The 57,671-nt window shown below is 27.1% G+C and carries 51 protein-coding genes and 20 tRNA genes (2 of these 71 running past the window's edge); 63 read left to right on the forward strand and 8 right to left on the reverse strand.

Features of this window, described 5'->3' with window-relative positions; genetic code table 4:
- The 9 genes from guaB to gatB form a co-directional block, all read left to right on the forward strand.
- Window positions 1–1,072, forward strand: partial view of an IMP dehydrogenase gene (guaB, locus tag SCORR_RS00520; protein ID WP_094048113.1) — the 3' portion only. Its footprint begins 398 nt before the window's first position; 1,072 of the gene's 1,470 nt are visible here — the last part of the coding sequence; its start codon lies off the left edge, out of view; its stop codon occupies window positions 1,070–1,072.
- A gap of 16 nt (window positions 1,073–1,088) precedes the next feature.
- Complete coding sequence (locus SCORR_RS00525) at window positions 1,089–2,054, forward strand: CPBP family intramembrane glutamic endopeptidase (RefSeq protein ID WP_094048115.1); 966 nt, start codon at window positions 1,089–1,091, stop codon at window positions 2,052–2,054.
- Window positions 2,054–2,983: a pseudouridine synthase gene (locus SCORR_RS00530; RefSeq protein WP_094048117.1), complete on the forward strand. Its 930-nt coding sequence runs from the start codon at window positions 2,054–2,056 to the stop codon at window positions 2,981–2,983. Before SCORR_RS00525 ends, SCORR_RS00530 begins: the two co-directional genes overlap by 1 nt.
- A 1-nt stretch (window position 2,984) precedes the next feature.
- Window positions 2,985–4,886 carry a hypothetical protein gene (locus SCORR_RS00535; protein WP_094048119.1) on the forward strand — a complete coding sequence of 634 codons (1,902 nt, stop codon included), beginning with the start codon at window positions 2,985–2,987 and terminating at the stop codon, window positions 4,884–4,886.
- Between the two features lie 113 nt (window positions 4,887–4,999).
- Window positions 5,000–6,616 carry a hypothetical protein gene (locus tag SCORR_RS00540; protein ID WP_094048121.1) on the forward strand — a complete coding sequence of 539 codons (1,617 nt, stop codon included), beginning with the start codon at window positions 5,000–5,002 and terminating at the stop codon, window positions 6,614–6,616.
- A gap of 10 nt (window positions 6,617–6,626) precedes the next feature.
- Window positions 6,627–8,621: an NAD-dependent DNA ligase LigA gene (gene ligA / locus SCORR_RS00545; RefSeq protein ID WP_094048123.1), complete on the forward strand. Its 1,995-nt coding sequence runs from the start codon at window positions 6,627–6,629 to the stop codon at window positions 8,619–8,621.
- The gene (gene gatC, locus SCORR_RS00550) at window positions 8,621–8,911 is read left to right on the forward strand and encodes an Asp-tRNA(Asn)/Glu-tRNA(Gln) amidotransferase subunit GatC (protein WP_094048125.1); all 291 of its coding nucleotides are present in this window, start codon (window positions 8,621–8,623) and stop codon (window positions 8,909–8,911) included. Before ligA ends, gatC begins: the two co-directional genes overlap by 1 nt.
- Window positions 8,911–10,359, forward strand: coding sequence for an amidase family protein (locus SCORR_RS00555; RefSeq protein ID WP_094048127.1), 1,449 nt, complete (start codon window positions 8,911–8,913; stop codon window positions 10,357–10,359). Before gatC ends, SCORR_RS00555 begins: the two co-directional genes overlap by 1 nt.
- A gap of 8 nt (window positions 10,360–10,367) precedes the next feature.
- On the forward strand, window positions 10,368–11,810 hold the full coding sequence (gene gatB / locus SCORR_RS00560; RefSeq protein WP_094048129.1) for an Asp-tRNA(Asn)/Glu-tRNA(Gln) amidotransferase subunit GatB: 1,443 nt from the start codon (window positions 10,368–10,370) through the stop codon (window positions 11,808–11,810).
- On the opposite strand, the gene SCORR_RS00565 is transcribed toward gatB, so the two are convergent.
- The gene (locus tag SCORR_RS00565; protein WP_094048131.1) at window positions 11,807–12,496 is read right to left on the reverse strand and encodes a potassium channel family protein; all 690 of its coding nucleotides are present in this window, start codon (window positions 12,494–12,496) and stop codon (window positions 11,807–11,809) included. The genes gatB and SCORR_RS00565 overlap by 4 nt on opposite strands.
- 85 nt (window positions 12,497–12,581) lie before the next feature.
- On the opposite strand from SCORR_RS00565, the gene SCORR_RS00570 reads away from it, so the two are divergent.
- The 26 genes from SCORR_RS00570 to SCORR_RS00700 all read left to right on the forward strand — a co-directional run bounded on the left by SCORR_RS00570 (window position 12,582) and on the right by SCORR_RS00700 (window position 27,800).
- Window positions 12,582–14,216, forward strand: coding sequence for a TrkH family potassium uptake protein (locus tag SCORR_RS00570; RefSeq protein ID WP_094048133.1), 1,635 nt, complete (start codon window positions 12,582–12,584; stop codon window positions 14,214–14,216).
- 26 nt (window positions 14,217–14,242) lie between these two features.
- Window positions 14,243–16,087: an ABC transporter ATP-binding protein gene (locus SCORR_RS00575; RefSeq protein WP_094048135.1), complete on the forward strand. Its 1,845-nt coding sequence runs from the start codon at window positions 14,243–14,245 to the stop codon at window positions 16,085–16,087.
- Window positions 16,088–16,129: 42 nt separating this feature from the next.
- Entirely contained in the window at window positions 16,130–16,474 is a 345-nt protein-coding gene (locus tag SCORR_RS00580) for a hypothetical protein (RefSeq protein WP_094048137.1), read from the forward strand.
- A gap of 88 nt (window positions 16,475–16,562) precedes the next feature.
- Window positions 16,563–16,638: transfer RNA gene (locus tag SCORR_RS00585), tRNA-Asn, on the forward strand.
- 5 nt (window positions 16,639–16,643) lie between these two features.
- A tRNA-Glu gene (locus SCORR_RS00590) sits at window positions 16,644–16,719 on the forward strand.
- A gap of 9 nt (window positions 16,720–16,728) precedes the next feature.
- Window positions 16,729–16,804 (forward strand) — tRNA-Val (locus SCORR_RS00595).
- A gap of 6 nt (window positions 16,805–16,810) precedes the next feature.
- Window positions 16,811–16,886 (forward strand) — tRNA-Thr (locus SCORR_RS00600).
- 501 nt (window positions 16,887–17,387) lie between these two features.
- A tRNA-Lys gene (locus SCORR_RS00610) sits at window positions 17,388–17,463 on the forward strand.
- A gap of 5 nt (window positions 17,464–17,468) precedes the next feature.
- Window positions 17,469–17,553, forward strand: a tRNA-Leu gene (locus SCORR_RS00615).
- A 103-nt stretch (window positions 17,554–17,656) separates the two neighbouring features.
- Window positions 17,657–19,111: a uracil-xanthine permease family protein gene (locus SCORR_RS00620; protein ID WP_094048141.1), complete on the forward strand. Its 1,455-nt coding sequence runs from the start codon at window positions 17,657–17,659 to the stop codon at window positions 19,109–19,111.
- 44 nt (window positions 19,112–19,155) lie between these two features.
- Window positions 19,156–20,004: an HAD-IIB family hydrolase gene (locus tag SCORR_RS00625; RefSeq protein ID WP_094048143.1), complete on the forward strand. Its 849-nt coding sequence runs from the start codon at window positions 19,156–19,158 to the stop codon at window positions 20,002–20,004.
- A gap of 2 nt (window positions 20,005–20,006) precedes the next feature.
- Window positions 20,007–20,315 (forward strand): thioredoxin, encoded by a 309-nt coding sequence (gene trxA / locus SCORR_RS00630; protein ID WP_211279181.1) that lies wholly within the window; start codon window positions 20,007–20,009, stop codon window positions 20,313–20,315.
- Between the two features lie 3 nt (window positions 20,316–20,318).
- Entirely contained in the window at window positions 20,319–21,131 is an 813-nt protein-coding gene (locus SCORR_RS00635) for a Cof-type HAD-IIB family hydrolase (RefSeq protein WP_094048145.1), read from the forward strand.
- Between the two features lie 274 nt (window positions 21,132–21,405).
- Window positions 21,406–22,464, forward strand: coding sequence for a spermidine/putrescine ABC transporter ATP-binding protein (potA, locus tag SCORR_RS00640; protein WP_094048147.1), 1,059 nt, complete (start codon window positions 21,406–21,408; stop codon window positions 22,462–22,464).
- The gene (gene potB / locus SCORR_RS00645) at window positions 22,457–23,464 is read left to right on the forward strand and encodes a spermidine/putrescine ABC transporter permease (RefSeq protein ID WP_094048149.1); all 1,008 of its coding nucleotides are present in this window, start codon (window positions 22,457–22,459) and stop codon (window positions 23,462–23,464) included. The genes potA and potB overlap by 8 nt, the downstream gene beginning before the upstream one ends.
- Complete coding sequence (potCD, locus tag SCORR_RS00650; protein ID WP_094048151.1) at window positions 23,431–26,610, forward strand: spermidine/putrescine ABC transporter permease/substrate-binding protein; 3,180 nt, start codon at window positions 23,431–23,433, stop codon at window positions 26,608–26,610. Before potB ends, potCD begins: the two co-directional genes overlap by 34 nt.
- A 57-nt stretch (window positions 26,611–26,667) precedes the next feature.
- A tRNA-Cys gene (locus SCORR_RS00655) sits at window positions 26,668–26,742 on the forward strand.
- Between the two features lie 200 nt (window positions 26,743–26,942).
- Window positions 26,943–27,019: transfer RNA gene (locus SCORR_RS00660), tRNA-Arg, on the forward strand.
- A gap of 53 nt (window positions 27,020–27,072) precedes the next feature.
- Window positions 27,073–27,149, forward strand: a tRNA-Pro gene (locus SCORR_RS00665).
- A gap of 15 nt (window positions 27,150–27,164) precedes the next feature.
- Window positions 27,165–27,240, forward strand: a tRNA-Ala gene (locus tag SCORR_RS00670).
- Window positions 27,241–27,245: 5 nt separating this feature from the next.
- A tRNA-Met gene (locus SCORR_RS00675) sits at window positions 27,246–27,322 on the forward strand.
- 12 nt (window positions 27,323–27,334) lie between these two features.
- Window positions 27,335–27,411 (forward strand) — tRNA-Ile (locus tag SCORR_RS00680).
- A gap of 49 nt (window positions 27,412–27,460) precedes the next feature.
- A tRNA-Ser gene (locus tag SCORR_RS00685) sits at window positions 27,461–27,553 on the forward strand.
- 11 nt (window positions 27,554–27,564) lie between these two features.
- Window positions 27,565–27,640, forward strand: a tRNA-Met gene (locus SCORR_RS00690).
- 4 nt (window positions 27,641–27,644) lie between these two features.
- Window positions 27,645–27,721: transfer RNA gene (locus SCORR_RS00695), tRNA-Asp, on the forward strand.
- 3 nt (window positions 27,722–27,724) lie between these two features.
- Window positions 27,725–27,800, forward strand: a tRNA-Phe gene (locus SCORR_RS00700).
- Between the two features lie 208 nt (window positions 27,801–28,008).
- On the opposite strand, the gene SCORR_RS05555 is transcribed toward SCORR_RS00700, so the two are convergent.
- Together SCORR_RS05555 and SCORR_RS05505 are read right to left on the reverse strand one after the other, a co-directional pair.
- Window positions 28,009–28,131, reverse strand: coding sequence for a hypothetical protein (locus SCORR_RS05555; RefSeq protein WP_281251255.1), 123 nt, complete (start codon window positions 28,129–28,131; stop codon window positions 28,009–28,011).
- 281 nt (window positions 28,132–28,412) lie between these two features.
- Window positions 28,413–30,404 carry an ABC transporter ATP-binding protein gene (locus SCORR_RS05505; protein WP_157705302.1) on the reverse strand — a complete coding sequence of 664 codons (1,992 nt, stop codon included), beginning with the start codon at window positions 30,402–30,404 and terminating at the stop codon, window positions 28,413–28,415.
- Window positions 30,405–30,661: 257 nt separating this feature from the next.
- Between SCORR_RS05505 and SCORR_RS00715 the strand changes: the two genes are divergently transcribed.
- From SCORR_RS00715 to SCORR_RS00750, 8 genes are all read left to right on the forward strand, one after another.
- The gene (locus SCORR_RS00715) at window positions 30,662–32,119 is read left to right on the forward strand and encodes an NCS2 family permease (protein ID WP_094048155.1); all 1,458 of its coding nucleotides are present in this window, start codon (window positions 30,662–30,664) and stop codon (window positions 32,117–32,119) included.
- A 205-nt stretch (window positions 32,120–32,324) separates the two neighbouring features.
- Window positions 32,325–32,678 carry a hypothetical protein gene (locus SCORR_RS00720; RefSeq protein WP_094048157.1) on the forward strand — a complete coding sequence of 118 codons (354 nt, stop codon included), beginning with the start codon at window positions 32,325–32,327 and terminating at the stop codon, window positions 32,676–32,678.
- A 532-nt stretch (window positions 32,679–33,210) separates the two neighbouring features.
- Complete coding sequence (locus SCORR_RS00725) at window positions 33,211–33,426, forward strand: hypothetical protein (RefSeq protein WP_094048159.1); 216 nt, start codon at window positions 33,211–33,213, stop codon at window positions 33,424–33,426.
- A gap of 115 nt (window positions 33,427–33,541) precedes the next feature.
- A complete protein-coding gene (locus SCORR_RS00730; RefSeq protein ID WP_157705304.1) occupies window positions 33,542–33,958 on the forward strand; it encodes a DDE-type integrase/transposase/recombinase in 417 nt (138 codons plus the stop codon).
- 158 nt (window positions 33,959–34,116) lie between these two features.
- A tRNA-Ile gene (locus SCORR_RS00735) sits at window positions 34,117–34,193 on the forward strand.
- A 132-nt stretch (window positions 34,194–34,325) separates the two neighbouring features.
- On the forward strand, window positions 34,326–34,781 hold the full coding sequence (gene rplM, locus SCORR_RS00740) for a 50S ribosomal protein L13 (RefSeq protein WP_094048163.1): 456 nt from the start codon (window positions 34,326–34,328) through the stop codon (window positions 34,779–34,781).
- The gene (gene rpsI / locus SCORR_RS00745; protein ID WP_094048165.1) at window positions 34,781–35,188 is read left to right on the forward strand and encodes a 30S ribosomal protein S9; all 408 of its coding nucleotides are present in this window, start codon (window positions 34,781–34,783) and stop codon (window positions 35,186–35,188) included. Before rplM ends, rpsI begins: the two co-directional genes overlap by 1 nt.
- 120 nt (window positions 35,189–35,308) lie before the next feature.
- A complete protein-coding gene (locus tag SCORR_RS00750) occupies window positions 35,309–36,265 on the forward strand; it encodes an L-lactate dehydrogenase (RefSeq protein WP_094048167.1) in 957 nt (318 codons plus the stop codon).
- Window positions 36,266–36,309: 44 nt separating this feature from the next.
- Here SCORR_RS00750 and SCORR_RS00755 read toward each other — a convergent pair whose 3' ends face one another.
- Entirely contained in the window at window positions 36,310–37,050 is a 741-nt protein-coding gene (locus SCORR_RS00755) for a type III pantothenate kinase (RefSeq protein WP_157705306.1), read from the reverse strand.
- A gap of 68 nt (window positions 37,051–37,118) precedes the next feature.
- Between SCORR_RS00755 and coaD the strand changes: the two genes are divergently transcribed.
- From coaD to SCORR_RS00805, 10 genes are all read left to right on the forward strand, one after another.
- Entirely contained in the window at window positions 37,119–37,562 is a 444-nt protein-coding gene (gene coaD / locus SCORR_RS00760) for a pantetheine-phosphate adenylyltransferase (protein WP_094048171.1), read from the forward strand.
- Window positions 37,563–37,588: 26 nt separating this feature from the next.
- Window positions 37,589–38,842 carry a Pr6Pr family membrane protein gene (locus tag SCORR_RS00765; RefSeq protein WP_094048173.1) on the forward strand — a complete coding sequence of 418 codons (1,254 nt, stop codon included), beginning with the start codon at window positions 37,589–37,591 and terminating at the stop codon, window positions 38,840–38,842.
- A gap of 73 nt (window positions 38,843–38,915) precedes the next feature.
- Entirely contained in the window at window positions 38,916–41,876 is a 2,961-nt protein-coding gene (locus SCORR_RS00770) for a 2-oxo acid dehydrogenase subunit E2 (protein WP_094048174.1), read from the forward strand.
- A gap of 74 nt (window positions 41,877–41,950) precedes the next feature.
- Window positions 41,951–42,026: transfer RNA gene (locus SCORR_RS00775), tRNA-His, on the forward strand.
- Window positions 42,027–42,088: 62 nt separating this feature from the next.
- Complete coding sequence (locus tag SCORR_RS00780) at window positions 42,089–43,366, forward strand: hypothetical protein (RefSeq protein ID WP_094048176.1); 1,278 nt, start codon at window positions 42,089–42,091, stop codon at window positions 43,364–43,366.
- Window positions 43,341–43,772 carry a hypothetical protein gene (locus SCORR_RS00785; RefSeq protein WP_094048178.1) on the forward strand — a complete coding sequence of 144 codons (432 nt, stop codon included), beginning with the start codon at window positions 43,341–43,343 and terminating at the stop codon, window positions 43,770–43,772. The genes SCORR_RS00780 and SCORR_RS00785 overlap by 26 nt, the downstream gene beginning before the upstream one ends.
- Before the next feature lie 17 nt (window positions 43,773–43,789).
- Window positions 43,790–44,017: an acyl carrier protein gene (locus SCORR_RS00790; protein WP_094048180.1), complete on the forward strand. Its 228-nt coding sequence runs from the start codon at window positions 43,790–43,792 to the stop codon at window positions 44,015–44,017.
- A complete protein-coding gene (locus SCORR_RS00795; protein ID WP_157705308.1) occupies window positions 44,010–44,453 on the forward strand; it encodes a Fur family transcriptional regulator in 444 nt (147 codons plus the stop codon). The genes SCORR_RS00790 and SCORR_RS00795 overlap by 8 nt, the downstream gene beginning before the upstream one ends.
- A gap of 41 nt (window positions 44,454–44,494) precedes the next feature.
- Window positions 44,495–44,570 (forward strand) — tRNA-Trp (locus tag SCORR_RS00800).
- Between the two features lie 40 nt (window positions 44,571–44,610).
- Window positions 44,611–44,686 (forward strand) — tRNA-Trp (locus SCORR_RS00805).
- 41 nt (window positions 44,687–44,727) lie between these two features.
- Here SCORR_RS00805 and SCORR_RS00810 read toward each other — a convergent pair.
- Genes SCORR_RS00810 through SCORR_RS00820 form a run of 3 tightly spaced genes read right to left on the reverse strand, consistent with a single transcriptional unit; the run spans window position 44,728 to window position 47,291 of the window.
- On the reverse strand, window positions 44,728–45,603 hold the full coding sequence (locus tag SCORR_RS00810; RefSeq protein WP_094048184.1) for a DegV family protein: 876 nt from the start codon (window positions 45,601–45,603) through the stop codon (window positions 44,728–44,730).
- Between the two features lies 1 nt (window position 45,604).
- On the reverse strand, window positions 45,605–46,450 hold the full coding sequence (locus SCORR_RS00815; protein WP_157705310.1) for a DegV family protein: 846 nt from the start codon (window positions 46,448–46,450) through the stop codon (window positions 45,605–45,607).
- A gap of 10 nt (window positions 46,451–46,460) precedes the next feature.
- Window positions 46,461–47,291 carry a DegV family protein gene (locus SCORR_RS00820; protein ID WP_094048188.1) on the reverse strand — a complete coding sequence of 277 codons (831 nt, stop codon included), beginning with the start codon at window positions 47,289–47,291 and terminating at the stop codon, window positions 46,461–46,463.
- An 81-nt stretch (window positions 47,292–47,372) separates the two neighbouring features.
- Between SCORR_RS00820 and ytpR the strand changes: the two genes are divergently transcribed.
- The 9 genes from ytpR to pgsA all read left to right on the forward strand — a co-directional run bounded on the left by ytpR (window position 47,373) and on the right by pgsA (window position 54,143).
- Window positions 47,373–47,951 (forward strand): YtpR family tRNA-binding protein, encoded by a 579-nt coding sequence (gene ytpR, locus SCORR_RS00825; protein WP_211279182.1) that lies wholly within the window; start codon window positions 47,373–47,375, stop codon window positions 47,949–47,951.
- Window positions 47,936–48,991: a nicotinate phosphoribosyltransferase gene (locus SCORR_RS00830; RefSeq protein ID WP_094048190.1), complete on the forward strand. Its 1,056-nt coding sequence runs from the start codon at window positions 47,936–47,938 to the stop codon at window positions 48,989–48,991. Before ytpR ends, SCORR_RS00830 begins: the two co-directional genes overlap by 16 nt.
- Window positions 48,992–49,015: 24 nt before the next feature.
- Window positions 49,016–49,867 (forward strand): hypothetical protein, encoded by an 852-nt coding sequence (locus tag SCORR_RS00835; RefSeq protein ID WP_094048192.1) that lies wholly within the window; start codon window positions 49,016–49,018, stop codon window positions 49,865–49,867.
- Window positions 49,868–49,875: 8 nt separating this feature from the next.
- Complete coding sequence (locus SCORR_RS00840; RefSeq protein ID WP_094048193.1) at window positions 49,876–50,583, forward strand: hypothetical protein; 708 nt, start codon at window positions 49,876–49,878, stop codon at window positions 50,581–50,583.
- A gap of 63 nt (window positions 50,584–50,646) precedes the next feature.
- Window positions 50,647–50,994: a hypothetical protein gene (locus SCORR_RS00845; RefSeq protein ID WP_094048195.1), complete on the forward strand. Its 348-nt coding sequence runs from the start codon at window positions 50,647–50,649 to the stop codon at window positions 50,992–50,994.
- Between the two features lie 14 nt (window positions 50,995–51,008).
- Window positions 51,009–51,506: a hypothetical protein gene (locus SCORR_RS00850; protein WP_094048197.1), complete on the forward strand. Its 498-nt coding sequence runs from the start codon at window positions 51,009–51,011 to the stop codon at window positions 51,504–51,506.
- 2 nt (window positions 51,507–51,508) lie between these two features.
- Window positions 51,509–52,762, forward strand: coding sequence for a tyrosine--tRNA ligase (gene tyrS, locus SCORR_RS00855; protein WP_094048199.1), 1,254 nt, complete (start codon window positions 51,509–51,511; stop codon window positions 52,760–52,762).
- An 11-nt stretch (window positions 52,763–52,773) separates the two neighbouring features.
- Window positions 52,774–53,496 (forward strand): hypothetical protein, encoded by a 723-nt coding sequence (locus tag SCORR_RS00860; protein ID WP_094048201.1) that lies wholly within the window; start codon window positions 52,774–52,776, stop codon window positions 53,494–53,496.
- An 11-nt stretch (window positions 53,497–53,507) separates the two neighbouring features.
- Window positions 53,508–54,143 (forward strand): CDP-diacylglycerol--glycerol-3-phosphate 3-phosphatidyltransferase, encoded by a 636-nt coding sequence (pgsA, locus tag SCORR_RS00865; RefSeq protein WP_094048203.1) that lies wholly within the window; start codon window positions 53,508–53,510, stop codon window positions 54,141–54,143.
- Window positions 54,144–54,257: 114 nt separating this feature from the next.
- Here pgsA and rpsD read toward each other — a convergent pair whose 3' ends face one another.
- Complete coding sequence (gene rpsD / locus SCORR_RS00870; RefSeq protein ID WP_094048205.1) at window positions 54,258–54,875, reverse strand: 30S ribosomal protein S4; 618 nt, start codon at window positions 54,873–54,875, stop codon at window positions 54,258–54,260.
- 1,225 nt (window positions 54,876–56,100) lie between these two features.
- Here rpsD and SCORR_RS00875 point away from each other — a divergent pair.
- Window positions 56,101–57,671, forward strand: the 5' portion of a protein-coding gene (locus SCORR_RS00875; protein ID WP_094048207.1) for a septation ring formation regulator EzrA. The gene runs 181 nt beyond the window's last position; the window shows 1,571 of its 1,752 coding nt (coding positions 1–1,571); it begins with the start codon at window positions 56,101–56,103; the stop codon falls past the right edge of the window.

Genomic DNA, 57,671 nt, shown 5'->3' on the forward strand with positions numbered 1-57,671 from the left:
TAACAAACTTATTGGTATTGTGACTAATAGAGATTTAAAATACTTTTATGATTTTGACTCTCCTGTGAATGCAATTATGACTACTAAAAATCTAATTACTGGTAATTCTATGACTTCATTAGATGAAGCTAAAGATATAATGGTTAAAAATAAAATAGAAAAGTTACCCATAGTAGATGATAACTATAAAATTATTGGTTTGATTACCACTAAAGATATTGATAAGGCCATTGATTATCCGAATGCTTGTAAAGATAAAAAAGGTAGATTAAGAGTTGCGGCTGCTATAGGTGTTTCTTCTGATTATATGGATAGAGCTGATGCTTTAATAGAAGCCCAGGTTGATGCATTGGTAATTGATTCTGCACATGGAAATAGCGAAGGTATAATAAATGTTGTAAAAGAAATAAGAAAGAAATATGATAGCATCAATATTATTGCTGGAAACATTTGTACAGCAGATGCAGCAAAAAACTTATATGAAGCTGGTGCTAATGCAGTAAAAGTTGGTGTTGGGCCAGGAAGTATTTGTACAACAAGAGTTGTTACCGGTGTCGGAGTCCCACAAATAACAGCAATTAATGATATTTATAATTATGCCAAAGACTTAGATTTAACTGTTATAGCTGATGGAGGAATTAAATACTCAGGAGATATTGTTAAAGCAATAGCAGCTGGTGCTAATTGTGTTATGTTAGGTAGTATATTTGCGGGAACAGTTGAATCACCTGGTGAAGAAATAATCTTAAATGGTAAAAAGTATAAGAGTTATATAGGTATGGGTTCGATTGCCGCAATGAAAAGAGGAAGTAGTGATAGATACTTTCAAAAAGGTGCAAAAAAACTTGTCCCTGAAGGAATTGAAGGAAGAGTTCCTTTTAAAGGTAAGGTTAAGGATGTTATTTTCCAACTTATTGGTGGTTTAAGGAGTGGAATGGGGTACACTGGTTCTAAAACAATTGAAGTATTAATGAATGAAACTAAGTTTGTTAAAGTAACATCAGCTAGTCTTATTGAGTCACACCCCCACGATATAGAAATAGCTAAAGAAGCACCAAATTATAATAAATAGCAAAGGCAACTCTTATATGATAAATAATATTAAGTATAGAGATAGAAAATTTCTACAAGATGATACATTTAGGTTTAATTTCAATTCACTAAATTATAAAGTGGATGGAGTAATTTTTATCCTAACATCTTTTGTAATTCCATTTTTATTCTCGCTATTCTTTAGAATATTTTTAGATTTAAAAAATAATAGTACAACTCAAGAAATTCTTGTTTATATAAATCTTTTATCAATTATAATAGGGTTGGTTATATTCATAATTAGAAATCCTAAAAAAATATTAAAAAATAGTTACTCTATGTTCTATTTTTTTTCAATATTACCCACTGTTATGGCTGTCATAATTTTGTCAATCAGTAGTCCAATAGTAAATGACAATAATAAAAAAGTACTTGTTTCATTTTTAAGTATGATTTCACAAATATTAAGCGAAATTATAATTATTATATTGGCTTTTGTTCTTGATAAAAAGCTTGGTAGTAGAATAGTTTATACTTTTAAAAATGAAAAAATAAGTCTTTTAATATGAGTGTTGATAGGTTTTTTACTTCTATATTTTATTTCAAGTTTATTTTTCTCTATGTTAATTGAAGATTTTATTTTAAAACTTCCACCTAGTGATAATCAAGATAACCTTAATTCTTTGCTAGGTAGTGACTCAAATGCAATAAAAATATCATATGGTATTTTATTATTCTTACTTACAATATTGGTCGCACCAATTTGCGAAGAAATATGTATGAGAGAGTCATATTTTGTTAATTGTTCAAATGGTTATATTGGGATAGTTTTTAGCACTTTAAATTTTGGTTATATTCATTATGGTAGTACTGGAGATTTTGAACATTTTATGACATATACTTCAGCAGCATTAGTGTTGTCAACATTTTTTTGATTTACGAAAGGAAATGTCACATATACGTGACTTATCCATATGTTAAATAACTTAATAGCTTTAATTATTACCTTTGTGTTATTGTAATGGCAAAATTTACTGCTACAAGCAATGATACAGGACAAACACTAGTAAAGTTTGTTAAAAAGGTTTATAGAAATACTAATTTAAGTATTATATATAAATGATTTAGAAAAGGTAAAATTAAAGTTAACTATAAAAAACAAAAAGACTTAAAATATATAATTAGTGAAAACGATTTTATAGAAGTTTTTGATTCGGAACTACCAATTGACAGAAATAAGTTTAATTTAGTTGATTTTTCAAGTCTGAAAATACTTTACGAGGATGAAAACATCCTTGTAACTGACAAAGAACAAGGTTTAGAGGTTCATTCACCTGTAAAAGTTTCGCTAGATTCAATGGTGAGGTCATATTTAATTTCATCCAATAAATTTATTCCAGATAATGAAAACAGCTATGTTATAAGTCATGTTCATAGAATAGATAAGTTAACAAAAGGGATAGTAATATATGCAAAGAATAAAGCTACACACTCTTCTTTAATAGAAGCAATTAAGGATAAAGAAAAAATTAAAAAGTATTATTTAGTTTGAGCAGAAAACTCATTAGCTCCAATTGGAAATATAAAGGGTCAATTAAATTATAGTGATCTTGATAAAAGAATGTTTTTCTCACAAGATAAAAAAACAAAAGATAGAACCAAACAAGTAGAACAAATTCATGAGTTAATTTCTGAAAAAAATAATATTTATAGAGTACAAATTTTAACAGGGAGAAAACACCAGATTAGAGCAGTTTTCTCATATTTTAAATGTCCAATTGTAAATGATAATAAATATAAAGCTAAGAAACAATATCACGGAACATTTGGATTAATTGCATCTTGCATTGAGTTTCTAAATTTTGATGATCATTTGAGCTATCTAAATGGTCTAATTATCCAATCTAACTACAATTTTAATGATAAAATAAACAATAATATAGGAGGATAAAATGCTTTCAACAAGACAAGGTATTATAAGCGCTTTTATAGGTACTGCAATATCTTTACTTAATGCAATTATTCAATTTCTAACTATGTATTGATTATTGCAAAAGTTTGGCACTGAGTTTAATGGGTTTGTAAAACTTGTTAGCTCTTTTTCCGCTCTTATTTCAACGTCAGAAAGCGCACTTGGAATTGCGGCTACAATCTTAATGATAAAACCATTAGTTAATAATGATTGAATATCTGCTAATGAAATATATTCTACAACAAAAAAGTATTTTAAAAAAGCAGCCTTAATTGATATGATACTAGTTATAGCATTATGCTTGGTTTATCCTCTATATGCTGGAGTAGCATCAAATGGAAGTTTATTAAGTCTAAGTAGTTGACAAAATATGGGGTTAAATCTAATAAATGGTACAAAAGTAAATTATATCGAACTTGCGTTAATAGCATTTTTATTTGGATTTAAAAATTTTGTAACTTGTTATTGGTTTACTGTTTATGAAACAATCATTTCTGCAGATAACAAAAACTCAGTTAGAAGAGTTGTGATATTATTCTCAGATTTATTGATAAATGGCTTATTTTTTTACTTACTTTCAATTGATAGTATTAAACCAGTAATTACATTTATACCTATTATTCTGTATGGACCAATAAAAGGACTGATGATTTATTTTTATGTTAGAAAAAATTATGTATGATTAAAATATTACAAGGATTTTAATAGTTTTAGATTACTTTCCACTAAGAAAAAAATCTCAACATCAAAGTTAGGTGCTTCAATATTATTGAATACAGATATTATAATAACAGCTATTATTTTAGGTCTTCAAGTTTCATCTGTTTTATCACTATATTTAGTAGTCGCGGTAAATACTAGACTTATAATGACAAACTTTATTATTTCTTTTAGAGAGTTTTTTGTTATTTTAGTTACAAAAAGGGGAAGAATAAATTGAGATAGTTATATTAAGTATGAGTTGTACACATATTTAATCGCTGCATTTACATTTATTAATATGTCTATTCTTTCACCATACTTTGTAAGTTCTTTATATGGAGATTTGGCTTACAACTCATTAACTGCAACAATTAACCAAGATGCAAATATGCAGGCATTAAATTTTATGTTTTATTCACCGTATTTCTCTTTAGTATATGGTTTAATAACTGCTTTGATTATAATGTCTGATGCACAAATGACGTTAATACAAGCAAAGGGAAGATACTCAGAGGTATCAAAGTTTCAAAATATTCTTGGTATTACATATATTGTTATTGTTCCAATTATCACATTTTTAATAGTGTCTACAAAAGCCGGAGGGATAAATTATTTAGTTGCTGGAATATTAACAATGTATATTTTAAAACTTGCGTTCTCAGTTGTAAGATATAGTTATTTATGATTATATGTATGAAAATACGTTACTTATAATTCAAGAAAGAAAAACGTTTTAAATAACTTTCTTGTACTTATATTACCCTCAATAATGATGACATTAACCAATATTTTCGTTTTTAATAAAAAATTTAGTATTGTAGAATCAACTGCTAATGGATCTTCTGTACTTATTTTAGTAGGTTTATTTTTTGCGGCAATCTTTGGGTCAATGTTAATGCTTGTGCTACTTGCTTACTGTATAACACCTTATATTATGAATGGTATATTTAAGAATTTCCCAATAGTTAATAGAATCTTATTCGCTAAAGTAAAAGCTGAAAGAAAAAGAAGATTGGAGGAGTATGGTGTAAGAGTTGAAGATATTGTTGATAATAGTAATAAGATATCTCAAGTAATGGCGGATATTGAAGAAAATATTACATTAAACGATATTACTATTGATGAAAATATATCGGATGAGGCAGTGTCGGAAGCTATTTATGTAATACGTGGAAAATAAGTATAAACTTATTTTTTTTGTATAAGATTATACTAGTTAATTAATATCTTATATAAAGGTTAAAGATAAATTAACATTTAATATCTAAATGTTATAATTTAATTGGTGAAAAAATGAACGGTAATATATTAGCTATATCTATTGGATTAATATCAGTTTTTCTATTTATGTTTTACACATCTGGGTTGGTTTTCGCAGAATTTTTTAAATTAAAAATAAAAAATAACTTCTCGGCAATTGCAATGGGTTTTTTCTCTTATTTTACTTATGTTTCAATATTAACATTTCCATTACAACTAATATCTTTATTACCATATGTATTTTTTATTTATTTTATATTAGCAATAAATATTCTTTACCTTATATTTTGTTTTATTTTTATAAGATTTTGACTTGATACAACATTTATCAAATTAGATTTTCTAATATTTTTATTTGTTGCTATTATTTTTGTTGTTTTAAACTTTTATTTTTATGACAGTTCAAATGATAAAAGTTTCCAAAGGCATAAAAGTACTTTGTCAATTTTGTATTGATTAAAAGATAATCCAGTTTCATTCTTTAGCAACTCTACTTTATTTAACTTTCTTGAGTTTAAAGCCTTTCAAGGATGGTTTACTTTTCAATTATCATTAATAATGATGGTCAATATAAATGCTTATGAGTATGAAACACTATTAAAACCTTTCTTATTTTTATTAGATGGTTTTTTATATGCTTCAATATTTTTTTGTTTAGTAGATTCATTATCAGATATGGAAAAAAAGAGATATAAAATTATGACTTTAATATCTTGTTTAGTTGTTTCTGTATTAGCAAAATTTATTACACGATTAACTAACTATGATTTTTGAAATGGAGAAATAATATTTGCTTATCTTATTATTTATTCAACCATTCTATTAATTAGGTATACTAGTTTTAATAAAAGGGAAAGATTTTTACCAATTTTCATTGGTTTAATAATGGGAGGGTACACTTCTTTCTCATGAAGTAATTCGTATCACGTCTTATTCCTATTGTATGCATTTTTGTTTATTGTGCAAAAAAGTTACTCTAAAAACTTTACAAAAGATATTTTAAAACTGTCAATACTCCCAATCTCTAATATTGCTTTTTATAATTTAGTATCAAAACTCTACTTCCAGTTTGCAATTTTTATTTTATTAGTTTTATTTTTATTAGTTTTATCATTAATAATGACTAAAAAGTATAGTATAACTCATAAGTTTGAACTATTTGTAGAAGAGAAAACTATATTTACAATTCTTATCGTTCCAGTTCTTTTCTTAACATTCTCAACTGCCTTAATACTAAGTGTAAATAAAGGGTTTATGTCTCAAGAAGATAACTATTTAAACTTTTTATATGTATGAACATCCTTTATTTCAGATTATCTATTAAGATATTGAATTACACTAATTCTATCTTTAAGTACTATGGGAGCTGGGTTTGTCTGAATTGTTTTTAGAAAGAAATTCAAATATAATCTTTTAGTAAATATTATTGATCTTCTATTCATTTGTTATTTAACATTTTATAACCCTATTGTAATTAAGTTTTTGAATGTTATTTATCCAAAAGTTACAGCACTAAAGGGTATAGTTATGATATGCTTATTTTTAGTTTTGATTAACTCATTACCAATTTATTTATTTAATAAAATAGATTCTATAAAAAAAGTTGATAGTATTATCGTAATTAAAAAATACAACCGCTTTAAGTTATAGTAGGAGCAATATGAAAGATATTAAAAAAGTTATTGAAAAATTAAAAAAGGAAATTAATATTTTAGAACATGCTTATTATGTACTTGATAATCCTTTGGTTGATGACACTGAGTTTGATGCTAAGTTAAACTTACTAAAAAAATTAGAAAAAGAAAATCCGGACTTAGTTACTAATGATTCACCCACACAAAGAGTCGGTGGTTTAATATCAGAAAAGTTTGAAAAACACATCCATAAGTTTCCGATGTTAAGCTTGGACAATGCGTTCGACAAAGAAGATTTGTTAGAATTTAGTTCAAATATAAATAAACAAGTCAAATTTAATTCTCATTCATTTTTTGTAGAACCAAAAATTGATGGATTATCTATATCATTAATTTATGAAAAAGGAAAACTAGTTAAAGGTGTCACAAGAGGTGATGGAATTCAAGGAGAAGATGTAACTTTTAATGTAAGAACAATTAGAAGTATTCCACTTACTATAACAGATAATTCTGATTACTTTGAAGTAAGGGGTGAAGTTTTTTTATCTAAAAAAGAATTTCATAGAATTAACGCAGAGAGAAAAGAACAGGGTGAAGAGATTTTTGCTAATCCAAGAAATGCAGCAGCAGGAACATTGAGACAATTAAATCCCAGAATAGTAGCGTCAAGAAAGTTAGATATATATTTATATTATTATTTAAATAGAGAAAGATTTGAAACACATTCTGATTCTTTAGACTATATAAATTCATTAGGTTTTAAAGTTAACAAGTTAGGAAAACAATGTTCCAATATTGATGAAGTATATAGTCATATAGAATTAATTAAAGATAAAAGAATCGCATTAGACTATGAAATTGATGGAGCTGTTGTAAAAGTTAATGATTTTAAGCTTTATGATGAAATAGGATACACTTCAAAGTTTCCGAAGTGGGCCATAGCTTATAAGTATCCTGCTGAAATTAAAAGCACAGTCTTAAAGGAAATATTTGCAACAGTAGGTAGAACTGGAAAAATAACTTATAATGCAATTTTAGAACCAGTATCCTTAGCAGGAACTACAGTTCAAGCGGCTACACTACATAATGCAGAATACATTTATCAAAAAAAAATAAAAGTTGGTGCTAATGTAAAGGTAAAGAAAGCGGGGGATATTATTCCCGAAGTAGTAGAAGTAGTAGAAGATGAAAGTTATCCAGATTTAAAAGAGTGAATAAAAGTTGATAACTGTCCAGCATGTGGTTCTTATTTAGAAATTTTTAGTGACGAAGTTGATCAGTATTGTATTAACTTTAACTGTGAAAGAAAAATTATAAAGAGCATTGAGCATTTTGTTTCAAGAGATGCAATGAACATTGAAGGTATGAGTATAAAAATTATTGAAAAACTTTACGACAATAAAATAATAAAAAATGTAATCGATTTATATCATCTAGAAAATAAAAAAAAGGAAATACTCCAGTTAGAAAAGATGGGAGAGAAATTATTAAGTAACTTATTATTAGCTATTGAGAAGAGTAAAACAAATGATGCTAATAGATTTTTGTTTGGTCTAGGTATTAGGTATGTTGGTAGTAAAACTTCAAAGTTACTTCTAGAAAATTTTAAATCAATTGATAATTTATTAAAAGCTAACAAGGAAGAAATAGAGAAGATTTTTGATGTTGGACCAAAGGTTGCTCAATCAATAATAGATTGAATAAGTATTGAATCAAATATTATGCTTGTTAATAGTTTTAAGAAACTTGGATTAAATATGTCATATAGTAAACATAGCAATCATAATAACTCCCCAATAGCAGGTAAAAGTTTTGTAATAACAGGTACACTTTCCAAACCAAGAAATTATTTTGTTGAGTTAATTGAATCTAATGGCGGTAAGGTTTTAAACTCAATTAGTAAAAGTACAAATTTCTTATTAGCAGGAGATGAAGCAGGGAGTAAACTTACAAAAGCAAAAAATTTAAATATTAATATTATTAATGAAGAAGTTTTTTTAAATATATTGGAGGAAGAGTAATGAAAATTAATTTTGAAGTTTTAAAAAGTTTAGAAGAAGATGTTATGCTTGACTTATCAGACCAAGAATTAAACGAAGTTTTAAAAGTTGAAAATCAAATATTAAGTAAGTTTGAAAAAGTTTTAAAAATTAACACGGATGGAGTAGAGCAAATGCATTATTGCTTCGAGATCAAAAACACATATCTTAGAGATGATGAAAATTCAAGGACTATTCCAAAAGAAAAAGTTCTTAGCAACGCTCCAGAAAAAGATGATGATTATATTATAATGAATAAGGTGGTAGTTTAATGAATTTTAAAAATTATAGTATTAGAGAAATACATAATCTATTAGTTGAGAATAAGATAAGTGTAAAAAATATTATAGAAGAAGTTATACAACAAGTTGAAAAAGACCTTAAGGAAAACTTTTTAATTACTTTTACTAGTGAACAAGCAAAAAAAGTTGCAAATAATTTTAAATTTAATAAAGATAAAATACTTTCAGGAATACCGTATGTAAATAAGGATAATGTATCTACAAAAGATATTTTAACAACAGCTGGCTCAAAAATATTATCAAATTATATACCTCCATATGATGCGACAGTATCAAAAATTTTAAATGATAATGAAGCAATATTATTAGGTAAATCAGCACTTGATGAACTAGGCATGGGTGGAACTGGTTTGTTTTCATTTAATGGAATAGTAAAGAATCCATTCGACAATAACAGAATTATTGGCGGAAGTTCAAGTGGTAGTGCTTTTGCTGTTTGTAAAGGTTACGTTCCTTTTTCAATTGGTACTGATACAGGAGATTCTATAAGAAAACCAGCTAGTTACGTAGGCATATATGGTTATAAACCAACTTACGGTTCAATATCAAGATATGGTGTTATACCTTATGCGCCAAGTCTTGATCACGTTGGTTTTTTTACCAATCATGCAGAAGATTTGATTTATTTAGCAAATGAATTGTTCAAGTACGATCCTAAAGACTCTACTTCAATTGATAACTCTAAAAATTATTTAGACGTTTTTAATACAAAAAATAAAAAAATACGTTTTGGTTTCTTGCAAGAAGTGTGAGATATTTTGGACGACCAACTTAAAAATGCTTATAGTAAATTGTTTGAAAACTTGAAAAAAGATAACCACGAAGTTGAAATTTTCTCATTTAAAAAAGAGTTGCTTGATGCTATTCCTGCAATGTATATGATGATTTCGTTTGCAGAAGGAGTATCAACTAGTTCAAACCTAGACGGAATTAATTTTGGAGTTAGATCTGAAGCTGAAAACTATCAACAACTAATTAAAAAAACAAGAACAGATTCATTTAATGAAACAGTTAAAAGAAGGTTTTTATTGGGTAGCTACCAACTTAAAAAAGAAAACCAAGAATTACTATTAGCTAAATCTAAAAAAGTAAGAAGGTTAGTAGTTGATAGAATTAATTACTTTTTTAAACAATTTGATATAATGATTTTGCCACCATCACTAGATGTTGCTCCTTTGATTTCAAAAGTATACGGAACCGATATTGAGGAAAGATATGATGATAGTAAAGCATTTATACACGATCTCTTAATTTTAGCAAACCTTAATGGAATGCCATCTATAACATTACCATTTATAAAAGATGAGACTACTAAATTGCCAATAGGTATTAACATTTGTAGTAAACCTTTTACAGATGATTATTTGTTATCAACAACCTTATATCTTGAAAAATTAATAAAGAAAGCTTTTAAATAGGGGGTAGTATGAATAATTTTGAAGTAATAATTGGAATTGAAAATCATGTAGAACTTAAAACCAAAACCAAAATGTTTAGTGATGCTCCTGTTTCATTTGGGAAATCACCAAATACAAATGTTAATGAAATTGATTTAGGTTACCCAGGTGCATTACCTTCTGTAAATAAGAAAGGTGTTGAGCTTGCTATATTAGCTTGTAATGCATTAAACATGAAAATAAATGGTGTGCTTAGATTTGATCGTAAAAGTTATTTTTACCCTGATTTACCTAAAGGGTTTCAAATAACACAACAATATCATCCAATAGGTAAAGAAGGAAGTTTAGAAATCGATGTAAATGGTAATAAAAAAGTAATAGAAATTGAGAGATTACATATTGAAGAAGATACTGCTAAACAAATTCATAAAAATGGTAAGACTTACATTGATTATAATAGATGTGGTGTCGGTCTAATTGAGATTGTATCAAAACCAGTTATTAGAACATCAGAAGAAGCAATAGAATATGTATCTAAATTAAGAGAAACATTATTATTTTTAAATGTAAGTGATGTAAAAATGAATGAAGGGTCATTTAGATGTGATATTAATATTTCATTAAGACCTTTTGGGTTTGAAGGTTTTGGTAATAAAGTAGAAATAAAAAACCTAAATTCTATTAATAACATAAAGAAAGCAATAGATTTTGAAATCAAAAGACAAAAAGAGCTTATTTTAAATAATATTTTAATCGACCAAGAAACTAGAAGATTTGATGAAACTATTCAAGAAACAGTTTTAATGAGAAAAAAAAGTGATGCAGTAGATTATAAATATTTTAGAGAACCAAACATATATCCTATCACTCTTGATACAGTTTGAATAGAATCAATAATTAATAACTCCCCTGAGTTAGCAGATTCTAAAAGAAGAAGATATATTGAAGAGTATAACTTTTCTAAAGAGGAGGCTAACTTTATTTTAAACGATTATTATTTAACATCTTTTTTTGAGAGAACTCTTGTTTTAGGAATAAATCCAAAAAAAGTTTTAAATTATTTAATAACAGATGTTAAGTCTTTAACAAATAAATATAACTATTCAATAGAAAAAAGTAAGCTTGAACCTTCTGACTTATTTGAGATTAATAAATATATGGAGGAAGGAATAATATCTTCAAAACACGCTAAAAATATTATACCAATCGCCTTTGAGAGTAATAAAAGTATAATAGAGATTATCGAAGATAATAATTGAAAATTAATATCAGACAAAGAAGAAATAACTTCCTTAGTTGATAATATTATAAAAAATAATATTAAATTAATTGAGGAAAATTATTTAACAAGACCAGAAAGAGTGGAAAAGACTTTGATGGGTGAATTGATGAAACAGACCGGCGGAAATATAAATCCTAAAATTTCAATGGAAGTTATTAATTTGAGTTTAAAAAAATTTAAAAAAAATTAATTTTCTTCATCGCCTCTAATTTTTAATACTAAATCATTTACAACATGGTTTCTTGCGAATATAATTATGTTATCATTTTCTTTTAAAACTGTATATTCATCAGGAATAACTATCTTACCATTTCTTTTTATTTGAACTATATTATAGTCTTTATTTGGGTTAAGACCCACATCAAAGATTTTTTTATTTATAATTTCTTTATTTGTAACTTCAATACTTGTAAATACAAAGTCTCCATCTGTACTTTGGACTTCACTTTCAATATCAAACAAAGTTTTTGTAGCAACCATTCTAGCACTCATTACATCAGGAATTATCACCATATCTTCTTCTAAACCTAAGGCAATTAATATTCTTTTATGTTTTTCATCTCTTGCTCTAACAATAATGTTATTAACTCCTAAGTCAATTAAGTTAAGTACTGTTAAAATACTTGATTCCATATTAGAACCATAGCAAACAACTACACCGTCAAACTGAACTATACCATTTTTTTCTAATGCTATTTTGTTAGTTGAGTCTAATATAACCCCTTCAACACTATCAAATTCATTAATGTGTTTATTCATGTTTTCTTCGTTATAATCAAATATTTTAATTAATTGTTTCTTTTCATCTAAGGCTTGTGCAACAGATAGTCCAAAGTAATTTGCTCCTAAAATTGCAAAACTTTTTCTTCTTGCCATTATTTACCTCCATATTACTTTACTAATTATACAACTCTTTTACTACTTTATTGTATAATTTAATAGAATAAACAAAGAGGATATCATGAGTAAAATCGTTAACAAAGATAAAAAACCTAATAAATTATCGGATATAAAAAAAATGGATAAAGTCTTTAGGAAACTAAAAAATTGATATCCATTCTCTAGAATTACAGGTAGGATTATTATTTCGTATGCTCTATCAATTTTAATTGGTGGTTTTTTACTTTCTATACCAGGAGTAATTATAGATGATAAAAATAGTTGAAAACTTTTGGTAGGAGTATTTACTGCATCAAGTGCAATATCTGACACGGGTATAACAATGGTTCAAACCAATACTAGTTACTCTTTCATTGGTCAACTATTAATTATTATAATGTGTCAAATTGGTGGAATTGGTATTTTAACAATAAAAATAGTTATTTTAGCTATCATTGGAAGAAAAATATCTTTAGATGATCAAAGTGTTGCACAATCAGAAAGAGGTAATAGTACTATATCAAGTACTGTTGAAATGATAAAAGATGCATTCATTTTTCTAATATGATTAGAAATTATAGGAGCTTTCTTTTTATTTTTTGCCTTTTATTTTAACCAAGTAGATACATCAATGGTTGTAGATAAGGATAAGGTAACTGATTCATATCATAACTTCAGTAAATCTTTATGAGCTTCAATATTTCACTCTATTAGTGCAACAAACAATGCCGGATTTGATATAATAAGTGGGAACTCTTTATTACCTTACAATCAAGGTGGTTCACATGCATACTTGTTGCAAGTTACATTTTTATGTCAATGAGTAATAGGTGGATTAGGTTACCCAACCTATCATGATATTAAAAGAAAAATAAAGGCCAGATCTGAAGGAACTACTGCTAAGTTTTCATTGTTTACTAAGTTGAACTTTGTAATGTATACTTGTTTATTTATTATTGGTCCTGTTCTTGTATTTATTACTGAAAGCGCAACAATACAAGATAGCCAAATCTTGAGAGAAGGAACTTTTAAGCAAACTAGTTATTTAGTTGATGAAAAAGTAGTAACTAAAACAGAGTGGGTAGCAGACCCATCAGGAAAATGAAAATCTGAATATGTATGAATTATGGATTTGATATTTAATGTATCGTCTTGTAGAAATGCAGGTTTTGCAACAGTTGATATAAATAATTTCTCAGCCGGTAGTAAAGTTGTTATGTCTATTTGAATGTTTATTGGGTCTGCCCCATCATCAACCGCTGGGGGAATTCGAACCACAACATTTGCAATAACTTTATTAGCAATATGATCAATTGTAAGAAATAAGAAAACAGTTGAAGCATTTAAAAGAAAAATTCCTGATGAAACAGTCAAAAGGGCTTTTGCGGTTGTAATTATATCTGTTGCATTTTTGTTTTTAGCAATATTAATCGTTTATTTAGATAGTAATGAAGCACTTTCAGATGATGCTTCAAAAGATGCGCAAAATCAATTATTCATTAGACTAATTGTTTATGTTTCAAGTGCCTTCGGTACGGTAGGTTTTTCACCGTTCTCAAGTGATCAAGCTATGAATATGGGAATTGCAAGTAAATGAACTCTCATACTAACTATGTTTATAGGTCAGTTAGGTATTTCAAACACACTCCTCGCATTTGTAAAACCAAAAAACAAACAAAATTTTACATATATTGATGAGGATGTTGTAATAGGTTAAAAATTAATTAGAAAGCTGGAGGATTTATGGACTTAATAATAAGGTCGAACTCAAAAGGACCTTTTTTAAAGATACTATTCCATTATTATAAAAAAGAGTGAAAGTTAACTATAACTATGTTAATTCTTTGCTTAATAATTGTAACTTGTTCTTTGTTATTGCCAATACTAACGTTTCAAATGACTAAGGCAATTACAAAAGATTTATCAGAAAGACAAGGAGTTCCATTTGAAGATGTGGACACAGGAATGCTCTCATTTTGAGGCATGAGTTGGATTAATTTAATTTATATATCAATAGCAGACGTTGTTTTATATTGTATTGTTTCATTTTATTATGATTATGCTGCTTATATAATAGGTAGGAAAATTGAAATCAGTTTAAGAAACAGATGTTTAGAAAATCTTGTAAGACAAGATATTTCATATTATTCTGATAAAAAAATAGGAGAAATTCTTACTAAAATTGTATCAGATACTCAAACTGTTGGTGATCAAGCTATACAAGTTCCACTACAAATTGGGTTATCAATCTTTGAAATAACTGCATCAGCTGCACTTATGTTTGTTTTTGCTTGAAAATTAGGACTATCAACTTTAATAATTTTTGCTGTTTGTATGCTTTTAATGGCAATATGCTTTTTTGCAACAAGAAAAAAAGTTTTAAAAGTAAGAGAAGTTATAACTTCAATAAATGGGGATGTAACTGATAGAGTTGCTACAGTAAGATTAATAAAATCATCAGGAACAGAAAATTATGAAACTAAAAGATTTATTGATGTTCACAAGGATTATTACAAAAAATCAAAAGCAGTTGGTTATAACCAGTCTCTAATGTTAACTACTATGTGGGGTGGAGTTTTTGTCCTGAAATTCTTTTCTATAATTGGTGCAATGCTGATTTATGGAATGTTCTCTACTCCGGAAGAAGGTTTATTATTTTTTAAATATACTTTTGCTTCATTCCAATTGGCTGAGTCTATGATGATAAGTCCACTATTCCAAATAATGAATGCTTTATTTGGGTTAGTTTATGCATCTGTTGCTTCTGAAAGGGTTAGTGACACTATAAAGGCAAAGTCTATAATGGATCACCATTATTATGATGGTATAAATGTAGAAAAGATTCAAGGTAACATTATTTTTAAAGGTGTTGAGTTTGCATATCCTGAAAAACCATCCAAAATAATATTGCCAAAGTTTGACTTTGTGTTTGAAGAATCAAAAAGTTATGCATTCGTAGGAGAAACAGGTAGCGGTAAATCAACAATAGCTAAGTTGTTACTTAGATTTTATGATCCAACAAGTGGTTCAATATTAATAAATGAGAATTTAAATCTTAAAGAATTAAATTTAGCAAGTTATTTACAACACGTAGGGTACGTAGAACAAGACCCGCAAATACTTTATGGAAATGTATATGAAAACGTAACGTATGGAACATTTGGTGCAACAAGAGCTGAAATTATAAGTGCATGTAAAATGGCTGAATTACATGAATTAGTTATGTCTTGACCTGATAAATATGAAACAATTTTAGGGGAAAGAGGATTTATGCTTAGTGGTGGTCAAAAACAAAGACTTGTAATTGCAAGGATGTTTTTAAAAAATCCACAATTATTAATTCTTGATGAAGCTACAAGTGCATTAGATAATATTGTAGAGAAAGAAATTCAAGCAAAATTAGATATACTGATGAAAGGTAGAACAACAGTTACCATTGCACATAGATTAAGTACTATAAAAAACGCTAATGAAATTATAGTTTTAGGTGCAAATGGTAAAGGAATCGTACAAAGAGGAACGTTTAAAGAGCTAAAAGAATCACCTGGTCATTTCCAAAAACTATATAACGCAGGATTAATTGAATAAAGTTAACTTTTTTGCTAATATAAAATTGAAAGAGGTGTATTAATGAAAGCTGATGGATTATGTAAAGCGGGTTGTATAGTTGCGATTATTTCTAGTTGTTTATTCATTTTTGGTTGTTTAATGTTTATTGTAATTTTTATGGTTAGTGCTCTTGTATCAAGTAAAGGTTATGAACCAGTGGTATTATCAATATTAGCTATTTATGCTATACCATTATTAGTAGTTATTATTGTTCAGATTCCTACACTAGTATTATGTTCTAAAGTTTTAAAAGGAACTGCAAAATCAAAGAATGCTGCAGGAGTAGTTTCAATAATATTCACTGGCGTATTGGGTGGAGTTTTAATTTTATGTGGTAATTACCAGAACAATGGCAATGAAGAATAATAAAGGAATATAAGAAAAAATAAAAAAAATCAAATTTTACTTGATTTTTTTTATTTTATTATGCTATTATGAATAGGTAGCATTTTATGGCTTTTTAGCTCAGTTGGTAGAGCAACCGGCTGTTAACCGGTTGGTCGCAGGTTCGAGTCCTGCAAAAGCCGCCATTTATGGCCTATTGGTGAAGTGGTTAACACACACGGTTTTCATCCGTGCACACACGGGTTCGAACCCCGTATAGGCTACCATTTATAAAAGGAGTATTAGCTCAGTTGGGAGAGCATCTGCCTTACAAGCAGGCGGTCAGCGGTTCAAGTCCGTTATACTCCACCATTTTTCGCTGATGTGGCTCAATTGGCAGAGCAACTGACTTGTAATCAGTAGGTTGTAGGTTCAAGTCCTATCATCAGCACCAGATTCGAAATCAATCAACTTTTATTAGTTGTTTTTTTTATATTTTTTTTAGTATTATTATATTGAGGTCCCAAATGAATAAAAAACTAATCATTCCTTTAACAATTACTTTAAGTTGTAGTTTTATTTTACAGATTTTAACCTTATCTTTACTAAAATTTGTTAATATCAATAAAAAAAATGACTATTTAGTCCAACTAAATTTATGGATATGAATATTTTGTATTCTTGCTATGGCTTTTATAATAACTATATTAATAACTATTTTGTTAAAAAAGAAAAATACATTTTTTGTATGTTCAATACTTTGTATTATTTTTGGAATTTATTTATCATTATCATTTATTGTGGTTTCATATTATTTTGGAGTTCCTAATATTATAATAGGAATTATATTATTAACAATTGGTTCAATCTATATAAATAAAAATAAGGATAATTATTATTAAAATATTTAGGAAAAAATGTAAAAAAATGTTATTATTATTTTGTTAATTTTATTGTCTCGTTAGCTCAGCCGGTAGAGCAACTGGCTTTTAACCAGTGGGTCATAAGTTCGAATCTTATACGGGACACCATCCACCCGGGATTGGCGGAATTGGCAGACGCACCAGACTTAGGATCTGGCGTGGTAACACGTGGGGGTTCAAGTCCCTTATCCCGGACCATACTTGATTTTAAGCGCACAATTATAGTGCGTTTTTTTTATTTATTAATTGTTTTAATTATGATAATATCATCTAGATAATAAAACTTTTTAGGAGGAAAAAAATGGAAGAAAGCAAAATTATATTACAACCAAGAGAAAAGCCTAAAAGTATTTGACAATGAACTTTATTATCTTTTCAACACGTTTTCGCTATGTTTGGTGCAACTGTTTTAGTTCCGTTAGTTATTAATAAAAACGCCGGAAATGTTGAGGTTATAAATATATCAATGGCACTATTTTGTAGTGGTTTTGGAACTTTGATTTATATTGGTTTAACAGCCGCAAAAGTACCAATATACTTGGGGAGTAGTTTTGCATATATGAGCGTTTTAGGTCTAGGGTTTGGCCAATATGGATGAGGTAATTCAATCTTTATTGGGGTATTCATGGTTGGTGTAGTTTATATCTTATTTGGTTTTTTAATTCATTGAACTGGAATTAAATGAATCAAAAAAGCTTTTGCACCAATAGTCATAGGACCAATAGTTGTTGTTATTGGTTTAAGTGCTATTAAAAGTGCTCTTTTAAACTCAGGGATAATTTGAGATTCTAGTTCTTTAAATGAAGGAACAAACTATCCACAATGATTAGCTCTATTAATAGCCTTTATAACATTTATTATAGCTGCAATTTGTATGTTAAAATCAAAATCATTTTTAAAAGTAATACCTATTCTTGTTGCTCTTGTTGTAGGTTATATTATTGCTGTAATATTTCATTTTGCACTAAAGCCAGTTGGATACTCATTATTACAAACAGATTTGATTTCAAATACGTCAAATTGAGAGTGATATCCAAGTTTTAAAAAAGTTTGAGATGTTGATCCATCAACTATTGGTCCAGCTCTTGTTGGTATTGTACCAATTGCATTGGTAACTATGACAGAACACTTAGGTGACCATATAAACATTGGAACAATGACAAATAAAGATTTTATTAAGGACCCAGGTATTAGTAGAACTTTAATGGCTGACGGTGTTGCAATGGCTTTTGCTGGTTTAATTGGTGGACCAGCAAACGCAACTTACTCTGAAAACACCAGTGTAGTCTCTATCACAAAAGTAGCAAGCGTTTGAGTAACAGGATTAGCTGCAATATTTGCAATTATCATGAGCTTTATTGCACCAATAAACCAATTAATTATGATGATTCCTCTTCCAGTAATGGGAGCTATTAGTATTTTATTGTTTGGTATGATAAGCTCAAATGGAATAAGAATATTAATAAATGCAAAAATAAACTTTTCAAATGCAAAAAATATTATTGTTGTATCATTAATATTAGCAATCGGAATTGGGATGTCTTTGACTGATAGTACTATAAGAATAGGACATTCATTTAATATAACAGGATTGTTTCTAGCAACAATAATAGGAATTGTGGCAAATTTATTACTCCCAAATCATGATAACCTAGGTTTATTATCAATGTTTAAATTTAAGAAAAATACTAACAATGATTCAAAAAATAAAGGTAAAATTAAAAAAGAGAAAAAGCAAGATAAAAATAAAAAATAGATTTTTTATTTATACATTTGTTTATCGAAAGAGGTAATGATCAAATGGAATTAAATTTTAAGGAAAATGTAATAGTATTCTCTGATTTAGATGGGACTGCTCTTCTAGATAATCACAAGTTTAGCGATAGACTAGTAAAAGTGGTTGAGAAGCTGTATAAAAAAAATATAATGTTTATACCTGTAACAGCAAGAATTACAAAAGATGCAATTAATCAACAAGCAATATATCTTAGTATAGACAAATTTAAAGGAATAGCGGTTGCTAATAATGGAAGCCAAGTATTTGATTTTAAAACAAATAATTATTTAGTTAACAAATTCATTGATAAAAGTATATTGGAAAAAATATTTTATAAAACTTATGGCAAAATAGGGGAATTTAAAGTTCACTATTTCGCAGGTGACACTTGTTATGTTTATGGTTATGGTCATAATTCAAGTTATTGAGCAGACGTAATGAAAGTTAATTATGAAATAATATCAAAAGTGGAACAAATAACCAAACCAGTATCCCATATGACAATGGTTTTGAATGAAGAATATGCAAAAAATCATATTGGCGAATTTTTAAATGAATTTGATTTCCTAAGAAATGATTTAGATATGATAAAATATACAAATAGAGTTTATGAATTGGCAAACAAAGGTGTTAATAAAGGCTCTGTAGTTGGAGAAGTTTTAAATTATTTAGGACTTTCAAAAGAAAATACAACAACTTTTGCTTTTGGAGATAGTTTCAATGATATCCCATTATTAAAAGCTGTTGAATATCCAATAGCACTTGAAAATTCAATCAAGGAGTTAAAGGATTTAGCAATATTTGTTTCTAAAAGCAACAATGATGATGGTGTTGCAGAATTTATAGAAAATAATATTTTAAAGGAGAAATAATTATGGATATTAAACACGTAAAATCAATTGAAGAATTGGATAACTTACTAAAAAATAACAAATCAGTTGTTGTAGACTTTTTTGCAGATTGATGCGGACCTTGTAAAATGCTTGCTCCAATATTTGAACAAGTTTCAGGAGAAGTTGTAGATACACAATTTGTAAAAGTTAATGTTGATGAAGCTTCAGAATTAGCTAATCAATACGGTGTAAGATCAATTCCAACTGTAATATCATTCAAGGATGGTAACTTAGCAAAACAAAATACTGGGTTTATGTCGAGAGATGTTTTATTAGATTTCATTAAATAGTATATGAAAGACATTAAACTTATTGTTATGGATATTGATGGTACAATTTTGGGGAAAGGACATGAAGTTACTTCTAAAACATTAGAAGCGTTACAAATGGCCAGAAGCAAGAATGTTAAAATATGTTTAGCTACGGGTAGACATTTTTATCGTACAAAAAAAATAGCCGAAACTATTTTATCTGATATAAATCAAGATTATGTCATATGTTTAAATGGTGCTGGCTTATATAAATATAATGAAAAAAAAAGTATTGATATAATTGAAGAAAAAGTATTTACTGTAGAAGAATTCCAATGAATATACAATGAAGCAAAAAAACTAAAATTAAATTGTTGGAGTTATGATAAACAAGAAAAAACAGCTCATGTAATTAAAAGAAGTTTTTTCACTATGTTCCTTAATAAAATAGCTAATAGAAAATCTGTGGTCTTTAAAAAAGATACAAAAAATATAGCTTTCAAAATATTAGCAAATGGCAAAAGTAAATCAATTTCTAAATTAAAAAAAATATTAAGAGAAAGAAAGTTTAGAATTTATGACTGAAGCTATAGTGACGCGTCAAAAAGAATAGAAATTAGTCCTAAAGGAGTCAATAAAGCATACGCAGTAAAAAAAATTGCTGAGTTAGAAAATATAAGTAAAGATAATATTATGTTTTTTGGAGATGGGGATAACGATAAAGAATTACTAGGTTGATGTAAGTATGGAGTTGCCATGGGCAATGCACACGAAGAAGTTGCTAAGAATGCAAGTTATAAAACCCTTAAAAATACTGAAGATGGAGTCGCTCACTTCATAAATAAAAATATATAATAAATTAATCACAAAACTTTGTAGATTAAATTATTGTATATTTTTTAGTTTTAGTATATTATTAATCAAGTAAAAAAGTCATTTGAAGGGAGTTATTGCAATGAAATTAAAAGAAGTAATAAATATAAATCAATATTTAATCGCTGAATGATTTGACGTTGTCATAACTCGTGTCGAATGACATGAAATATTACTAGAAACTGAAATGCTCTCCCTAATGGCGTAATGATTATAAAAATTACGCGAGAAAATTTAATATTAGAGGAGATACACTATGAAAGACAAAAAAAATATTTTGGAAATTCGTGATTTGACTAAAAGTTACGATGGTAAAGTTGTTTTAAAAGGTGTGAGTTTTAACGTTAAAGAAGGTGAGTTTATTACTTTACTTGGTCCTTCAGGTTGTGGTAAGTCTACTACTTTAAATATTATTGGAGGTCGTGAAAAACAAGAAACAGGTCAAATCCTTTTTGAAGGTAAAGATCTAACACCAATTCCAAGTAACAAAAGACAAATTAACACAATCTTCCAAAACTACGCACTATTCCCTCATTATGATGTTTATGACAATATCGCATATGGTTTAAGAATTAAAAAGACCAAAGAAGATCTTGTTACAAAAGAAGTTTCTCATTATATAAAAAAGTTCTCTTTAGAAGGTCTTGAAAATAAAAGGGTTCATGAATTAAGTGGTGGTCAAAAACAAAGGGTAGCAATTGCAAGAGCTCTTATTTTAAAACCAAGAATTCTTTTGCTAGATGAACCAATGTCAGCACTAGATGTTCATTTAAGGAAAAGAATGCAAGATGAATTAAAAGATTTACAAGAAGAAGTTGGAATTACTTTTATTTTAGTGACTCATGATCAAGAAGAGGCTCTAACTTTAAGTGATAGAATTGTTGTAATTAATGATGGTGCAATTCAACAAATTGGAACACCTCAACAAATATATAATGAACCAGAAAACAGATGAGTGGCAAAATTTATAGGTTCTTCAAACATAATTGAAGATGGAGAATTTGTAAAAGACTTAAAAGTAAAGTTTGATGATAAGGAATTTGAATGTACAGATAAAGGATTCGGAGATCATCAAAAAAACATAGATATAGTAATTAGGCCAGAAGACATTTTAATTGATGAACCTGGTAAAGGATACTTTGACGGAGTAGTAGAAAATATTATTTTTAAAGGAGTACATTACGAGATTACTATTAAATGTTTAAATAGAATGTATAAATCTCACACAACTCAATTCCATGACTTTGATAAACCTGTATCAGTTAAATGATTACCTGATGACTTACACGTTATGTGAAAAGAAGTAGATGAATAATAATTTAACAAGCAATGATACAAGTATAAAAAATCAAAATCTGGAATTAGAAAATGAACTTAATGAGATTGAAAACATTGAAATGGAGTATTCAAATAAAGAACCTGAATCAACAAAAAGAAGTTTAAAAGATAAAATTGGTAATTTTAAGATTGTTCAATCTATGAAAAAAAAGGTTTGACCAGTGTTATTACCATTTATTGTTGTTATGAGTATATTGGTTATACTTCCATTAGTCGGAATAATTATTTTTTCTATTGTTGATCCAACAGGAGATAGTGTAAAATTTTCTTTTAGTTTAAGAAATTTCATACAACTAATAACAACAGAATCAATAATGATAGTTTTAGGATTATCACTTTTATATGCATTTGTGGCAGCTATTCTAACTGTAATGATGGCTTACCCAATCGCATTAATAATGTCACAATTAAAAAACAAACTATTAGCTAAAAATATGTGAGTATTAGCAACACTTCCAATTTGAATATCAATGATATTAAAAGTACTAGGTTTGAGAAGTGTTTTTATGATAATCTCAGTATCTTCAGTTGGAACACCTTTTGCTATTGTAATTGGAATGATATATATGTTCTTACCCTTTGCTATTGCTCCAATATATAATGGATTAGAAAACCAAGACAGCATATATTACTATGCAGCACTTGATTTAAAGGCAAGTAAACTTAAAGCATTCTTCCACACAACTTTTCGTGCATCATTACCAGGAGTTTTTGCAGGATTCACATTAGTAATAGTTCAAGCTGCAACATCTTTATTGGTTGTTAGATACATGGGTGATGGAAAAATAAATTTAATTACTAACATAATTGAAAATTACTTTTTTAGAGGTACCGACTTTGGTTATGGAGCTACTATAGCTGTTGTTTTAGCTGTTTTATTATTGTTAATAATGGGTATTATGAAATTAATATCTAACAAATTCGAAGTAAGGGGGTCTAAAAAATGAAAAAGTTCTTCAAATCCTGTTATTTCTTAATAATAATGCTTTTCATTTATATACCAATTGCCACAATGATCTTTTTATCATTTAATAATGGTAAAAATGTAGATGATTTTACAGGTTTTAGTTTTAAATGATATGAATATTTAATTAACTATTCACCATTTATTAAATCAATTACAGTATCATTATTTGTTGCGATGATTTCAACAATAATATCAATTATTGTTGGTGTTATGGCTTGTTATGGACTAAGTAGAATAAAGAGAAAAACTGCAAATAGATGAGTAAGAATTGCAAACATACCATTAGTAAATGCAGATGTAATTACCGCAGTTAGTTTAATGATAATATTTGTTCTAGCTGGAATAAAGTTTGGTATAGTAACTTTGATTGCAGCACATATATCATTTAACATACCTTATGTTATAGTAACTGTTTTACCATTTATGAATAGAATTGATAAAAACTTGGTAGATGCTTCTAATGATCTTGGCGCAAGCTCTAAACAAACTTTCTTTAAAGTTATTTTACCAATATTATTACCATCAATAATCACTGCCACTGCAATATGTTTTGCGATGAGTTTTGATGATTTTATTATTTCATATTTCACTGGTGGTGATCAAACAAACGTTTCAACTTTCATATACACTGCTAAAAAAATAACCCCTTACATAAATGCATTTGGGACTATTTTGGTGGTTACTATTGTATTTATCATATTAGTATGAAATGCAATACAGATTACTTTACAAAGCATTAAAGAAAATAAACAAAAACTTAAAAAAGGTACTTATAGATTAAAAGATATAAGCTCAATTGAAAAACGTATTATATATTACAAAAAATGTATTGAAACTGAATCAAAAATATTTTTAAGTCTTAATCCATTGTTATGATTAAAATATAAGTTTTTACAAATGGAATATAAAAGATTAAGTAACAAAAGTTTAGACTCAAAAATAAGTAAATTAGAATGAAAAAAAGAACTTCTTGTTGAAAAAATTAATGATGATTCAAGAGCCTTATCTATTCTTGAAAGATTAGAAAATAAAAAGGCTATTTTAAAACAAAAAACAAATTTGAAAAAAGTTAAAAACTTAGATTTGATATTAAGTAGTTTAGATAAAAAAATACAAAAGTATCAATCAAAAGTAGATTTGATCAATGAAAGAAAACTAAAATCTGAACAAGATATAATTGAATTACAAAATGATATTAAGATATTGAAAACAGATTTATCAAATGAAAAAGAACCGAATGAAAAATTAGTTTCTTGATATAATAACAAAATTAAAGATTTAGAAGTGCAAATTAATATTTTAAAAGAAGGTAAAAATAAGTACAAGTTAAAACAAACTATTGATAAGCTAAGTGACTTAAAAACAAAACAAGAACAAAAACTTATTAATAAGTATGAAGAGTTACAAATATTTAAAAGAAAAGTAAAAAGAGTTGTACCGTTTGGTCATAATTTAGACAAAAGTCTAATTAAAAACTCTAGCAATAAAGAAATGGTTTCTTATCTTAAAGATAAAAAACATAATCTAACTCAAAAAGAGATTGCCAAGTATACTTCACTTATTCAAAATAATGACACTAAGTTAGAAAAACTTTTAAGTAAAATATTAGATAAAAAAGAGAAGTACTTTCCTTCAAATATTTCTGAAACAGTTAATGTAAAAAACAATGTATGGGTAAAAAGAAACTGAAAAAAAGTTTTAATGTCAACATCGGTTTTAGCCGCCTTTTCATTACTTACTACCGCGTATGCATTAAATAATGTATATGATTTAGTAATAGGAAACTGAGGAAGTTATATTGCCCCTGGTGTTATTGAAGAGTTTGAAAAAAAAGAAGGAGTTAGAATTAACTACCAGCAATATGATTCAAACGAAAGTTTATATAATAAAATATATACATTTAACTATGATGCGATGGTTCCTAGTGAGTATATGGTTAAGAAACTTGCAGAAGAAGATAAATTGCAAAAAATAGATTATAACTGTATAAAAACAATAAATCTACCAAATGGAGTTGTTGGAGAGAATGGAATAGAAGGAATAGTCCCTAAAGGTGTTTGTCAATTTGACTCAATTGAAAATCAAGAAAATGTAGAAAAACCATATGATATTGATAAAGATCTAGTAACAGTTTTAAGAAAAACTGTAATTGGTTCAGGTAATGATGTACAAAGCTTATTTGACTATTCAATAAACTGATTCTGAGGTGATGTTAGATTGGCATTTAATATTGGGACAGATGATCAACAACCAAGACAAGAATTAATTGAATTTATGGATAAACACGATTTATTTATAAAAGAGAGTAAAGATGAAAAGTCATCATTAGGTGATAATCCATTTGAATGAAAATTAAATACTAAAAATCTATCTTGAGATATACTATGAGATGCAGCCAAAGAAGGATTCGACCTAAAATTAAATGAGGACCCTAAAAATGTATTCATGTATGCATTTGAAAGATTATATGGTCAAGTTGATGCTAATGGTGATTCTATAAAACTATCATCGGCACAAAAACAAGAATGAATTGATGCTGCAGCAAATGAAGTACAAAAACTACTGAGTTACAATAACGTTGGTTTATATGGAGATAATATAATGGATGCAGTACATGCTAAAAATTATGACATAGCCGTTATTTATAATGGAGATTTATTGTGAGCAACTGCTCCTGATTATGAGTCAGAAGATGCTGAGGACGAAGATACTACACCAACTGATGATTCAAACAATGATACTGATACTAGTGGTAGTGATGAATCTGAAGAAGAAAACTCTTGAGTTTATACAACACTTTCTGGTACTCCACAATACGAACACCCTGGAGATAATAAAGACCCAAGAAATTTTAAAGAGGGAACTAATGTTTGAAGTGACAACCTAGTTATTAGTAAAGATAACAGAAATTTAGAATTAACTTATAAATTTATTAATTTTATGTATACATATGATATACAAATGAGACAAGCCGAAGAAGCAACCGCTGCTACAATTATGGGTGATGTCAATGAGCAAATTGCCAATGAAGGAGAAGATCCTTGAAGTGAGTGATTCCATCCAGAAGTAGATGGTGCTCAACCATTTGGTTTTGATGAAAAAATGGATAATTATTTAGTAGATAAATTTAATCAAATAATATCTACAAAACATTAATAAATTTAAAAATTTATTTAATAAATGATTATATTTTTGTATAATCATTTTTGTAATGGTACCATAGCCAAGAGGCTAAGGCATGGGACTGCAACTCCCTGATCGTCGGTTCGACTCCGACTGGTACCTCCATTAAGAAGACAAGAACACTAAAGTGTTCTTTTTGTTTGTCTAAGTTATTGATAATTTAAAAATATATTTAATAATATTTAAAAAAGTTTTAAAAAAGTTTCATTATTAAAAAAAAATTGCTATAATAATAATTGTCAATTTTAAATTAGTTGAAAAAAATCATAATATTATATTATAATTAATTTGGTTTTGTTTTATATGCGCCTTTAGATCAATTGGATAGATCGTTTGACTACGGATCAAAAGGTTAGGGGTTCGAGTCCCTTAAGGCGCGCCATTAGAGAAACCGAATATTATAGTATATATTATTTATTGTAATATTCACATCATCGGGAAGTGGCTCAGCTTGGTAGAGCATTCGGTTTGGGACCGAAGGGTCGCAGGTTCGAATCCTGTCTTCCCGACCATTATATTTTTTATATGGGCCCGTAGCTCAGCTGGGAGAGCACCTGCCTTGCACGCAGGGGGTCGACGGTTCGATCCCGTTCGGGTCCACCATATATGGCGGGGTAGCTCAGCTGGTTAGAGCGCTCGGCTCATACCCGGGAGGTCAAGAGTTCAAGTCTCTTCCCCGCTACCATATATATTTTTTGGACCTTTAGCTCAGTTGGTTAGAGCATCCGGCTCATAACCGGATGGTCATTGGTTCGAGTCCAATAAGGTCCACCACATATGACTCTAGATACACGCTATAGGTCTGTGATTGAAATTTATTTCTGGAAGATTACCCAAGTCTGGCTGAAGGGGTCGGTCTTGAAAACCGAGAGTCGGGGAAACCCGAGCGGGGGTTCGAATCCCTCATCTTCCGCCATTATTTCATATCGCGGGGTGGAGCAGTTGGTAGCTCGTCGGGCTCATAACCCGAAGGTCGTAGGTTCAAGTCCTGCCCCCGCAACCATTATGGCCCCATAGCGAAGTTGGTTATCGCGCCTCCCTGTCACGGAGGAGATCACGGGTTCGAGTCCCGTTGGGGTCGCCATTTGGTTTCGTAGCTCAGTTGGTAGAGCAGTTGACTGAAGCTCAACGTGTCGGCGGTTCAATTCCGTCCGAAACCACCATTAAAAGAATCTTTGCACTTTAAAGTGCTTTTTTTTATTAATAAAACTTAATTTTGCAATTCACAATAATTAGTGTAAAATAAATTATTATGTGAAGAACTACAAGAGATATACTTACAAATACAATATACTTTCAAAAAAACAAACTGTTTATAGGATTGGTTATTATATCAGCTATATTAAATTTGTCATTTTTTTATTCATATGATTATGAATTGTTATATTCGTTCGGAATATATTTTCTAATAATATCATTATTATCAATATTAGTAACTATTTTTAATATAATAATTTCTTGTAAAAAAATATTAATTGAATATGGTTTTAGCATAAAGATGCTCCATACAAAAGAATTATATGATTCATTACTAAATGCTTTATATGTACTATCACCTTTGTTTTTTATATTATTAAACTTAGTTACAGTATTAAAAATAATTTTAAAAAGGTATTTATCATTTGCAAAGTTTAAGTTTTACTTTTATTACATTTTTAAAATTGAGTATAAGTTAAGAGAATTAATTAATAATTATTTATTAAAGTATTTCTTATATATAAGAAGAGTTTATATGCAATTAGTTGTAAAAATAGAAACAAAAAAAGTAACTGTATTTAACCGTTACTTTTTTTATTTTGTTCATTAGCATTATATAAAGACTTAAATAGACCTTCTACTTTTATTAACTCATCATATGTCCCTTGTTGAATGATTCCAACACCAGGCTCAATAACATATATCACATCAAAGTTTTTAATTGTTGATAGTCTATGAGCAATCGAAATAGTAGTTCTATTAACCATTAGTTTCTCAAGCTCAGTTTGAATTTCTCTTTCTACTATATTATCTAATGCACTAGTTGCTTCATCAAGTATTAAAATTTCTGGATCTTTTAATATTAGTCTAGCAATAACTAATCTTTGTTTTTGTCCTCCTGATAATTGACTTCCTCTTTCAAATAAAATTGTGTCATAACCATCAGGTCAACTTTCAATTAAAGAGTGAAGTTTCGCCTTTTTACAAGCATCTATCACTTGTTCTTTTGAGATGTTTTCAAGTCCATATTTTACATTATTCAATATAGTGCCGCTTAATATTTGTGGTTCCTGATCAACATAACCTACCTTATCTAATCAAGACTTTAGATTTAAACTCTTAAGATTATACTTTTCATTAATTATAATTTCTCCCATTGTTGGGTCATAGAATCTTAACATTAATTTTGCGATTGTAGATTTTCCACTTCCTGTAGGTCCTACAAAGGCGTACCTTTTTCCTTTTTCAAATGAAATATCTAAGTTTTTAAACAAAACTTTCTCACTTTCTGGGTAAGAGAATCCAATTTTTTTTAATTTAGCAACTTTAAATTGTTCTTCAAATAATTGTGGTTCGTGTTTATTTATTTCAATATCCTGTTCAAGTATAAAACTAATATTATCTGCAGCTATTTTACATGATGGTACATCATATATTACCTGTCTTAATTGTAATAATGGTAATGTCATAACAACAACACCTGTTGTAAATGCTGATATTATACTAATCAAGGTTTGTGAGTTATCATAAAATAAAAATACACCAAAGATAACAGAAGCCATTGCAAAAGAACCTATACCTCCTAAAATAATTGTTGAAGGAATTTCAGATAAATAGCTTTTTGATTTATTTTTTTTCTCTACTTTTTTTGTATCTTTTTTATAATGTTCTTTCTCCATATCGAATGAACCTGATGATTTGATAAGCCTAATACTATATATTTTTTCACTTGTTTTATGATCAATATCCTTAGCAAAACCTTCAATTCTTTTTGTAAATATATTTGTTGCGAATGCAAATATTACTACAAGTACCCCACATATAAATAACAAACCAAATACCGAAAGGGCAAGTTTTCAGTTTAGTATAAACATCTCTATTGCGCAAAGAAGAATAGAAGATACTGATAATGAATATATAAAAGGTCCTTCTTTTACGTTCTTGCTTATCATATGAATATCTTTGACTAGCACATTTGCTATTTGACCAACCTTATTTTTGTTGAAAAAATTTATGTCTTGGTCAATTAATCTATTCATAAGTTCTCTTTTTAAGTAGGTCTCGTATGATTCGCTAATGTATGATGAGATAATAAATGAAGCATAAGATATAGCTACAACTACTAAAATATCCCCAATCATAAAAAATGCTAAATCAAATAACGATAACCTCAGGTTATTTAAACCAGCGATAATAACAATAACTTCGCTACCATCATATTCAACATAATCATAAAAAAATCCATGAATCATATCGTTAACTAATTGTTTTTTATCAAGTTTATTAGCAATAAAGTCCTTTAAATAACCTTCTATTAACGACCAATCCTTTGGGTCAATTTGTTTTTTTAATATATCTAATAATTTATCAGGATCATCTGTTGAATCTAAAACACTTTTAGCCACTAGCAATGAAGTAATATATTTAATAGCTTCAATATTTGCGACAAGCGTTACTGCCATTATTAATGTTAATGTAAACAAAATACTTGAAAGTATTCATCGTCTTTTCAATGCGGTAAATAGGTGCTTTGCCAAGTTATCTTTAGTTTTAAAAGAGTTATTTTCCATATTAACCTCCTATAACAATTATTATAAACCTTTTGCTTTTTTAAATTAGCAAGTTTTAAAGTAAATTCAAAATAAATATATTATAATAAGTTAGTAGTTAGTAGTTGCTTTTATATGCTTACATAAAGGGTAAGTGTTTCTACGTTGGACCTATTCAACACTATAAGCACTCTAGAATATTAATTAAAACTTCTATTAATTACAATATAAAAGACTTAGCATATTTTAATGCTAAGTTTATTTTCTTTGGAGGTAGAATGAAGAAATTAAAGAAAAATGATGACTTCAATATCGAAAGAACAAAAGATGAAATTGTTAATAATAGCAAAAGAAGCTTTATTCCGAGGTATTTTAAGTTTGATTCTTTGAAAGCAACTTTTAAAAAAGAAATAATAGGAGGGCTAAGCACTTTCCTAGCAATGGTTTATATATTATCAGTAGAACCAACAATATTAAGTGGTGCAGATGGTATTAACGGAGATAAAATGAGTTATGGTGGAGTATTCGTTGCAACAGCAATATCATCATTTATATGTACATTGTTAATGGGATTATTTGCTAATTTACCAGTTGGTGTTGCTCCAAGTATGGGTCTAAATGCTATGTTTACATTTAATATTGCAAATAGTGGTAACATTGGTTATGAAGGAGCATTGATTGCTACAATGATATCTTCAATATTATTTACTGTTATATCAATAACTAAACTACGTTCATTATTGATAAAATGTATTCCACATTCAATGCATTTAGCATTTGGTGTTGGAATTGGATTTTTTATAGCTTATGTTGGTCTTACTAACATTGGATGATTCGCAACGAAAGATGGAATACCAATAGCATCTTTATCCAAGTTTAAAGAGAATTATATTGGGATAATCGTAGGTATGATTATTTTATTTGGATCAATAATACTATTTTTTAAAAAATTTATTGCACCAGTCGCAATAATGATGTTAGTTGGCTTTATTTTTGCAATTATATTAGCTAATACAGTAGACGACATAGCTGTAAGTACTGCATTTGGAGTATCTAAGTGAGATGGATGACATTATAGTGATTTTTCAGGATTTTGATATAATATAAAAAACTCATATTCTGAAATTGGAAATGTTAATATTTGAAATAAGCCAGTTATGTATGTATCTGTATTCATATTTGTAATATTGAACTTTTTTGATGCTACTGGTACTTTAAAAACTATAAATATTGAAACAAATAAAATTACAGAAAGAAATGATGATTTGTCAAATAGCTCTCTAATTATAGACGCTAGTTCAACAATTGTTGGTTCAGCACTTGGTGTTAGTCATATGTCAGCATATGTTGAAAGTTGTGTAGGAATTTCTCAAGGTTCTAGAACAGGTTTTTCAACTATAATAACATCTTTATTATTTTTACTAAGTCTTGTGTTATTTCCATTATTTAAAATGATTCCTGGATGCATTAGTGGAGCTGCAACCGTTTTTATTGGAACAATTATGATTAAATCAATTACTGATATAGAGTGGAAGAAACCTGAAATTGGTTTAGGTGCATTTTTCTCTATTATATTCATGATAACAACTTATTCTATTGCAAATGGAATTGCAGTTGGTATGCTTGCTTATACAGCTGGATGTATAGCAACTAAACAAGGTAAAAAAGTACCAATATTGGTATGATTATTAGATGTTGTATTTATTGCATATTTTATAGCGTATGCGTTTATATAATTACTAATTTTATTGAACATACTTTCAAAGTATGTTTTTTTGTACCTTAAAAGATATAATTATATTAATAAGTAATTATTATGTTTGTTTAATAAAAATTTGTAGTGTAACCTTTTTCCAACATAATTTAAAATTAATCTAAATAAGATTATAAAAAACACTTTTAAACTTATTTTTATATTATAATTAGAATGAGGTAAATAAAATGAGAAAAATATTAAGCATATTAGGGTTTTGCTTCATAACTACTGTAACAAGTTCACAAACTATTTCATGTTGAAATACTTATAATAATGATGTTGCCAATGATTATTTCCATGATTTAAATAACATAGAAAACAAAGAACTTGGAGATATTGAGGGAATAAATGAATTACCAACAAAAAAAGATATTTTAGAAGCTATTGACAAAAATAATGGTAATGCTAATCAATACACTAAAAATATTGACTATCTAAATTTAGAAAATTTAACTACAAAATCAGCAAAACTTATTCCAGCAGAAAAATCAGATTTTAAAAATTTTGCTGAACTTACATTTAATTATATAAAAAAATAATTAATTTATATTAATCGACAATAATTTAGCAATATTAATTTGTAAACAATAAAAAAAGAAACGAAAGACTTAATAGCATATTGATGGAAAGTATTAAAAATGAGTGTAGTGTAACCTTTTTCTGGAGATAATTTAAAATTAATCTAAATAAGATTATAAAATTATAAGGAAAGAGGTTTTTTTATGAAAAGATACACTAAAGAAGAAAAAATAAAAATATGTAAATTATTTTTAGAAAGTAATTTAAATACGAAAATTTCTCAAAAAGTTATAAACTATCATCAATTAGTTTAAGAAATTGAGTTAAAAACTAAAATTTATTTGGAGAATAAGCTTTTGATAATTCAAAAACACATTTAGAAGAAAAGCTTAAAAGCTTACAAAAAGAAAATAAACAGTTAAAAAAAACAACTTAAAGATCAAGAATTAAGAGATTAAATGTATTCGGATTTAAGAAGGTTAATAAATAAAAAAAAGTAAATAAGTGACAACTTTGCATATATGAATGCACTGTTGCATACAATAAAAAATTTTGAACAATGAAATAACAATAAGAAAACTTTGCAAAATAATAAAACTAGGTAAATTAACTTATTATGATTGAATTAAAAATAAAAAACCAAAGTTTAAACATATAGATTATGAATTACTATCAAATATTGAAAAAAGTTTTATTGATTCTGGGAAAACATATGGTTCAAGAAGATTAGCGATTGATTTAAACAATATATGCTCTCATAAAAAATAAGAAGATATATGATATTTTAAATTTTAAAGTAAATAATTACAAAACTCCAAAGAAAACAACAAATCACATAGAAAAAGTTGGTAAATATGAGAGATTAATAAAAACAAACGCAGATTTGAAAAAATATGGAGATGTTTTTAGTGATGACATATCAGAAAAAGTCATTAATAAATCAAGACTTTACACTTGTGGTTTTTATAATATTAAGCAGAAAAAAATTTATGGATTAATTACAAAGACATCAAAAGGTATATCACTTGTTGTTGAATCATTTTTAAAAATGGTTGATGAGTTTGGAGTTTTTAAACCAAATAGCGTTATTCACTCTGATAATAGTTCAGAGTTTAAATCCTATACATATAAATTAATACTAATGAATTTTGACTTAAATATAAGCATGTCTAGAGTTGGTAGATCAACTGATAATGGTTATATAGAAGGCTTTTGAAGCGTATTAAAAAGAGAAGCTATAATAGAGAATAAAAAATATAAATCAATTGAAGAATATATATATAATTTTAATTTATACTAAGAATTTTATAACGAAAAGAGAATAAAGTTATAAAATAAATGTGTCCGGAAAAAGGTTACAGCATAGTTTAATAAAAATTATACTAAATATGTTAAAAATAGTTGATACTTTTATTTTTTTTGATTATAATCTTATTGTTTTCATTTGTAAAAAGAAATCGGAGCATAGCTCAGCTGGTTAGAGCGCACCCCTGATAAGGGTGAGGTCGGTGGTTCAAGTCCACTTGTTCCGACCATTAAGGAATACAAATCGCTTATGCGATTTTTTTATTTTAAATATTTTTTATAAGAGATTGAAACTTTATATTTAAATAATATATAATATATATGCTTACTCACAAGCCCCGGAAGCGAAGGAGAAAAAGCGCATGAAACAAACTACACTTATTAAAACAGCTGACATTGCCAAAAAATGATATGTAGTAGATGCTAGTGAACAAACATTAGGACGTTTATCAACTCAAATTGCAAAAATTTTAAGAGGTAAACATAAACCAAGTTTTACACCACATATTAATAATGGAGATCATGTTATTGTTATTAACGCTGAGAAAGTTATTTTATCAGGAAAAAAAGAAAGTGATAAGAATTATTATTTTCACTCATTCCACCCAGGTGGACTAAAAGTAAGAAATGTTCAAACTCAAAGAAAGCTTTTCCCTGAAAGAATTGTGGAAAGAGCTGTAAGACTAATGTTACCTAAAACAGTTCAAGGATCTAATCAATATCGTGCATTGCATGTCTATGCTGGATCAAAACACCCTCACGAAGCTCAACAACCAGAAGTACTTGTAATTGAAACAAAAAAAGGAGTTAACAATTAATGGCTACAACTAAGAAAACAACAATTAATTATAGAGGTACAGGGAGAAGAAAATCTTCAGTAGCTCAAGTTGTACTTACTCCAGGTAATGCTGGAATAATTGTTAATGGAAAACCTGCACTTGAATTTTTTCCATATCCAACACTTGTACAAGATATGGAACAACCACTTGTTGCAACAGGAACTAAAGAAGACTTTATGATTACTGTAAAAGTAAAAGGCGGAGGATTCACAGGTCAAGCAGGTGCTGCTAGATTGGGTATTTCAAGAGCTTTATTAGAAGCAAGTAAAGATTACAAAGCTGATTTAAGATCAAAAGGGTTACTAACAAGAGATGCACGTGTTAAAGAACGTAAAAAATATGGACTTTATGGAGCACGTCGTGCACCACAATTTTCAAAACGTTAGTAATATTAATATAAATTTATTAATTAAATTAATAATATTAATGTTTAAATGCCAATTAAGGCATTTTTTATATACATTTATTTGAATAGGTATATAATAACAAAAAGGAGATTCAATTATATGATAAAAAGTAAAAAAATAGTATTGATTGGTTGCGGAGCAGTTGGAACCAGTTTTATATATTGTGCAATTAACCAAGGTGTTGCAGAAGATTACGTATTGATAGATGTTTTCAAGGATTTAGCAGAAGGTAATGAACTTGATTTACACGATACTCAAGCAGTTGTACCACATTATTTCCACAGTGTAAAAGCTGGTGATTATAAAGATTGTAAAGATGCTGATGTTATTGTTATTACAGCAGGTAGACCTCAAAAACCAGGAGAAACTAGATTAGAAATGGTTGCAGATAATGCAAAAATTATGAAAAGCATTGCATTAGAAGTAAAAAAATCTGGATTTAATGGAGTTACAGTAATAGCTTCCAATCCAGTTGATGTTTTGACAAATGTATATAGAGTAGTTACAGGATTCCCATCACGTTCAGTAATATCATCAGGAACAACTTTAGATTCATCAAGATTAAAAAGATTAATTTCAGAAAAATTTGATGTAAATACTAAAGAAGTAAACACTGTACTAGCTGGGGAACATGGTGATTCATCAGTTGCATTATGAAGTAAGGCAACTATTATGGGTAAATCAATGAAACAATATATTGATGAGAAAAAAATTACTCAAGAAGAACTTGATAAATTAAAAGATGATGCAGTTCATATGGCATATAAAATTATTGAAAAAAAACGTGCAACATTCTATGGGATAGGTGCTTGTTTGTGTAGAATTGTTAAATCAATACTTAAAAACGAAAATAAGATGCTTATGGTAGGGGCTTATTTAGAAGGACAATATGGAATTACTGACACTTATGTAAGTGTACCTTGTTCATTAGGAACTAATGGAATTACTAATATCCTTGATTGAGAATTATCAAAAGATGAATTAGAAAAATTAGTGAAATCAGCAAATACAATTAAAGAAACATTTAAAACTGCTGAAGAAGCTATTAAAGAATAATTGAATAAGCAAAGTTAAAATCCATTATTTAATAATGGATTTTTTTATATAAAGTTTAATAATCCTTTAAAAATTAGTTCCTCATCATAAATAAAATTATCTTCGACTATATCTTTTTCAAAATTTTGAGAATAACCTCCAGTAATAATTACATTATTAATATCGTAATTTTTCATTAAAGTTTTTATATAGTTTTTTATCATAATATAATGCATATTATAAACACCAATAGATATTGCATCAATTGTATTTGTTCCAATAAGTAAATTAGATTTTTCGTATTCAAAATTTTTTAGTAAAGCAGCTTTACTTATTAGTCCGTCAAGTGACGTTTTTAAACCTGGAGCAATAACAGTTCCTAAAAATATATTATTTTGAATTAATGATATTGTAGTTGCTGTTCCCATTGATATTACAATACAATCTTGGAAATTATACTTTTTAGTTGTAGCATAATAATTTGCAATAAAATCTGATCCTAATACTTCAAATTTATCTACTTTAAAATTTTTATAATTATGAGGAGCACTATACTTTATATCAATGTAATCAATGTTTCTTAACTTACATAAATCTATTATTATTCCTGTTCATTCTGGAACAACAGAAGAAAAGATGATTTTATTAAAATCAACACTCTCTTTTATAAAGTATTCATCAAGGTTATGCAAATTTTTATAATACTCATCATTTGTTAAAGGTCTAATAAGTTTCTTAAATATTTCATTATTGTATGTTCTAAAATCAACAGTCGTATTACCTACATCAATAAATAAAACTTTCATATAAACCCCTTTTTCAAAAATATTACCATAATTATGTTTTTTTTTAAAAAAAAATATAAAATAAAAACATGATAAATAATGTAAAAAAAACAGCAATATATCCAGGGAGTTTTGACCCTTTTCATAATGGTCATTTAAATGTACTAACTAAAGCATTAAAGTTGTTTGATTTTGTTTACATTGTAATTACAAAAAATATAAATAAAAATAAAAGTCCTGACTTAGAGTCAAGAGTTGCTAAAATTAAACAAATGACTAAAGAGCTTAGCAATTTTGAGATTGTTATTAACGATAAGCTATTAACTATTGATTTTGCTAAACAAATTAGTGCAAACTTTATAATAAGAGGGGTAAGAGACTTAGAAACTTTTAAAAATGAAATTGAATATATTGATGCTAATAGAACATTGAATACTGATATTGAAACAATTCTTATTGTTTCAGATATGGAACAAAGAAAACTATCCTCATCAATAATAAAAGAAATAGAATTTTATAAGAACACAAAATAAAGTCTTAACATTATGGGTAATAATTTATGAAAATAAGTAATAAAAATTTAGAATTCTCTATAAAATTAATTATATTAATATCTTTAATAATTTTTTTAATCTTTGATGCATTATTACAAATGTATGACCCAAATAAAAATTTTTATGGGATTCCAGCATACGAAAGAATGGACATTTACTTTTCTTACTTCACTACACAATCAAATTACATAGTGGTTTGTTATCTAGTGATAGCAATTTTAATAAAACAAATTTATAATACAAGATTGAACTTTGGAGCAGAGTTAGCTGTAACGGTATATATTACTCTAACAATGATTGTTTTTTGAGTGGGTATAGTTGGATCATCAGAACAAAGCTCAACAACTATTCCAAATTGAATATCCACAGTTATTTTACATTTGATAATACCGATTATTATGATTTATTATTTTGTTATATCTTGTGGAGATATATATTTTTCTAATAAAAAACATCTAAAATTTAATTTCCCAATTACCTGTGCATACCCAATGTTATATTTATTATTTATTTTAATCAGAGGGAAGTTAAGGTTTAGAATGTACTCTCCTGAGTTTTTTAATAATATTTATAGTGATAATAATAATTGAATTTGAAATAATCTTTGAACAGATCAGAATGGTGTAATAGACAAATCAATTAAATATGACCAACAAATGTGATACCCATACTGATTTTTAAATTTAAATAGATATAGTTTATCTGCAAACGGAGAAACTTATAGTTCTAATCTTAATCAGCCATTATGGTTAATAATATTTTATTTCTCAGCAGGTATTTTTTGTGTAGCTGCACTTGTGGTAGCTCTTCAATTCCTATATTTAAAAATTAATAATATAAAGTTTTATAATTGGCATGATATAAATGGAAATTTAATAACAAAAAAAGAACACAGTATTAGAATCGCTAAACGAAAACAACAAAGAAAACAAGTGTTAAACGATTTAAGAATAATGATTTTTACAAACAAAACTAAAACAATGATGTTTAAAAAATTTATAAGCGGATTACCAAAAGAAGAAAAAAATATTTTGATTCAAAAGAATATAACTTTGATAAATCTTGAAAAGGAACTTTTAGTTAATTACAAAAAGAAATTAAATCAAGATAAGATTGAGTATAAAAAGTATGTAAAATCACTGTTACAAAATGTTAGTTACAAAGATAGAGGATTTATAAAAGAAAATTTAAGAGAGGCTGAGAGGTTTAAAAAACTTGTAAAAAAAGGTATAATATTAACAAGGTCTATAAATGATTAGTGATAGAGGTAAGACTTAACCTTTATTTTTTATATTTTTATTGTGCCTATAAAAGTAATCGAGGGGTGCGAAAATGGTTCATCTAAGAGCACGAAATCTACCACTTAAAGGAGTTTTAAAGGAATGATTATTTCAAGGTAATCACATTGGTTTTGGTGATGACTTTGCTCTTATTAAATTAGAAGATGGAAGTGAAGTAAAAATTAAATCTAATTATAATGGTTTGATAACTAAAACTATTAAATTAGGTAGTCCAATTAAAAATGGAAGTATTCTTGCAAATATTGCAATTGGTGAGAAAGAAATCCAGAAGGTTAGAACTAAAATTAGTAAAAATGGCGAAGACAATAGTGAATTAGTTATACCTGAAGTTGCAGAATCAAAGTTACAAGATGCAGAATCGGATGCAGATTCCTTCTCCGGTGCAGTAATGTACAATAGGTATAACCAAGCAATTACTCCATTTTCGACTACATCAGAAGATATTAAAGATACTCCTGAGAAAATGAAACAGATTGAAGAAAAGGATATACAAAATATGGCAACTCCGGCAAACAACAAAGATAGATTTGCCCAAATGAGAGAAAATATTAGAAATTCTATAAAAAATGCTCCTCAAAACAAATTAATGGGTGATTTACCAAAAGAGGAGTTATTAAAAATATCTAATAATGATCTTCTTGTTGGTTCAAATCAAAGTAGTAATAATAACTTATTTGCAAAAGATGACCTAACTGGTGTGAGTAAGTTTAGACAAATAATTCAAGCACGTAAGGAAAAATTGTTAGAAGAAAATGATTATAAAGAAGTTGAAGATAATACAAATCAATTAAATGCGATGTCCAAATTAGATGAAAAAGGCAGACCTTTAATTATGAGAAATATTATTAAGTCAAGAATTGAAAAACTTAATGCTGCTAATGGAGATACTTCTGTATTGGAACGTGATATTGTTGCGACAAAAGAAAACGCAATAATTGATAGCCAAAAAAAAGTAGTTGAACAAATAGATCAAAATCAACAAAAGTATAATAATACAATGAGTGTCAAAAATGATGAGGTCTTTTTAAGACAGAGAGCATCTGAAGATGGAGACTTTGGAGTTTCATATGGTGGTTATGTTGATGATAAAGAACCAATGGTTATTGACGCAAACTCATTATCAAAGTATGGAGGGACTATTATGCCTCAAAAAGATCAATCTCAATTAATAGGTGAATTTAATAATAAAGAACAAAAAACTTATGCTGAATCTAAATTATCAAGTCTTTATGATAACAGAAAAAGATGAAACTTAATAAAAGATAGAGATGAACGCAATATAATAAATATGAGAAGACAAGCTGTAGAACAAGGATTAAATGAGGATAGAATGCAGTTTTCAAAAGCTATTAAAGACATTGGTCTCCCAACTGAATTCACTAGACAAGTACCTATGCAAAATCCAGTAACTGGAAAAGTTGATTATGTAAGATATATGGATACGCCAAATGGTAATAAAGAATTTGAAGGATGATTAAGAGCTTCAAATCTTTATACTGCTTATAGAGATGAACTTAATTATATTCAATCAGGAGAACAACAACAGGTGACTATAAATAATTTACCTGATAATAAATATGTAAAGTCAAATGACATAAGAAGTCCTAAAAACAATAATCAAAATTTAAGTATATATAGTTCATATGATGGTATGGTGCAGTCTGAGCAAAATATAAATATACCTCAACAACAACCTCAAACTCAACAACAACCTCAAACTCAACAACAACCTCAAACTCAACAACAACCTCAAACTCAACCTCAACCTCAACAAAGTAATGTTAATACACAACAGTTTACAAATACCATTGATAAACAAAATGAACTGGAAAATGAATTACAACGTCAAGGTAAAGAGTTCAAAAAGCAAGCTGATGAAAAGATTGCATCAAAAGCAATATCATATTTACAAAAAGAAATAGCTGAACTGAAAAGTTCATTAGAACAACAAAATCAACTGAATAATGCAACTTCTAGGCTAAATCAACAATCAAACTTCAATGGAACTAATGATTTGTTTGGTCAAATGATGCAATATATGCTAATGCAAAACATGATGCAAAATTTAAATCCTAAAAAAGATACTAATATCGATGATATAAAGTCAGTTATAAAAGATGAGATTAAAGATTTTACTAATAAAATAAAAAATGAAAAATCACAAGAAGAAGAGTTATTAAAGTTACGTGAAGAAGCAGAAAAATTAAAAGAAGAACTAAAGGTTGTAAACTTTGAAAAAGAAAAACCAGATAACACTATTGGTTATTTGAATTATGAAACATCAAATAAAAACACCAACTATGTAGAAAGAACTAAAGTAAACGAAAATAGAAATAATGCTGTTAAATCAATGATTTTAAGTCAGAGTTACATTCCACCTTTAACAATATCTACTGATATTGATATGAGTTCGATTCTGAAATTAAAACACGTACTAAGACAAACACAAACTACAGTAAAATTTACAACAATATCATTTATAGCTAAAACTATCTCAATAGCGCTTAGAGATTACCCAAAATTGAATTCAAGTTATGATCCAGAAACTAATGAACTTGTAATTAAGAAGTACCACAATATTGGCTTAGCAACAGAGACTAGTGAAGGATTAATAATTCCGGTGCTTAAATTTGTTGAAAAAATGACTATCAAAGAGGTTGCTATTGATATTAGAGAAATTACACAAAGACTAAGAAAAGGATTCATAAATGATTATGAGTCTGAAGGAAGTACTATTACAATTGCAAATTACGGTAACATAGGTGCTTTACAAGCAACACCAACAATATTTTACCCAAATGCAGCAGTTATAGGTGTTGGTAAAATAGTTAAGAAACCAGTTGTAGTGGATAATGAAAAACTTGCAATTAAAGCTATTATGAATATGAGCTTAACAGTGGATCAAAGAATTATTGATGCAGCTGAGGCTGGTAGATTTATGGCTAGAGTAAAACAAATTTTAGAGAAACCTGAAATGTTAACAGTATCTTAATAAATAAGAAATTTAATATACCTATTGCTAATAAAAAAATTTTTAGTATAATATTAAAGTCTTATTTACATATGGCGTACATGGCGAAGTGGTTAACGCACCGGATTGTGGTTCCGGCACTCGAGGGTTCAATTCCCTTTGTACGCCCCATTAAAAGAAAATAAAAACTTATTGAAAAAATAAGTTTTTTTTGTCGATATATTAAAAGGGTGATGATTATATTTTCATTAAATATTAATAATCAAGAGTTAAGGGAGAAAGAAAATGATGTAAAACAAAGTTTATCCCAAACTACTAATGATAATAAAGAGTTAGGATTTGATATAGTATTCATAAATGAAATAATGGAGCTTAACGGTAAGAATTTTTATAAATTATTCCTCCGACCTAATTACTCATATGAATATCTTAATGATTTAATGCACTCAGGAAGTAATTTATTTTATAAAGATGTATTAAATTGTGAGTTTAAACTATACTTAGGTACAAATAGCGGTCTAGTTGAACTTGAAAATCCAGAGGGTGGTAAAACATTTAAGGCACATAATTTTGCGGTTCATAGATTATTTTTGTTTAAACCTGAATATATTGTAGCAAATGGTGCAAATAATTTCTTTGAGATTAATATTCCAGTTGACTTAATAAAAGATAGAGACAGTATTGATATCTCATTTGAGATTAAATACTTTTTTTGAGATTTAAATACTCCAAAAAGCAATGTAGGAAAGATTAAGGTAGATTTAAAAAATTATGTAAAGTATGAGGAAGTTGATAATTTAACAAAAAAAGTCAGAATTTTCAATAAAGTAACAGTGTTGGTTTGCTTCATACCTTTTGTAAATGAAAAATATACTAGCACATTTTTGGAATTAGTATCACAAGATGTTACATTGAAAGAACATAGAAAGGATATTAAATTTATTGACAGGGACTATACATTCATTAGCGGCTATAATAAATATAATTTTGAGGCCTATAGTTATATTATAACAAACTATATTAATAGATATATTGATGCATTTGTTAATGATATAAATACTAGTCATAATATTAAAGTGACTTCAGAATTATTATCTAATTTAGATTATTCAAAATACTATTCATTAAAAAAAATAGAAGATACCATCAACGAGAAAGATGGTGTTACAAGAATTGGAGTTAACAATAAAACTCAATTTAAGTATCCATCTAACGCTGTTGGACTATGTGAAGGTCTAAGATGTGAAGAAGGAATATTATTTAATCCAATATTTGGTGGTACTTTGATGTTTTCTAAAACAATAAATAAAGGTGGTTTAATAATAGATTTAAGTTACAATATTGATACAAATAATAATTATCCAAAAGTTAATAGTAAATTAGATAATAGTGAGAAATATAAAATTAATTATAAGGTATCAATTAACTATGAGTTATTTAATAAATACATAAATAAAGATTTGGAAGGAGGTATTAACTACATCAATGAAAACCAAGAAAAAATTGCTTAGGATAACATTTGTTACTTTGATATTTACCTTCATAATAACTATCTTTACTACACTTGTATTTTTTTTAGTAGTTAATAATAAAAAACAAATTCAATCAATACCAGATGTAACCAGCCCTGATAAAAAACCTAGTGATAAAAAAGATTTTAAAAAAGATGATTTAGTTATTTCATTTAATACTTCACAAAATATATATTTATTAAAAAGAGATAATAATGATTATAGTTTTGTGTATGATAATTTTAAGTTCTTCTTTTTGGTTGAGTTCAATAAACTTGGACCATCAAATAAAAATCCTGAAATTACATTCTCCATTGACTCTTTAATATCAACAAAAAATATTAATGTATTATATAAGACAAATTATAAAAATTATAATTGGTTATTTAGTCTAAATAATATATAATTATTTAAGGTGATTATATGAATTATTATGAAGAAATAAAAAATGCCTTAGTCAAAAAAGGCGCAAAAGGAAGTATCTCAAAAGATACGACTTTTAAAAGTATGGAAATCGATTCATTGGATTTAATGGACATGATTATTAGTCTTGAAAATAAATTAGATATAGCCATTCCGGATGATGATCTTGTTTCATTGAAAAACATTAACGATGTGCTTAATGTGATTGAAAAGTTGAAAAATGAATAATGATAAGTTTGAAAAGTACATTAGTTTATTTAAATCTAAAAAAATAAAGCTTACTGATGTAAGATTATCCATGTTAAAAGCCATTACTACTAAAAAGCATTTAACAATTCCAGAGTTAATTGAGTTTGTACAAGGTGATTTAGGAACAGTAAATGTAATGTCTATATATAATAATGTAGATTTATTCTTAGAATTACACTTATTGTTTTCAAACTCAATTGATGGGAAACAAATTATGTATGAGGTTATATCACCTCAGTTAGTGCATATTTGCTGTGATGAATGCGGAAAAATCATTGACCTTGAGGATGAGGATTTTAATAAAACTTCGCAGTTATTTTTTGAGAGTTATTTAAAAAATAAAGATATGTTACTAGTACATTCAAAAATAGAATTACACATTATTTGCGAAAGTTGTAAAATTTTAAAAAAATAGAATTATAAAAGCACCAAAATGATATAATATTTTGGTGTCATAGGGGTATAGTTCAGTTGGTAGAACATCGGACTTCAAATCCGAGTGTCGTGGGTTCAAGTCCTGCTACCCCTGCCAATTAAGAAAAGCAATAACACCCAATCGGGTGTTTTTAATTAGGGGTATAGTTCAGTTGGTAGAACATCGGACTCCAAATCCGAGTGTCGTGGGTTCAAGTCCTGCTACCCCTGCCAATTAAGAAAAAAAACATTGTTTATAATTAAACAATGTTTTTTTATTCTTCAAATGCAACGTCTGGTAATAAGTCTTTCTTAATAGCTATTAAAGCAATAGTATCTGATCCTGCGTGTCATGGAAATACCAATGACAATGTTTCAAACTTATAGTTTATTTTATTATCTTCTAAATAACTATGAACTGTACTAATAAGTTTACTATTCACTTCTTTCTCTCTTAATAATAAGAAAAGTTTAAAATCTTTGTCCATTTCTTTAATAATAACTGACATTGTTTTATCAAATAATGACCCATAAGTTCTACTAATTCCTATTTTTTTTGGTTTTTTACCTCATTGAATTGATACTTTTGCTTTCACAATTTTTAAAAACTTTAGTATTACCATTTTTGCACGTCCACCTCGTGCAAGAGTTTGTAAATTACTTGGAATTAATGCAAGAAATGTTTCCTTTTCTCAAGTATCGGCTTCTTTTTGAAATAGTTCTAAATCAGTAATTCCTTTATTAATCATTTGTTCGTACTTTAAGGCTAAGTATTTCAGTGCGTTTGCAGCCATGCTGTGTTTAATAACTGTCACTTTACCTTTATATGGTTGGTCTGCAGTTACTAAGAATGCAGTTTGCATCATACTTGATAAATTCTCTGGAATTGATAGATGAATAATATGCTCATATTTCTTTAACATTTCATCATACTTCACCATTAATTCTCCTGGCGAAGCCTGAGAAGTTGATTTTCTTTTATCAGATTTAACTTCTTCTGATAGATTATTTTTTATTATTGACTCTTCAGTTTCTAAGAAGTCATTTTCATCATTAATAATTAAGTGAAGTGGTAAAACTTCAATAATTTTAGAGTTAAGTTCACCAACTTTAAAACCAGCAGAACTATCTAGTAAAATACCTATTTTCATATTAATCGCCTTTCTTTACTTTCTTTCAAACACCAATTGCAAAAGTTTCTTCACCTGTATGGCATGTAATTGTATTTGGGATTTCGTCAAATAAACCTATTTTATAATTATTTTTTATAATACTATCTTTTACCATTTTTAATGTATCATCGCCACACCTTGAGTAAGCAACGTCTATTTCATGAACGTCTGGATGATGTTTTTTTAATAAATCAATCGCATTATCTATTGCTTTTCTAAATGTTCTTGTTTTTGATTCTTTATCAATAGTTCCATCATATTTTAATATAGGTGTTATTTTTAGCAACTTCGCTAATCCAGCAGCTGCTTTACTTATTCTACCACCTCTAACCAATTGGTCTAATTTTTTTGGAATTATATATACATTAAAGTTTTGATTTTCTTGTTCAATAACTTCCAATATATCACTAGCATTTTTACCTTCGTTAACTAAATTTAGGGCTTTTAGAAGCTGTCTTTTTAGAACTATACTGACTCCATTTGTATCGGCAACATAAACCTTTCCGATATATTCATCACTTTTTGCTAGCATTTTACAAGTAGAATATTGTCCTGATAAACCTTTTGACAATAGTAAACATAGTACCTGGTCATAATCTTTTAATAACTCATCTCAAAGTTTCATCATATCACCAGGTACCGTTTGTGATGTTTTTAGCATTTCTGCATCATATAATTTATAAAACTCTTCTTGAGTAAACTTTTCATCGTCAGCAATTTGCTCACCATTTTCTTTTGTTATCATTAAAGGAGCTAAATACAAGTCCTTGTAATCGGAAGTGTTTTTAATTCCTGTTGATGAATCAATTACTATTGCTATTTTCATATATTTTCCCCTAGTATAAATTTGGAATAAATGCAAATGTTTCTTCTCCTGTGTGACAAGTTACAACATTTGGTATGTTTTCTCAGATTCCAACTTTAAATCCTTTTTCTTCTACAACTTTTTTAACTAAGTTGATTGTTTCTTCATCACTTTTAGAACAAGCTATATCTAGTTCTAAATTGTTTTGATTATTCTTCTTTATTAGATCAAGTGCATTTGATACAGCTTTTTTAAAAGTTCTAGTTTTGCCTTCCTTATCAATAGTTCCATCATATTTTAATATTGGAGTTATTCTAAGAATTCTTGCTAATCCTGCTGCTGCTTTACTTATTCTACCACCTCTAACTAACTGAGATAAGTTTTTAGGAATTATATAACCTAATAAATTACTGCTAATATTTTCAATACTATTAATAATTTCTTCTATACTTTTTTTATGATCCATTAATTTATAAATGTATTTGACTTGTCTCTTTATTAGAATACTCACACCATTGGTATCTACTACGAATACCTTATTCTTATATTCTTCTTCATTACTAAACATTTTAAAAGTATTGTATTGACCTGATAAACCTTTTGATATTAGTAAACAAATTACTTTGTCATAATCTTTTAATAACTCATCTCATTTGTTTAACATTGTTTCTGGAATCGATTGAGAAGTTTTTAAAACTTGCTCCTTATTTAATTTATAAAACTCTTCATTTGAAAAACTTTCATCATCTTCGATTTGAGTTCCATCCTCTTTTGTTATCATTAATGGAACCAAGTATAAATCTTTATAATGACTCATATCCTTTATCCCACTTGATGAATCAACAATTATTGCAATTTTCATGATATCTCCTTTAAATAAAAATCTTTTTATATTATATAATTGATTTATGATTATTCCAAACAAATGAAAGGAAATATTAAAATGAAAATCTTTTTAAATTATCTAAATAAATTTAGATGTATTAGTTTAGCAATAAATAATAAAGAAGTAACCAACACAGAAACTAAGAATAATATAGTAACGTTATATAATTATGATGAAGTAATAGGTTATAACATATTAAACATTGACCTTAACGATGTTGAAAATAAATTAGAAAATAAAGAACTCCAAAAATTAACAAAAGAATTACTGAAAAATAATGGTATAGATATTAATTTTGAAGATCAGTTTATCGTAGTTAAGGTAATTGATTGCGAAAACATCCCAAATACACATCTTTCAAATTGCAAAGTTTTCGATGGTAAAGAATATTTACAAATAGTATGTGGTGCAAGAAATGTAAGAAAAGAAATGTTTACTGTTTTAGCTACAATAGGATCTTGACTACCTAATGGGATGCAAATCAAAAAAGGAAAACTTGCTGGAATAGACTCATTTGGTATGCTTTGTTCTAAAAAAGAGCTAAATATTAATAGTCCCAAAATCAATGATGAGGGTATTATCGACCTAACACTCTCAGAAAATAATGTAGGTAAATCAGTATGAGAAATAATTTAATTAAACCTAATTTTTATATAGATAAGAGAGTTTATGATGACTATTATATAGCTGATTACTTTGTAAAGACTAGAAAAATAATTCAAAAGTTTCATCCTGATACTATTTTTACTATGCAATGATTCCAAAGAAATGACGGAGTATTTTTTTGTGGCTCAGAAATAATAAAAGATTTATTGGTAAAAAGTGGAGTAAAAAATATTATAGTTGATTATTTAGAAGAAGGATCAATAATTAATTCAAATGAACCAGTATTAAGAATTACTGGTAAGTACGAAAGCTTTTGTCATTTAGAAGGACTAATTGATGGAATTTTATCAAGAGCTACTACAGTTGCTAATAATGCATATCATATTAAAATAGCTGCAAATAATAAAATGATAATAAATATGAATGATAGAATGGATTTGTATTTAAACCAACAAATTGATGGTTATGCTTCTTATACAGCCGGATTGATAAATCTTGTTACTCCTGCATCATTTGAATATATAAATATTGAATGCAATTTGCAAGGTACTATGCCTCATTCTTTAATCGCTGCATTTGATGGTGATATAATTGCAGCCTCAAAAGCTTATAATCAAACTTATCCAAATAATAAATTAGTTGTATTAGTTGATTATAATAACGATGTTATAACTGATAGTATAAAAGTTTGTAAAGCTATGAATGGAAAAGTTTGAGCCGTTAGAATTGATACATCTGCTAATCTAATTGATAATTCATTGCAAAAACTTGGTAAAACTACTAATGAATATAAAGGAGTTAATGTTGAATTAGTAAATTTATTAAGAGACGAGTTAGACAAAAATGGTTATAACGACGTTAAAATAATAGTCTCTTCAGGATTTAACATTAAAAAAATTGAACTATTTGAAAATAATAATTCAAAAGTAGATATTTATGGCGTTGGAGAAGCACTAACAATTAATAAAATTAGTTTTACAGGAGATGTAGTTAAAATAAATGGAAAAGATCAATCTAAATTTGGAAGAAAATATATGGAATCTTTTAGACTTAAAAGTATAAAATATTAGTAAAAGAAGAAGAGGGATCGTTTTATGGCACTATTTAAAAAGAAACCAAATAAGGTCTTAAAGAGTGAATTTTCAAAGTTGGAAGAAGAAAGAGCGCCAAATCATTGAACATTTAATGATGATCCATTATTAAATATGGAACCAGTATTTTCAGATCAAATAGCGTCTAGTCAAGAAGAGGATAAGCAATTTGTTTCAAAAGAGCAGCTTAAAATTAATAAGCTTAGCGATTTAAGAGAAAAGTTAAAACAAAACATGCCAAAAGATATAAAAGGACCACTAGGATCAATAATTAGTGGTGCAATAAAAAAATCACAGGATATTCAAAATGAAGTTTTAGAAAATGACCCAGTAATTGCAAAACTACATAAAATTGAAGAACTTAGAAAAACTGGGGCTATTGACGAAAGTGTTTATACTGATGTTAATAAAATAAAAGAAAAAGGTGTTTCATATTCTGCAAGAGCTAAAAAATATCATGAAGAGAACTCTACTGTTGTATTAGAAACAGAACTTGAAAGGGTTAAGAGATTATCTGAGATATCAAAAAATAGAATAAACGGTAGAGGTGCAGAAGATTATATTAATCGTAATAAGTATTCATTTGGTCAAGTATCAAAGAAAAGTAATAAGCTACTGGATTTACAAAGAGAGATGGTAAATAAATTAGAACAAGTTAAATTAAAAAAAACAAAGTATATTGATGATGAATTTAATTTGACTCTTGAATCAATAAGTACAATGCACTTCGATGACGAAGCAACTAAGGAAGAGTTTTTGATAGATAAAATAAATGAGTATGACAAGTTATTAAAAGAAAAAGAAAAAGGAATCTTGTTAAAACCAAAGAAAAAATCTAGGGTAACTAAAAAGTAGGTGATGAAATGAGTAAAAATGATAAAAACGCTATTAATTTTGAAGAATTAGCTAGACAAAGATTGGAAGAAGTAAAATCAAGTAACAAATTAATGGGTGTTGAAGAAGGCATAAAAAATAATTATTACATCCCTAAAAGAAAAAACGAACATTCTTTAGATGAGACAAAAGATTTAAAGACTTCGAAAAAAGGACTTATAAAACCACGAAAGAAAAAAGAAATTCCAATTTCTATTGAACAAAAAAAAGAACTTGAAAATACAATTACACTAATCAAACAAGAATTTAAAGAAAAACAAAAAAAGGAAGAGAAGTTTGAAAAGCACTTATTGAAAGAAAGACATAAAATTGAAAAAATGATTTCAAAAACATCAAAAAGACTGAATTCTCTCGTAAAAAATGAAGAAATTATCGATGCTGACGAAGTAGAAAAAACACTTGAACTTCACGATAACTTCATTAAGAAAATTGGTAAAATCGATGAAGATTTAAATACCCTTGTATTATCAAATCCTGGATTAACATTAAATGATAGAAGAAAATTTATATATAAAAGGGCATATAAAGCAGAAACTGAGAGAGCTAGACGATTATTAGAAATGAAAAATAAAAACAAAATGAATTGATCAGATCAAAATTATGTTGAAGATAAAAAAGGTCCTACAAGAGGACCGGAAGGTTGAAAAGAACGTCTAGGCATAGAGGAAGATGATTAATCATTTTAAATTTATGAATTAAACAATAAGTATTGTATAATTTTATTATGTACGGAGAAGATTATGAATTTATTATACATTTTAGCATCAACTATGGAAACTACTCAAAATGTAATGATTATAATATTGCTAGCAATAGCAATAGTTCTTTCACTTTATTCAATCATAACACTTAGAAAAGTAGGGATTGCCGCAAGAAAAGTCGATTATTTTTTTGAAGATCTTACATATAAATCAGAAATGATGAATGCAACTGTTGATACAATTGCAAAAGTATCGAACTATATTGATTTATTTGATGCTTTTACTAAAAGAAACGTTAAATCATGAGTTAAAGTTGCTACAAAAAATAAAGACGTTTTATATAAGTTGGTTGACAAACTTAAGGATTTTGCTAACTCAGAAGATTAAAAAGGGGTATTATTATGTTTAAATTATTAAAGTTATCCACTTGAATGTTTTTGGGTATGATGCTAGCTCCAAAAAGGGGAGTTGAAATTAGAAAAGATTTTATTGAATACTTAAAAAAATATAGACCACAAATAAAAAAATTTATATCAGCTCTTGAAGATACCTGGGAAAAAAGCCAAGGTGAAGAAAATGACGAAGTTATAGCAAATATCGAGATGAAATTATCAAATTTAAGAAATGCTAGCGATGAATTAGATAATGCTAAAACAAAAGAATTAGCATATAAAGCATTGCAAAAACTTGGTAAAGCAAGTGTGAAAATCGGGCAAGACTTTGCAAAGTCAAAAAATGCAAAACTTATTGCAAAAGATCTAGCTTCAATTGCTGTTGATGTAATTGACAAAGCTGATGCTGCTTACTCTAAAGTTAAAGATGTTTCAATAAGTATGAGTGAAGATGTTATTGAATTAGAAGACTCTAAAAAAGTCAAAGATAATGATAAGGAGAATTAAATATGAGTGCTAAGAATGTTATAGAAGATTTAAAGCAAAGAAAACTCCTTAAACAAGTTACTAATGAAGAAAAAGTATTAGATGCACAAAATAAAAAAAAGTCTGTTTATTGTGGTTTTGATCCAACAGCAGATTCTCTTCATGTAGGTCATTTAATTCAGTTGTTAAATCTTAAAAGGTTTTCTAAATTTGGGTTTAATCCTATAGCAATAATTGGTGGAGCAACCGCAATGATTGGTGACCCTAGTTTTAAAAGTCAAGAAAGAATATTATTAGATATTAAGGTTGTTAATGAAAATATTAAAGGAATATTGTTACAGATTAAAAAACTTATCCCTGAAGTAAGTATATTAAATAATGCTGATTGATTAAATAAAATTACACTAATTGACTTTTTAAGAGATATAGGTAAACACTTTAATTTAGCAAATTTACTTGCAAAAGATAATATATCTTCAAGAATCGAAAAAGGTTTAAGTATTACTGAGTTTAGTTATACAATGTTACAAGCATATGACTTTAGTCATCTTTATAAAAACTATGATTGCATGGTTCAAATTGGTGGTTCAGACCAATGGGGTAATATTACAAGTGGAACGGATTACATATCTAGTTTATATGGAAGTGCAAACTCAAAAGCCTGCGGTCTTACTATTAATCTTTTAACAAAAAAAGATGGTGTTAAGTTTGGTAAAACTGAATCTGGTACTATATGGTTAGATAAAAATAAAACAAGCGAATATGAGTTTTATCAGTTCTTTTTAAATCAAGATGACCAAGATTGTGAAACATTACTTAACTACTTAACACTTCTACCTGTTGAAGAAATTAAAAGTATATTAGAATCCCATACAAAAGAACCTCACAAAAGAATTGCACAAAAAAAGTTATCAGAAGAAATGACAAAGTTTGTACATGGTGAAGAAGGATATCAAAAAGCTTTAGAAATATCTACTGCATTTTTTAGTGGTGATTTAGCTTCTTTGAATAAAGAGCATTTATTGTCTTTATTTCAAACATTTGATATTATAAAAGTTGAAAGTGGTTTAAATATATTAGATTTTTTGATAAAGACTCAAATAGTATCCTCAAATAGAGAGGGTAGAGAATTACTTAGAGACAAAGCTATTTCGATAAGTTTTATGAATGATTTCACTCAAGATTTTGTTATTGATGAAAATAGTTTGTTAGTAGATAGTTTTTTACTTGTTAAAAAGGGTAAAAAAAAGTATTTTGTTGTAGAGTTAGTCTCTTAGGGGGAAAAGTCATGAAAATTAGACATTTAATATCAACTACACTTGAAGAATTTATAGGTTATTTAAACAATGAATGTTTTAAAGGTCTTACCATAAAAAATAATGATCTAAAAATTGAATTAAATATTTCTAATTTATATTCAAACACTAATCAAGAAATTGATGCTTTATATAAACAAATTAATTATTTAAGACAAGAGAATCAAGAATCATTAAATAACAAAAGTTGTGATTTATCAAAGTTTGCTAGAACTGAAATGAATCTTATTTCAGCTTCGTCAGGAATAGATAAATTAGTTGATATTAGCGAGGAGTTTGAAGATCTTGGTTTTTGAAATAGTGATAGCATTTCTAATTATAATGAAAAGTTTGTTATCAAAAAAATTAATTCATCAGCTCAAAGTTTAAAAAAAGATTTTAAAAAAATATCTGATATTTTAAAAAATGCCTCTATTTTCATTGAACTTGATAATTTATTAAATAAAATAGCAACAACAGAAAATCTTGAAACTATATTAAAACTTTCAAGTGAGTTGTTATTAAAACAAAATAGGGTTTTAGAATTAGATTATTTCTTCGACTATAATAAACTAACTGATGAATATAATTGAATCCATGATTTTGTAAAAATATCTCATGTTAATGCGGAGTTTGTTAGTTTGGTCATCACGATTGAAGTCCTTACAAACTCGATGAAGGATAAAATATATGTACCAACAGCAATTAAAGCATAGAAAGAGGTAATATGAATATTGCAAATAAAATAACTATTTCAAGATTATTCTTGATACCAATAATAATTGTTCTGTTTTTATTGTCTCCAAAATTCTATAATGTTCTAGATCAATCAATAAATATTAATGATTTTCATCTACCAATAACTGATTTAGTAGCAGGAGTATTATTTATTATAGCTTCATTAACTGATTTTCTTGATGGTTACGTAGCAAGAAAACTAAATCAAGTGACTACATTCGGTAAGTTTTTTGATGCAATAGCAGATAAGTTATTAACTAACTCAGTTATTGTACTATTCAGTGCTGCAAAAGTTATTCCTGTTTGAATTGGAATTATACTAATTTGTAGGGATTTTTTAATAGATGTATTAAGAATGATACTTGCATCAAATAATGTTGTTTTAGCCGCAAATAAAATGGGTAAATATAGAGCTGCTATTATAATGATTGGTTTATCAATTCTATTCTTTATATCATACAAAAACTTTTCAATTGTAGATATCGGTTATTTATATGGAGAATATGGATTAATTAATCAAATGTTATTACTACCTATTTATGTAGGAACTATCTTATCTATATCATCTGCAATAAATTATTTGGTTATCAGTAAAAAAGCCTTAATAAAGCAAACTAATGAATAAAAAATATAAAAAATCCACATTGTTCAAAATGTGGATTTTTTATATTTTTTATAAATATTAAATAAATTAAGCAATATAAATTTACTTACTAAATTAAATGGTTACTTATATGTTTTATTTAATTAATCTGTTATATCACTCAACAATTAAAGCCTCGTTTATTTCTTGATTTAGTTCATTACGTTCTGGTAATCTATCGAAAGTTCCAGATAGTTTTGCCTTATCAAATTTAACAAAGTCTACTGTTGATACATTTGAAGCTAATGCTTCAACAATTTTTTCATTTTTTTTCATTTTGTCTTTAACAGAAATAATATCTCCAACTTGTACAGTATATGATGGAATATCTAATTTTTTATTATTTACTAATATATGTCCATGTGTAACTAATTGTCTAGCGCCTTGTCTAGTTTGAGCAAGACCCATTCTATAAACTATATTATCTAATCTTGATTCTAATAATCTTAAGAAATTAGTACCAGTTATACCAGTTACTTTTTTCGCTCTCGCATAAGTGTTTCTAAATTGTCTTTCAGTTACACCATACATAAATTTAACTTTTTGCTTTTCTTGTAATTGTTGACCATAACCTGATAATTTACTTCTTCTTGATCCATGTTGACCAGGAGCACTTACTCTTTTTTTACCTTTAGAAAACTCTTTTCCTGTTTCTAAAACAGAAAATCCATATCTTCTAGCTTTTTTAAAAATCGATCCTCTATATCTTGACATTTTTTCTCCTTTATTATTATTTGGAAAATCATAAACAAAGATAAACTCTATTAAAGGAAGTCTACATTCGCCTTAATTCTGCAAAGGTTACTTTTCATTATAGACTAATTTTTTTAATATGTTTATTTGCAGACTAACCAATATTGATTATATAATAAAAACATTAAATATTTCAAAAAGTTAAAGTATTTTAGTTAACTATAGTTATGGATAATAATTGATTATTCAAAAAGTATAACTTCTTGGAAGTAAACTAATAAAAATAATAATTTAGACTAAATGAAATTATTAAAATTGAATATAATTAAAAACCCCACAATTAAATTAAATGAAATTAAAACTAGTTACCAAGCATTTTGTTTATTGAGAAAGTTGAATGAAGAACAAAGATAATGAATTCTCATTAAGAACATTATGTAAAATAATAAATAAGTTATTTTTAAAATATATATTAAAAAAATAAATAAATTAAGCTTATAAATAAATATTTAAATATAAAGAATAAATTCCAAAGAAGTATGGATTTTAAAGGATGTTTAAAAACATACTCTTTATTTTAATTTATTTCCGTTCTCTGGAAGTAGCATCAAAAATACCTTTAATATTACAATAAAGTTTTGGTTAAACTTATTTTTGTCAAGTTTTAAAGAAATAAACAAAAAGAATTAGATTATAAATATAATACAACTAAAGAATTGTAATTTTATTTTTCATTATTAATTTAAGAAAACAATAAGTTATTTTAACTCATTTTAATTATTTAATAATTTACGGAATCCTAATATAGTTTTCTCAAATAAATTAATAGTATTGTCAATATTTATTTAAGCAATTATTAAGTCTATAAAATTCATTTATCTATTTTTAAACCAATATATTTAAAACTTAAAACTTAAGTTATTATTATGAAAATAAGATGATATATTCTTATTCTTTTAATGGAAGTGTTTTTTACCTTATCGAAATTATAGACCTATTAAACTACTTAGAAAAAAAACTTACTATTTATAAGAAATGTTTATTAAGAAAACCTTACAAAAACCAAAATTCTTGAAACATAGTAACTTATATTTATTTATCAGTAAAAGAAAAATGCAAGAAGTATAAATAAACTCCTGTATGTGGTGTCATAATTGCTTACTAATACAAAGAAATTGAAGTATTTTAGTTAATTATAGGGTTTAACTTATTATGTTATAATAAAATTGATTTTATAGGGGTTAATATGTATTTAGTATGGGATTTGAACAATGTGTTCTCTAAAAATAGTAATATTATTTTTTTATCTATTTTTTTGGTGTGCTTATTTATACTACTAATAACACTTATATATGTATCAATTTATAGAAAACAAATGCAAACAATTGCCAAATCATTAGACTTAATAAAAGATATAAAAAACTCACCACTAAAATATAGAATCGAAAGAATATCAAAAATATATGATGAGACAGGTAATTTTGAGACTGAGTTTATGGTATGAAGAACAAAATATGAAATACTATATGAGAAAGAGTTTTTAAAATTATTTATTGACTTTCATAAATTATTAGAAAGTAAAAAAACATCAAAAGTAAGAGTATCAAATATTAATTTATATAAGAACATTTATAATAGATTAATTGCTGTGAATAAAAACGTACATTTAATATACATCGAAATAATGAACTCACTTGAAATGGAGTTTATTCAAAGAGATGCATTAACATATCAAAAAGAATTATTTAGAGATTTAAAAGAAGAAATAATTATGACAACTTTTAGAGATTTGCAAATTGATGATAAAAAGTTAGCTTCAACTATTGAATCGATTGAAGAACTATTTGCAGATTTTTATAATATGCTAAATATGGGTCTTTATAAAGAGAGCTGAGAAGAACTACTTAAAATAGATCAATCACTAATATTCTTGATTGAGCTTTTAGACTCTATACCGTATATAATCTCAACTATTCAAAATGTAATACCAAGACAACTCATTGATTTAAAAAATAAGTATGTTACATTCGGAAACAATAAAGGAAAATTACAATATAATGCTAATAAGTTTTCTGATTTAGAAAATGAAGTTGATAAATTAAGGGTTACCATTAATAACGAAATTTTGAAACTACAATATAAAAAAGCTTATAATTATTTAGAAACTATCTTTGATAAAATTAATGAATTTAAAATAATTATAGAAGAAGAAGATAATATTAAAACATTCTTTGAAAATAGAATCGATAATATTAGACAAATATTTATAGATGTGGAAAATGCTGTTCATAGTTTAAATAGAAAGTTTAATGTCATTGAGCCTTATACAAAAACTCCATCACAAGAAAAAATGGATTTTGAGTTAGTAAGAAAAAACTTTTTCAGTACAAAAAATAAATGAGATTTAATATTATCTGACATTGACATCGCCATAAGCAAAGGAAGCTCGATTGATTTTATTAATCTAAAAGAGAGATTATTAGTAGAAATGACTTCCTTAGTTGATATAATTGAAGGTTTGGAAAAATCAATAAAAATTATATCAAGAAAAAGTGTTAATACAGAGTCTCTAGTAAACCAAGTTATTTTTATTAAGTCATGCCTATCTCAATGTAAAGTAAAAATAAAGCAATATAAATCAATTGAAGAATTGGAAATATTCTCAGAAACTATAGAAGATTTATTCACACAAGTCTCAAAATATAATAAAGCAATGTTAACAAGAATTAACTCACAAGATGAAAGACAAAAAGTTTCAGAATTAATAGAAAGTATCTTAAAAAATGTAACTGTACTTATAACTGATTTGAATGATAC

It is taken from the genome of Spiroplasma corruscae (assembly GCF_002237575.1).
GTDB classification, from domain to species: Bacteria; Bacillota_I; Bacilli_A; order Mycoplasmatales; family Mycoplasmataceae; genus Spiroplasma_A; species Spiroplasma_A corruscae.